This is a genomic window from Brevibacterium sanguinis, assembly GCF_003315415.1.
Taxonomy (GTDB): Bacteria; Actinomycetota; Actinomycetes; order Actinomycetales; family Brevibacteriaceae; genus Brevibacterium; species Brevibacterium celere_A.
The window spans coordinates 57,672-113,587 of the sequence record NZ_QNSB01000004.1; the positions used below are offsets into that span (position 1 = coordinate 57,672).

The window sequence follows — 55,916 nt, forward strand, 5'->3', positions numbered from 1 at the left end:
TGTTCATCTTCCGTCCATCCCGCCCTGGCGTTCCTCCGCCATTGTTCCACGCACCCCGAGCAGTGTTCCAGGGTTCGGTCGCGCCGGTGCCCCTCACCGACCTCGGCGCCTTCGCACTGTCCGACAGCGCCCCCTGCCGGCCGGTGGTAGCGTGGAAACGTGACCGGCGGCACTGCCGCGATCACGGCTTGACCTGATCACACGACGAGAAGGGACATGACCGATGACATCACAGAGCACGACGACCACCGACCACGACGAGATCCGCAGCTGGGTCGAGACCCACGACGGCAAGCCCGCCAGCGTGCGGTCGACCGAATCGGGAGGCGATCCCGGCGTCCTGCGCATCGACTTCCCCGGAGGCTCCGGCGAGGACGACCTCGAGCACATCAGCTGGGACGACTGGTTCCAGAAGTTCGACGACGAGAACCTCGCCTTCCTCTACCAGGAGCAGAAGTCGGACGGCAGCGACAGCACGTTCTTCAAGCTCGTCAGCCGCTGAGTCTCTGCCGGCCCGAACGGCGGCCCGATCCCCGGGCACGCCAGCTCCCGGGCCGCATGGCACCTCCGGCTCGGTCCCCCGACTGCGGCGCGGTCGACTCTCCCGCACCGCAGTCGGGGGACTTCGCGCGTCAGGGGCTGTCAGGGAACCACCATGTTCAGCACGTACCGTTCAGTTGCAATTTCAACTACTCAATGGAGGTAGGCGTGTACGCCACCACTGGACTCCCGATCGTCGTCCGCGATATCGCCACCCTCGTGGCCAGGGTCGGCCTGGGCATCATCTTCATCGCCCACGGATGGCAGAAGTTCGGCGAATGGACGGTCGCGGGAACGGCGCAGTCGTTCCATCAGATGGGCGTGCCGGCGTCCGACATCGCCGCCCCGTTCTCCACCTACGTCGAGCTCATCGGCGGCGCGCTGCTCATCCTCGGTGCGCTCACTCCCCTCGTCGGCGCCCTGCTCGCGGTGAACATGATCGGCGCGATGATCCTCGTCCACCTCGATTCCGGGGTGTTCGTCGACCAGGGAGGCTGGGAGCTCGTCGCGGCACTGGCCGCCGGAGCCCTGCTGCTGGCGGCGGCCGGCCCGGGCCGCCTCAGCCTCGATCAGCTGATCTTCCGGGGCCGGAAGAAGGGGTCGCGGAAGCGCTCTCGCTCGACGTCACGAGCCGCCGCCGACGCCTGAGCACCGATCGAGGTCATTCCGGTCCGACTTCCCTCAGTGATCCCGGACCGGATTGACCTCGATTCCGTCGGGTGCCCGCGAACGAGACGGCCTCGACAGGGTCCGGTCGCCGAGGCCGGTCACCGCTCGCAGGCGATCCCGTCGCCGTCCCGGTCGAGGTGCTCGCCGTAGCCGGGGTCGCCTCGGCGAACAGGAGCGGCACCGGCCGACCGGGCGGCGGCGCAGTTGTCGAACCGAGCCGGGTCCCCGGAACCCCCCGCTCCTTCCCCGCTGCTCAAACGCCCACTGCCCGGGGCCGGCCAGTCAACGTCCTCGGCGAAGGACGGCTGCTCGGGGCAGGTGTCGAGCACTCTCTCCATCGCCGCCTTCTCGGCCGCGACCACCCACAGTTCGTACTTGTACTTGACAGCGATCTGCCGCGCGACGTACTCGCAGCGAAAGCCCTTGTTCGGCGGCAGCCAGGTCGCGGCGTCACCGTCGCCCTTCTGCCGATTGAGCGTGGAGCTCACGGCGAGCAGATTGAGCGGGTCGTTGCCGAACCCGCGCAGTGTCTCCTCGTCGAACGCGAAGGCTCCCGTCTGCCAGGCGTCGGAGCGGGCGACGACATGGTCGATGTCGACGGTGTGCGGACTGCGGTCGAAGGCATGGGTCTCGCCGGCGTAGGGATCGTCGAGCTCACCGGCGGTGACGACGCACCCGTCGTCCTTGAGGGTGATCGCGGCGAGGTCACGGCGGAGCACGTCGTTGCGGGTGTCGCAGCCGTTGTGGTCGACGTCCGAGCGCCACTTGAACAGGTCCGGATCGTAGCCGGTCTTCGGGGCGCGCCCCTTGACCTCGATCTCGGCGAGCATGGCACGAGCCGATCCGGTCGCGCCTGCGGCTCCGCCTCCGGAGCCCGTCGCATCCGGCTCCTCGGTCGAGCCGGGAGACCCGCTCCCGGCGGCCTGCCCCTCGGCGGCAGTGTGGCCGCTCGAGGTGCTCGGGGCGTCGCTCTGCTCCGCGGAGGTCGAGGCGGCGGCGTCGAGGACCGCGCAACCGGACAGGGACACCAGCAGTGCGGTCGTCGCGGCGGCGAGCGCGAATCCGCTCGATCCCGCCGAACGGGTGCGGGGTGGCCGCGCCGGCTGCGAGCGGGGTGGCCGCACCGGGCCGGGCGGCGATGCGCCCGCTCGCGGTGCGGTGCTGCGGGATGAAGGGGAAGTCTCACGCATGTGATCCGAGCTTAGTCGTCGGGGGCCCCTGGAACCACCGGCCGACGTGCTCCCCCTGTGCCTCGGCGACGTCCATCGCCTCGGCACTTGCCGGGGAGGCCCCGGCGTCGCTGAGCTCACGGATGCGGTTCCGGAATCAGCGGCTCTTCCCGGGCGCGATCTTCCTCGGCACCTCCTTGCGGGCGGGGAATAGGATGACAGTGGACCACCTCGGCGAGAGGACTTTCGACGATGCGACACGACGATCAGCGACCGCAGTTGGACGGCTTCGCCGCCGAGGCGCCGGTGCCCGGCCGATGGACCCCGGTGCTCGCGCAGATGCGCGCGAACCCCCTGAGCCGCGTCGGCATCGAGGAGATCCGCGCCGAAGCCGCCCACATCATCGTCGTCGCCCCGTCCCCGGAGGTCGTCGACGCCTGCTTCGGCGAACTCCTGGCAGCACTCGGGCAGGGCGGCGTCGTCGAGGTCCTCTCGGTCGATGAGCTCGACGCCGAGGCGATCTCGGACGTCCCGGCGGGGACGTGGGTCTTCCTCCCCCACCGCCATGACGGGTGGACGGAGCTCGAGGCCGCCTCGGCGAGGCTGCGAGCGCTGCTGGTCGCAGAGAGCACGGCGCGAGGACAGGACGCGAAGCTCACGCTCATCGAGTACGGGGCGAACCTGTGGCTGTGGGCGGAGCCGCCGGAGTCGGGCGGGGACCCCGTCTGCCACGCGGGCGAGCTGATCAGCTGGGAGAGCGCATGGGCGCTGAGCGCCGAACCACCGAGCGACGGCGATCGGGATCGGGTTCCCACCGGCTCGACGACCAGCGGTGAACGGGAGCCGGACTCCCGCGCCGCCGCCGTCTCGACCCGGCCGCCGATCTACTTCGGCCTCCCCGCGATCCTGCGGGAGCGCCGCCGCAACTCCTGAGACCGGCAGGTTCGGCGGGTGCTGGGATTCAGCTCGCGACGAGGTGGGCGTCGAGGATCTCGAGGAACGCGAGCGTCGCGGGGCTCGGGTTGAAGTCGCTCCACGCGAGGTACTCGATCCTCGATGGCCCGTCGGTCAGTGCGACCGTCACCAATCGACGGTCGGTCGGGACGATGGCTGGGGCCAGGAGTGCGACTCCGAGGCCCTCGTCGACGAGGTCGAGCATGAGGTCGATGCCCTCCGTCTCGAAGGCCACCCGCCTGGTCACCCCCGCGGCGGTGAATGCCAGATCCGACTGGGCGCGGCCGGCACCGCCGGTGGGGAAGTCGATGAAGGTCTCGTCCGCGAGGTCGGCCAGGCGAAGGCGGCGGCGAGAGGCGAGACGATGCTCGGCGGGGAGGACGGCGACGAGGCGCTCGCGGGCGAGCACCCGGGTCGCCACCCGCTCGGGGACGCTGGACTCGGGCAGCCCGAGCACGGCGAGGTCGAGCTCCCCCTCGCGGATCGAGGAGATGAACGCACCGCTGCCTCCTCCGCGCAGTCGGATGCCCACCGCCGGGTGGGCGCGGTGGAAGGCGGCGATGACCCGGGCGAGGTCGACCGCGGTGACCGTCGGAATCGTTCCGATCGTCAGGCTTCCACGGATCTCCCCAGACGCTACGGCCGCCTCGGCGACGGCGCGCTCAGCGGCATCGAGTGTGGCGCGGGCGGCCGGGACGAAGGCCGCACCCGCCTCCGTGAGCTCGACCCGACGACTGGTGCGGGCGAACAGTCTCACTCCCAGTTCGCGCTCGAGCGACTGGATCTGGTGACTGAGCGCGGACTGCACGACGTGACAGCGCGCCGCGGCCCGAGTGAAGTTCCGCTCCTCGGCGACGGCGAGGACATACCTCAGCTGCTGCAGCTCCATAGATCTATCATGTATCACGATCGCTGAGATGAGAAACATGTGTTGGACTCATCGATCGTGCACCTCGATGCTTGAACCATGACCACCACCCCCGCTCCTGTCCCCGTTCCGACCTCCTCCGGATCCCGCCTCGGCGCAACCGCGGCCACGGCCTTGGCACCTGCAGTGTGGGGAACGACGTATATTGTCACCACGGCGATGCTCCCCGCCGATCATCCGATGTTCGCCGCGCTCATGCGAGCCCTTCCCGCGGGTCTCATCGCGCTGCTCATCGCTCGTCGTCTGCCGACGGGCGGGTGGTGGTGGAAAGCGTTCGTCCTCGGCACCCTGAACATAGGACTGTTCTTCCCGCTGCTCTTCGCCACCGCCGAGCGGCTGCCCGGCGGGGTTGCGGCCACGCTGGGGGCCACTCAGCCGATCCTCGTCGCGTTCCTCGCCGTACTGGTCCTCGGCGAACGACTGTCCAGGTGGCGCCTGGGCTGGGGTGTGGTCGGCGTCATCGGCGTCGGGATGGTGGTGCTCGGCCCCGGAGCCGGCTTCGATCCCCTCGGCATCCTCGCCGGGATCGCCGGTGCGGCATCGATGGGCACCGGGGTCGTCCTCACAAAGCGCTGGGGACGACCCGCCGGTCTCAGTGCGATCGGGTTCGCCGGATGGCAGCTGGCGGCCGGCGGTCTCGTCCTCCTGGTGCCTACTCTGCTCATCGAGGGAGTGCCCACCGTCGACGGCACGGCGGTCGCCGGCTACCTGTGGCTGGGAATCATCGGCGGGCTGCTCGCCTACACACTATGGTTCCGCGGCCTCGGGCGGCTGCCGGTCACCGCCACGGCGCTGCTCGGCCTGCTCTCACCGCTGGTCGCCGCGGTCCTCGGTGTCGTCTTCGCTGGCGAAAGTCTCAACCTCGTCCAGGTGCTCGGCTTCGGCCTCGCCCTGGCCGCTCTCGCCTGCGGGCAGCTGAACCCGCAGAACTCGTCGGGACGCGTGAGAGTATGAACAGTCATCTAAAAGAGATTGCCGGGCGGGCCGCCCACACTTGTTGTCGAGCGAGACGGTCGCACATAATCATCCGGCAGCCGCTCAAGTGGTCAGTTGAGCTGCTTTGAGCTCAACGAATCTCACTTCGTCTCATTCGGGTGATGGGTGTGGACGTTCTCCAAGTAGACCACTCCATCGTCAACGAAGAACCAGATCCGAGCATCACCCTTGAGCGTCGGCTTATGCTGCCAACGCTCATGGTCTTGCCCATTCCGCGAAACATGTGACAGCTCTCCCCTGAGCGGGTAGTTGGTTGGTGTGATCTCGAGAGGACTCCTCGTCAGAAAATCCCACGATTCAGCGAGTGAATTGCGGATAGTGGCATGCAGATCCCGCCAGCCCTTTCTTGCCTGGCTCGAGGCAAAGCGGAGCTCGTATTCCGACTTCTTGATCGGTCGCTCGACTTTGCTATGTCGACCCACCAGTCAAGGCCGTTCGACATTCTCAGGCTCGTCGAGCCACTGAACACGACCGTCGCCCAGTCCGGCGGCGATGGCGATTGCTGTCTCCCGCCATGAAGTGATCTCGGCAATAGCGAGGTGGGCCTGATGAGTCGAGAACGAAGCCCTCGCCGCATTGAGGATGTCGCGGGCGCAGGTCTCCTGGTCGCCCTCGCTCAGGGCCAGCATCCATGGGAAACGATCCGCCATGCACTCAGTGAGGCTTCCAGCTGCTCGGGTCGATGAGGCAATCAGTTGCGCCGCCAACTCCAGCAGATTGTTGCGATCCGAATTTTCCGACTCAGTCATCAACACCAGGGACTCACCGTCACGGCGCGTAACCCGAACAGGCTGCTCCGCGGCAGCAGCGAAAACCTCGGCCGAGGATCTACTCAGATCCGAAGATTGGAAAGTCACTGTTGCATCAGGGGGACACATGCCTCCACCCTACTTCAGAACATATTCTGAATTCAATAGCTCCAACCTTTGAGTGGTCTGATAATGAGGTGAGGACTCATCGACATCCGCCTATTTGCCCCTCCATCACCTCGGCGAAGTGTGGGTAGGGTGGTGGCATGGAGCACAGATACCTCGGAAACAGCGGACTGAAGATCTCGGAGATCACCTACGGGAACTGGCTCACGCACGGTTCGCAGGTGGAGAACGACATCGCGACGACGTGCGTGCACGCCGCCCTCGACGCCGGCATCTCCACCTTCGACACCGCCGACGTCTACGCGAACACGGTCGCCGAACAGGTCCTCGGCGACGCTCTCAAGGGCGAGCGCCGGGAGTCCCTGGAGATCTTCACGAAGGTCTACTTCCCCACCGGCCCCAAGGGTCACAATGACACCGGGCTCTCGCGCAAGCACATCATGGAGTCGATCAACGGCTCCCTGCGCCGCCTCGGCACCGATCACGTCGACCTCTACCAGGCCCACCGCTACGACTACGAGACTCCGCTCGAGGAGACCATGCAGGCCTTCGCCGATGTGGTCCGGGCGGGCAAGGCCCTCTACATCGGCGTCAGCGAATGGCGCGCCGAGGAGATCCGCGCCGCCCACACCCTGGCGCAGGACCTGGGGATCCAGCTGATCTCGAACCAGCCGCAGTACAACATGCTCTGGCGCGTCATCGACGCCGAGGTCGTGCCCACCTGCCAGGAGCTGGGCCTGTCGCAGATCGTGTGGTCGCCCATCGCCCAGGGGGTGCTCACCGGCAAGTACAGGCCGGGACAGCCGCTGCCCGAAGGCAGCCGGGCCACCGACGCCAAGGGCGGGGCCGACATGATCGCCCGCTACCTCGACGACGAGACCCTGACCGCGGTCGCGAAGCTCGAGCCGATCGCCGCCGACCTCGGCCTGACGATGGCCCAGCTGGCGATCGCGTGGGTGCTCGCCAATGACAACGTCGCCGCCGCCCTCGTCGGCGCCTCCCGGCCGGAGCAGGTCGAGTCGAATGCGGCAGCCTCAGGGGTCAGGCTCGACGCCGAGGTGCTCGCCCGCATCGATGAGGCGCTCGGTGACCTCCCGGTGACGGACCCGGCCGAGACCAAGTCGCCGGAGACGCGCATCGTGTGACGAACGACGCGGGGACCGCTCAGAGGTCGTGAGTTCCTTGACCCCGGCGGTAGCCTGTCGGAGGCAGTCGTGACCTCTCCTGCCCGTCGCCGAGGCGCAGCCATCACCTCGGCGACGGGAGGAAGCCGCGACTGCACGGACGACGAGACGGCGAGAGGGGATTGACGTGGGACACGACGAACGCGATCAGGAGAACGGCGCCGAGGGAGCTCCGATCAACCGGAACGTCGTCCTCGCGGTCCTCGTCTCCGGCGCCTTCGTCATCATCCTCAACCAGACCCTGCTCAACACGGCGCTGCCCGTGTTCATGGACTACTTCTCGATCACGGCCGGCGCCGCTCAGTGGGTGACGACGAGCTTCATGCTCGTCAACGGGATCATGATCCCGGTCACCGCGTTCCTCATCCAGAAGTTCACGACCCGCGGGCTGTTCTTCACCGCGATGGGACTGTTCATCCTCGGCACCGTCATCTGCGCCATCGCGCCGGTCTATCCGGTCATGCTCATCGGCCGCGTCATCCAGGCCTCGAGCGGCGGCATCATCATGCCGCTCATGCAGACGATCCTCTTCGCGATCTTCCCCGTCGACAAGCGCGGCTCGGCGATGGGCACGTTCGGTCTCGTCATCGCCTTCGCCCCGGCCATCGGCCCGACCCTCTCGGGCTGGATCGTCGACCACTTCCCCTGGCAGGTCCTGTTCTACATGATGCTGCCGATCGCGATCATCGACCTGATCATCGCGTGGTTCATGCTGAGGAACGTCACCGAGCGCACCTTCCCCAAGCTCGACGTCGCCTCGATCATCCTGTCGACGCTCGGCTTCGGCGGCCTGCTCCTCGGCTTCGGAACCGCCGGGGATGCGGGTTGGCTCAGCGCCGAGGTGCTCATCTCCCTGGTCGTGGGCGTCGTCGCCCTGGTCGTCTTCATCCGCCGGCAGCTGCGGCTCGACCAGCCGATCCTCGAGTTCCGCATCCTGCGCTACCGCATGTTCACCCTCAACACGGTCCTCGGCATGCTCGTCTTCATCGTCATGGTCGGCGGCATGATGATCCTGCCGCTCTACATGCAGAACATGCACGACTACACCGCGATGGAGTCCGGTCTGGCGCTGCTGCCCGGGGCCGTGGTGATGGGACTGATGTCGCCGGTCACCGGTCGCCTCTTCGACGCGATCGGAGCGAAGTGGCTCGCGATCCCCGGCTTCGTCCTGCTCACCGTGACCACGTTCCTGTTCGCCCGGCTGACCCCGGACACATCGTTCGCCTACCTGGCGATCGTCAACACGGTCAGGATGGTCGGCGTGGCGATGGTGATGATGCCGGTGACCACCGCGGCGCTCAACCAGCTGCCGGCCCGACTCGTCCCGCACGGGACCGCGCTCAACAACACGCTGCGTCAGATCGCCGCCTCGGTGGGCACGGCGGTCCTCGTCACCATCATGGCCTCGGCCTCCCGCGACCCTCGGGTGTACGGCATCGACGGTCTCGTCCACGGCGCCAATGTCGCGTTCTTCGTCGCCGCGACCGTCGGGATCTTCGGCATCGTCGGTGCGTTCTTCATCAAGCACTCCCACGGCCTCGACCCCGAGAGGAAGTAGGCCCGAGCCGGGACCGTCAGCCCGGAGCCATGCTGCTCTCGTGCAGGAGAGCGCACCTCACTTGTAGAAGCCCTCGCGGAGGTTGATCCCGTGCTCGAGCCAGGCCTTCATGGCCGCGAGCATTCCGGTCCAGCCCATGCAGTTGCCGAAGGCGCCTTCCGCACCCTTGGCCGTGGGCTTCCACGACTTCTCGGTGATCGTCACGAGCGTCCTGGCCCCATCGTCGACGGACTCGAAGGTGAAGGTCGTCTCGGTCTGCGGTGCAGTGGCGGACTCGTCGCCGTCCCACCGGACGACGATCTTCTCATCGGGCACCACCTCGGCGACCTCGACGGGGAAGCGGCCGGGGAAGTCCGCGAAGTCCCAGGTCACCTCGGCGCCGGGCTCCAGCCGACCCCGCGCTCCTCCGGTGGTGAAGTACTGCGAGAGCTGCTCGGGATCGGCGACGGCCTCGAACGTCTCGTGCGGGGTCTTCGCGATGTACCCGGTGACGGTGAAGGACAGTTCTTCCAGTGGCGCAGCGTCTGCGCGATTCTCAGCGTTCATGTGATATTTTTATCACATGATGAGCGGAAAGGGAATGGCCGCCGACGACATCCGCGACGACGCGGTGTTCAAGGCATTGGCCAACGCCACGCGCCGACGCATCCTCGATCTCCTCCGGGCCGAGCCGCGGACGACCGGTGAGGTGTGCGCCGCCTTCCCCGACCTCGACCGCACGACGGTCCTCCAGCACATCCGCGTCCTGGAGAGGGCCGAGCTCCTCACCGGTTCGAGGATCGGCAGGACGCGCCGGCTGGCGCTCGCGCCGCTGCCGATCAAACGCATCCACGACCGGTGGATCGGCGACTACACGCGCGCGGCAGTCGATGTCCTCGCCCGACTCGACGGCGCGGCCACGCGCGACGCCCGGGACCCGCATGACCGGTGAGTCCCGCCGAGGCGGCCACGTGCGGAAGCGGCGCTGTCGCGGTCGCGACGGTCGAGCGAATCTGAGGGGAGGCGACACGGGGCCCCGGCCCTCATCGGGCGCGGCGCACCGCGGTCTGGAGGACGACGAGGACTCCGGCGCCGAGGAGGAGGCCGGCGCTGAGGAGGAACGTCGCGGAATCGCCCAGGTAGGTGAACCCGATCCCGCCGAGCACCCCGGCGATCGCGAGGCCGATGTCGAAGTTCATGTTCCATGCGACGCTGGCCCGGGCCGGGGTGCTGACGACGGCGAATGCGAGAACCAGACTGGCCGACTGCATCGTCCCCAGGCCGAGCCCGACGATTCCCATCGCGGCGAAGAGCGGCCCACCTGTCCAGACCGCGGTGAGGACGAGTCCGGTGACGACGATGCCGATGCCGACGATGTTGAGCAGGAACGGCGAGACGCGGTCGGCGATCCCGCCGGCGACGAGGCGACCGATCACCGCCGAGACCTGCATCGCGCCGATGAGGAACGCGGCACCGGGAACATCTGTGCCGGGGCCGAAGCCGACGATCAGCCCGAACGTCACCATGCCGATGAGGAACGGCAGCAGCAGGACGATGAGGCGCACGGTGCCGCCGGCCGGCGAGACGGGGTCCTCGGTCGCGGGGTCGTCGGGCGAGGGAGTCCCGGAGGCCTCGGGCGCGGGGCTCGCTGTGCCCTCGGTCATGGAGCTCGTCGTCTCCTCGGGCGCGGAGACCTCGGGCGCGGAGACCTCGGGCGCGGACGGGCCGTGGGCACCATCGACGCGTCCCGGGAGGCTTCTCAGCACCGTGGGCACGGCGAGGAGGAGGGTGAGGCAGACGACGGTCCGGAACGCCCACAGCGGAACCGCGCCGACGAGCCACAACCCGAAGGGCGCACCGAGGGCCGAGGCGAGAGAGGTGATGCCGCCGAACAGGCCCAGCGCCATGCCGATGCGGCCGGGAGTCACGGTCGCAGGCACCGCCGCGTTGGCCAGGACGACGAACAGCCCGAACCCGACTCCCCCGCACAGTCCCCCGGCGGCAAGGCCGAGGAGCGGCGGCAGAGGGAGCAGGCCGATGACCTGGCCGAGCATCTGCATCCCCAGTGCCAGGAGCAGTGCGCCCCTGAGCCCCACGACCCTGCCCACCCAGGGGGCGAAGGGCTGCGCGCCGATGACCCCGATCATCATCGTCGTGAGCACGGATCCTGCGGTGACGGACGACAGGCCGTGCAGGCCGCCGATCGTCACCATCGTCGAGTAGCTGAAGAAGAAGGCGGAGAATCCGAACATGGCCGACCACACGAGTCCGAGCAGGGCAGAAGTGACGCCCGACGCAGCGGCATGCGGATCCCTCATATGTGGACCATACGACCTCGGCGTTGTCGCGGCCGAGCCGGGGTCCCGCTGCCACCCGTCGATCGGGCTCATGTCAGGGGTCCCGCTGAGGCCGACGATCGCCTCGGCGAGGTCTCCGGTCACCATCCGCGCCTTCCGGATGGTGACCGTGAGTGACCGGCACCATCGTGCCGCGGCGGCGGTGTTTAGTATCGTCGGAACCCCGCGGGACTGCGCCGGCTCGGAGGTCGGCATGGTTTCGTCCAGATGACCGATCGTGAAGGAGTGATGGCCGATGGCGGCACGAGTCGAGGTACTGGCCGATGTCAAGCCCGTGCTGGGCGAAGGTCCCCTGTGGGATGCCGAGACCGAGCGCCTCCATTGGCTCGACATCGCGCAGGGACGCATCTTCAGCTGCCGAGCCGACGGCTCCGAACTGCGCACCTGGGACGTCGGGGAGAAGGTCGGCTCCATCGCGCTCACTGTCGACGGGTCGGCATTCATCGCGTCGCTGAAGTCCGGCCTCCATCGGGTCGACCGCGAGTCCGGGGCGAAGGAGCTCCTCGTCGATCCGGAACCGGACCGCCCCGGCAACCGGCTCAACGACGGCAAGGTCGACCGGCAGGGCCGGTTCGTCTTCGGCACCATGGACGACGCGGAGCAGGAGACGACGGGCAGTCTCTACTCCTACGACTCGCGGGGAAACCTCAAGGTGCTCGAGCGCGGGCTGGGCACACCGAACGGCCCGTGCTTCAGCCCCGACGGCACGATCCTCTACGTCTCGGACACCCCGACCGGAGAGATCTGGGCCTACGACTACGACCCGGAGACGGGAGACGTCTCCTCCCGCCGGACGTTCGCCGCGGCCGACGAGAGCCTCGGCGGTTCCCCCGACGGGGCGACGGTCGACGCGGAGGGCTGCGTGTGGAAGTCGCGGGTCTTCGGCGGCAAGGTGGTGCGCTACACGCCGGAGGGGCAGATCGACGGGATCGTCGAGCTGCCGGTGCTCAAGGTGACCAGCCTCAACTTCGGCGGGCCGGACATGGACACCCTCTTCGTCACCTCGATGGGCAGGCCTCCGCAGCCGGACAAGCCGGAGGACGGGCAGCTGCGCGGCGCGGTCTTCGCCGTCACCGGCCTCGGGGTGACGGGGATCCCCGAGCCCCGGTTCGGCGGCTGAGTCCCGGGTTCACCGCGGCGGCTGGGACGCGCCCGCCTCGGCGGCTGAGTCCCTTGACCACCTCGGCGGGTCAGAACCGAGCCCGGCGAAGTGGCACAGCCCGCAGTTCTCTTCACGCCAGGAACCCGATATCGACGTTCTGTAGAATCGCCGCATGACTTCGACTCAGCCTCCCGAGCAGACGACCAGCGGCCTCATCGATGCGGAGTTCGTCCGGCGCTTCGCACCCCTCTATTCGGTCACCGAGCTCGAAGCGGAGCTGTTCGATTCGATCGGCCCCAAGACCGCCAGGCGCGAGTACTACAAGCGCAAGGGCTTCCTCCGCGTCGCCGAGTGGAAGGCCGTCGCCGTGCTGCCCACCCTCGAATCTCTCGACCCCGACGACATCGAGTACGTCACGGCGGTGGCCCTCGACGAGGACACTCCGAACCGCCTCCGGGTGCCGTTCCTCCAGGTCCTGCCCGGGGTCGGAGTGCCGCTGGCGAGCACTCTGCTGGCCGTGGTCGATCCGAAGCGGTTCGCCATCATGGACGCCCGGGCCGTCGGCGTCCTCAACGAGTTCGCGCTCATCGACACCTCGAATCCCGCGCGCCTCGACTACTCCACCTACCGGCGGCTCGTGAGGTCCCTGGCCAAGGGCGCCGGCTGCGGCGCGCTCGACCTCTACCGCGCGCTCATCGCCTGCTCCCGGCAGCCGCGCGGCTGATCCGGGCCCTCAGGGTGAGGCGATGAGCAGTCCGGAGGCGAGCATCGCCGGCACCACCTCGACGCGGGTGAGCGGCGCGAACTGCCGCTGCGGCGTGTCCTCGGGCATCGGGTCGTAGGGGAACCAGCCGGCCTCCTCGATCTCCGCTCGGTGCCCGATGCGCTCGACGTCGAGGCCCTCGGGCACACCGCGGCAGTGGAAGACGGTGCCCACGACGCGGTGGCCCGCCTCGTTGGCGGCGGCCGCGGCGAAGGTCCCGAGCAGGTCGAGGTTCGCCGGGTCGAGGCTGAGCCCGAGCTCCTCGTTGGCCTCTCGGATGATCGTCGCCTCGGCGTCTTCCCCGGGTTCGGGCTTGCCGCCGGGAAGCATGAAGGACGTGGTGTTCGCCTTGCGCACCATGAGCAGCTCCCGGCGCTCGGGGTGGGTGATGACAAGAGCGCTCACGTGGATGTCGTTCATGGTGTCCTCTCAGTCCGGCCAGACGCCCGAGGCTCCGCGACGGTGGGAGCCGGCAAGGTGCGTGTCCACCATACCGATCGCCTCCATGAGGGCGTACATGGTGGTCGGACCGACGAACCGGAACCCCCTCTTCTTCAGCGCCTTCGACAGCGCCACGGACTCCGGGGCCGTCGTCGGCACCTCGGCGACGGTGAGCGGTCGCGGCGTCTCCTCGGGGCGGAAGCTCCAGATGAACTCGGACAGTCCCCCTTCGGCCCGCAGGGCGATCGTCGCCCTCGCATTGCCGATGCACGCCTCGATCTTGCCGCGGTGGCGGATGATGCCCGGATCCTCGAGCAGCCGAGCGATGTCGTCCTCGTCGTAGGCGGCGACCGCGTCGGGGTCGAAGCCTGCGAACACCTCGCGGAAGCGCTCACGTTTGCGCAGGATCGTCAGCCAGGACAGACCCGCCTGGAAGCCCTCGAGGCTGAGCCGCTCGAACACTCCCGCCTCGTCGATCACGGGCAGACCCCACTCGGTGTCGTAGTACTCGAGCAGCAGGGGGTCGCCGTAGGCCCACGGCGTCCGGGCCAGCCCGTCGGCTCCGACGACAGCAGCCTCCGGCGCCGAGGCGGTCCCATCCGTCCCGGCCACGGTCCCATCCGTCCCGGGCACGGTCACATCCGTCCCGGTCGCTTCCGTCCCGGTCGCTTCGGGAACAGAACCACCTGTCCCCGACTGGTCGCCTGCCTTGTCCCCGGCCTGTCCGGCCCCTTGATTCCTCGCCACGTGGCTACCGTACCGCGAGGCCCTGACTCGAGCAGACCGCGACGACGGGCAGCCGGTGAAGGCAGGGACGATCAGAGGGAGGCGAAGAGGAGCACGGCGGCCATGACGATGCCCGATCCGAAGAACGTCACCGAGGTGTAGCCGAGGATGTCGCGCATCTTCAGCCCCGCGATCGCGAGCACCGGCAGGGCCCAGAACGGCTGGAGCATGTTCGTCCACTGGTCGCCGTAGGCCACTGCCATGATCGCGATCGCCGGGTCGACTCCGAGCTGGTTGGCGGCGTCGAGCATGATCGGCCCCTGGACGGCGAACTGTCCGCCGCCGGAGGGGACGAAGAAGTTGACGAGGCCCGCCGACAGGAGCGCGAGCACGCCGAAGGACGCCGGGTTCGCGATGGAGACGATCGCGTCGGAGAAGACGACGATGAGTCCGGTGCCGCTCATCATCCCGAGGATGCCCGCGTAGAGCGGGAACTGGAGGAGGATCTCACCGACGTTCGACGCGGCTTCCTTCGTCAGGCGGATGAGCTCGAACGGGTTCCGCACGAGCAGGAAGATGAGCGCGAGGAACGACCAGTTGACGATGTCGAGGGTGAGTCCCCCGCCCTGGGTGAAGTGGATGACGAGGTACGCGACGAGCGCCAGTCCGACGATGAGGGTGAGGATCCGGGAGGCATCGATCCTGTCGGCGGGAGTGACGACCTCGTCGGCGCCGACGCTGAACGACTCCGACCCCACCTGCCGGGGCAGCTCGTAGACCGGGGCGTCCTTCCTCGGTGCGACGAGGAAGAAGAGCACCGCGCAGACGACGATGACCCCGACGATGCCGAGGAGGTTCCAGGTCGAGAAGATCGTCTCGCTCACCGGCACGACCGTGCCCCCGAGGGACTCCGAGAGGAACGAGTCCGGAGTGGCGGCCGTCAGCGGACCTGACCCCGAATAGCCCATGTGCCAGACGACGAACCCGGAGTAGCCCGCGGCGACGAGCAGCGGGAAGTGGACCTTGAGACCGCGTTCCCTCGCCTGCACCGCGATCTCCCTGGCCAGGAGGGCACCGACGACGAGGCCGAGGCCCCACGTGATGAGGCTGGCGAGCGCCGCGACGACGAAGACGAAGACGTAGGCGAAGGCTGCGCTGCCGGGGACCCGGGCCAAGGCAGAGAGCAGTCGGCGCACCGGGCCGGTGTTGGCGAGCATGTGCCCGAGCAGCAGGATCAGGGCCATCTGCGTCATGAACTCGAGGAGGCCCGACAGCCCCTCGCCCCATCCGGCGACGACCTCGACGGGGGTCGCGTCGGTGAGGATGAACGCGAGGATCGCCACGATGAGGGTGAGGACGATGGCGAAGGTCAGCGCGGAGGGGATCCAGCGCTCGAGGACACGGTTGAATGGCCGCATGAAGCCCTGTGAGGCGGCGGCGTTGATCTCGGTTGCGATCGACTGCTCTGACGACATGGCGAAACCTCCGATTGAGAGTTTGCTGAGTGTTCGTTCAGACTAGCCAGAGAAGCGACGCCGGTGCGCGAAGAGGAGGGCCTCCGAGCACCAGGATGCTTGTGCGCGGAGACCCTCCGTGAGAAGGTCGCTCAGGCGTTGAGCGTCAGATGTCCTTCTTGAACACCATCTGCTTGTTGACGAACTCGTCCATCGCCAGCGGACCGAGCTCACGTCCGACTCCGGAGCGCTTGACCCCGCCGAAGGGCAGGTACTCGCGCGAGCCCTCCGGGGTGTTGATGAAGACCATGCCGGCCTCGATCAGGTCGGCGACGCGTTCGGCGCGCTGGGCGTCGGTGGAGAAGACCGCCGCGCCGAGACCGAACGGGGTGTCGTTGGCGAGCTCGACGGCCTCCTCCTCACTGCTCGCGCGATAGACGATGACGGCGGGACCGAACAGCTCCTCGTAGTAGCCGCGCATCCCCTTCTCGACATCGGCGAGGACGACGGGTTCGACGAATGCCCCGTCGCCGTCGTACCGCTTCCCTCCCGCGAGCAGGGTCGCGCCCTGGCTGACCGTGTCGTTGACCTGCTCGATGAAGCGCTCGGCCGCCGCGGTCGAGGACAGCGGGCTGAGCCGGGAGTCCTCCGCGCGAGGGTCGGCGGGGGTGATCGCCCTGGCCGCCTCGGTGATCGAGGACAGGAACTCGTCGTAGACATCGTCCATGACGATCATCCGCTTCGGGGAGTTGCAGGCCTGTCCCGTGTTGCCCATCCGGGTGGCGAAGAACGTCTTCGCGCTCTTCTCCACATCGTCGGTGTCGAGGAGGATGTAGGGGTCGGAGCCGCCGAGCTCGAGGACGACCTTCTTGAGGTTCTTCCCCGCCTCCGCGGCGACCGCGGCGCCGGCCCTCTCCGAACCGGTCAGCGACACCCCGTGGTTGCGGGGATCGGGGAGGATGATGTCGGCGACCTGCTCGTTGCTCGCGTAGATGTTGATGTACGCGCCCTCGGGCAGCCCCGCCTCGACGAAGATGTCCTCCATGATCTGCGCCGAGCGCGGGCACTGCGGAGCATGCTTGAGCAGGATCGTGTTGCCGAGCGCGAGGTTGGGCGCGGCGAACCGGGCGACCTGGTAGTACGGGAAGTTCCACGGCATGATCCCGAGGATCGACCCGACCGGCTTGCGCCGGATCCAGGCGGTGCCGTCCTCGGGCCCGCGCAGGGGCTCGTCGGCGAGGAACGCCTCGGCGTTGTCGGCGAAGTACCGGTAGATCCGGGAGCACAGGGCGACCTCGCCCTTGCCCTCGGGGATCGCCTTGCCCATCTCGGTGCGGATCACCGCGGCGAGCTCCTCGGCGCGGTCGGCGTAGATCTCGGCCACGCGGGTGAGCACGGCGGTCCGCTCGCCCACGGGGGTGCGGCTCCACTCGGTGAACGTCGTCGCCGAACGGTCGATGGCGGCGAGGATGTCGGCATCCGTGGCGGTGGGGAACTCCTCCTCGACCTCTCCGGTCGCCGGGTCGGTCACGCGGTACAGGGTGGTCATTGCTGCCTCTTCTCTGCTCGTCGGGATGGATCTGCTCGTCGGGATGGATCTGCTCGTTCGATGGAACTGCGGGTCGGACGCCTCGAGCGCCGGGGCCCGGGCATCCGAGGACACGTCCGAGCACCGAGGCTCGGGCCCGTGGCGCTGCACACGGTCCACGCTATGACCCAACCGCCGCGACGGCAATTCCCCTCGGCCGCCGCCGTCCCCGGGCGGTCGCCGCATTCGCTGTTACGGTGGTGGCATGCCCAGCCTGACAGAGCTCGTCCAGCGCTACTACTCCACCGTCGACGCCGGTGACCCGGGCGCCACCTCGGCGCTGTTCGCCTCCGATGCCCGCTACGACCGTCCGGGATATCCGACGATGGTCGGCGAGCAGATCACCGAGTTCTACCACGGCGAGCGGGTCATCGAGTCCGGCGCCCACTCCCTCACCGAGATCCTCGTCGAGGGCGACCGCGCCGCGACCCGCGGAACGTTCAAGGGCCGGCTGAAGAACGGCACCGAGGTGAGCGTCGGGTTCGCCGACTTCTTCCTCTTCGACGTCTCCGGGCTCATCGTCGAACGCACCACCTACTTCTACCGCGGCGCTGTGTGAGGCACTGGGCTCCCCCTCCTCATAGGGCAAGGTCACTGACCGAATGGTAGCGTTTGGCCGGTCAGCCTGGCAGGGCCGGAACCCGGGCAAGAGAAATTGCTTGCTCACTTGCCCTCAATGGGGTTTAGTCTGGAGACAGATCATCCTCACCCGAGGATTGGTCCTTCTCACCGGACCCGGTTGCTGCCGGAGTACAGAGAAAGGAGCAACATCATGGTCATCATTGGTTGGATCGTTGTCGGACTCCTCGCTGGAGCGCTGGCCAAGCTCATCCTTCCCGGCGAACAGGGAGGTGGGTGGATCGCCACGATCATCCTCGGCGTCATCGGCGCCTTTGTGGGTGGTCTGCTCTTCGGTCTCTTCGGAGGCAAGGGCATCGGTGCCACGTTCAGTGATCCGTGGGATTGGGGTTCGTTCTTCGTCGCGGTCATCGGAGCGATCGTCTTCGCGTTCATCTGGGGACTCATCACGAAGAACCGGACTCGCGCCTGATCTGCTGACGCGTTCGTGAGCCGCCGCTCGACCGGCGGCCGCGGATCAGGGGAACCGGCCGGGAGTGGACTGCACTCCCGGCCGGTTCTTCGTGTGCGCGGCTCAGGCGGTGACGTTGGCGCTGTTGCCGCCGGTGACCGCGACGCTCGTGCCGCTGATCATCCGCGCCTCCTCGGAGGCCAGGAACACCGCGGCCGGCGCGACTTCGTCCGGGTCGATCCATGGTGCGCCCAGTGCCTCAGGGCTCCTGGCTGCGCGCGTGGAGCACCGCCCGCTGGATCCGGTCGCGCGCCTCGGCGGCTTCCCGGCTCGGCCGCGGACCGTAGGCGTCCTCCACCTGCGCGACGATCTCGTCGATGTCGACGGTGTCGGCCGGCAGGTCGTCGATGGCGGCGAACGCCGGGCCGATGTGGTCGAGGAACCCGCGGATGCCCGCCTCTCCCCCGCCGAGGTGCATGCCCTCGAACAGCCCGACCGCCGACCAGCGCAGCCCCAGGGAGTTCCGCATCACCTCGTCGAGTTCCCCGGCGGTGATGACTCCGTTGCCGACCAGGGAGATCGCCTCCTTCATCAGCGCATTCTGGAGCCGGTTGCCGACGAATCCGCGCACCTCGCGGCCGAGCACGACGGGCCTGCGTCCGCAGCTGCGATAGAACCCGACGGCCGCCTCGACGACCGCGGGATCGGTGTGCACGGAGGGCACCACCTCGACGAGGGGCATGAGATGGGGCGGGTTGAAAGGGTGGCCGACGATGACGCGGCGGGCCGCGGACGCGGGCAGTCCCGCGGCGATCGCCGAGGCGGGGATCGTCGACGAGGAGGTCGCGAGGACCGCGTCATCGGGGGCGTGGTCGGCGATGCGGGCGAAGAGCTCAGTCTTCCGCTCGGGGTCCTCGGGGCCGGATTCCTGGACGAAGCGGGCACCGGCGACCGCCGCCTCGACGGTCTCGGCGAGCTCGATGACCCCGATCCGGTCCGCCTCGAGGTCCTCGGCGGCGGCATCGGCACTGACGTCGGCCTGGAGGGAGGCGACCACCTCGGCGAGATCATCACGGGGATCGTGGACCCGCACCGCGTACCCCGAGCGGGCGAACAGCCACGCGAACGAGCGACCGATGGTTCCGGCTCCGACGACGGCGACAGTGAGGCTCATACCGTCCAGGCTATACCGCGACCACCCCCGCCCGGACCAGGATGAGAATTTCTCACCCGGCAGCGCGGTCACCGGGGCTTCTGGTGGCACAATGTCGTACATGAAACCGCTCGAGGGACTGAGGACAGTCGATTCGGAGATCATCGCCCTGGCCGAGGACGAGTACGCGGCCGCGGCCGAGACCGCCGGCATCGAAGTGCGCGAGATCCACACGGCCGCCGAGGCGGCGGAGGCGTCCCTGCTCCTCGACGAGGTGTGGAGCGTGGACGAGACGGGGACGAACGTCTTCGAACCGAGCCTGATCATCGCCCTCGCCCATTCGGGCAACTATGCCTCGGCCGCGTACAGCCTGGACACCGGCGAGATGACCGGTGTGACCGTCGGATTCTTCGGCCAGCCGCTGGGCACCCTCATGCACTCGCACATCGCCGGTGTGCGCCATCAGAACATCGGTCGTGGGGCCGGTTCCGCGATGAAGCTCCACCAGCGGCTGTGGTGCCTCAACCTCGGACTGACCGAGATGACGTGGACCTTCGATCCCCTCATCGCCCGCAACGCCTACTTCAACTTCCAGCGCCTGGGCGTGCGCATGGTCGACTACCTCGAGGACTTCTACGGGCAGATGCGCGACGGGGTCAACTCGGGCCAGGCCAGCGACCGGATGCTCGTGTCCTGGCAGCTCGACCGACCGGCCCGGATCCCGCCGGTCTCCGCCGACGGCGCGTTCGAGTGCCTCCGCGCCGACGCCCACGGTGAGCCGCTCGTCTGCGAGGTTCCCAAGGAGGCCACGGCCGTCACCCTCGACATCCCCTCCGACATCGAGGCCCTGCGGGGTCAGGACGCGGAGCTGGCGGGCCGGTGGCGGTTCGCACTGCGCGATTCGCTCACGGCCCTCGTGGCCGACGGCTGGGTCCTCGACACCTGCCTCAAGGGCGGCACGTACCTGCTCCACCACCCCTGAGATCCGTCCTGGCCGACAGCTCATCCCGGGGTGACTAGGCAATCCGGGCAGAGTTCTCCTGCCGGAGCCAACCGGTGCTGCACGCCTTCGGGGCTGCGCGGCACTGGTGTGCTCCAGGCTGTGGATTCGAGAGTGGTTTCCACAGGGACGAGTCAGGTCTTCACTGAAGCGCGATGGTTGTGAACAGTGTGACCATGACTTACAGAGAAATGGATGCCGAGCGAGACATCCCGGTCTGGTTCCGACGCCGAAACAGAGCCCGCGCCGGAATCTCCAACCATGCGCTGATGCACGATGCCAGGTACTCGAAGCTTCACCATGGAGTGTGGCTCGATCACCAGACGCTGCGAAGACGAGTGATTCCCGGCTGGGCGAATCATCGCTGGGTTGACGAAGCAATCAGCCTCTCAGCGGCGACTGCGATCATGGCCGATTCGTCGGGCAGCGGATTGACTGCCGCGCGGCTGTTCGGGTTGCCGCTTCCTCGCAATCTGCAGCAGGCTCAGATGTTCAATGGCAGGATCGTCGTCGAGCTCGCCACAACGGTGAGATCCAGGCAGACCCGACAGCCGACGATCAAACTCTCCCGATTGAGCACGCTCACTCCGGTTGAGTGGTACGGATTGACCGTGGTCTCCGCTGCCGATGTGTTCGTCCACCTGGCTCCGGTTCTGGGGCCCGACGATCTCGTCAAACTCGGCGATGCCATCGTCGGGCGCTGGAGAAGCGGACCATTGTGCAGCCTCGACGACCTTCGAACTCGCATCGACCGCCCCTACCTGCGCCACCGAAGAAGCCTCACCGAGGCACTCGACCTCGTGCGCGAGAACGTCGATTCCCCGATGGAAACCGTCCTGCGCCTGTGGCTGAGAAGGGTCGGCCTTCCCGAACCGGTCATCCATCCGGGCGTGCACTGTTCGCTCACCAACCGCACCTACCACCCGGACCTCGGCCATCCCGAGCACAGGCTTGCCATCGAATACCACGGAGATCATCATCGGGTGTCCCCGGATCAATGGGATGAGGACCTCAACAGACGAAATGCGCTGCAGGCTGAAGGATGGACGGTGATCGAGGTGACCCGACGATCTGATCTGGTCCTCATCGAGCAGTCGATCCGCGCGCACCTCGGCCTGCAGCCACGCATCCTCCCCACAGGCAGCCATCATGTGTGACGTTGGTTCGGTTCCACCGCAATCTGGGTGACGGTCGTTCGGTTTCAGTCGCCCGAATCGGAACGACCGTCACACAACTCTCCAGGTGCCGCCGGGTCAGGCGTCGGCCTCCCAGTTCTGGCGGAGGATCTTCTTGTCGAGCTTGCCCACCGAGGTGCGCGGCAGCTCGTCGGTGACGATGACCTCGTCGGGCAGCTGCCACTTGGCGAAACGGTCCCCGAGCACCTCGACGATGTCGTCGCGGGTCACCTCGGCGCCGTCCTCCGGCACGACGTAGGCGACGGGTCGTTCCTGCCATCTCTCGTCGGGCACTCCGATCACCGCGGCCTCCCTGACCCGGGGGCTGTCGAGGATCGCGTTCTCCATGTCGATCGAGGAGATCCACTCCCCGCCGGACTTGATGACGTCCTTGAGCCGGTCGGTGAGCTTGAGGTAGCCGTTGGGGTAGATGACGCCGACGTCGCCGGAGCGCCACCACCCGTCGAGGAACCTCTCGGCATTGTCCGGCTGCTGGAAGTAGGACTCGGTGATCCAGGGTCCGCGCATGACGACCTCGCCCATCGACTTGCCGTCGCGGGGCAGCTCCTCCCCGGTCGGGTCGACGACCTTGATCTCGACGCCGATGATCGGCAGACCCTGGAAGCGCTTGAAGTCCCAGCGCTCCTCCTCGCTGAGGTCGAGTCCGGGCTTGATCCGCCAGTTGGTCGTCGCCAGCGGAGTCGTCTCGGTGGCCCCGTAGCCGTGGACCACCTCGGCGCCGGTGATCTCCTTGAACCCGCGCATCATCGACAGGGGCGGCTCCGAGGAACCGGAGACCAGGCGCACGCCGCGCAGGTCCGGAGGCTCGGGCATCTTCCGCATCATCTCGAGCATCGGGGCGAAGATCGCCGGGGCGCCGTTGGCCAGCGTCACCTTCTCCGTGATGAAGGCCTGGCCGATGGCCGCGAACTCCTCGGCCGCGAACTTGCCGGGCAGGACGAGCTTCGCTCCGGCGGCCACCGCGTTCTGCGGGAAGCCCCAGGACAGGACGTGGAACATCGGGGTGATGGGCATGACGCAGTCCTCGAAGGTCGCGTTCAGCGCCGCCAGCCCGCCCATGGTGTGCAGGTAGATCGACCGGTGCGAGTAGTAGACGCCCTTGGGCCTGCCCGTCGTGCCCGTCGTGTAGCCGGCGTAGGCGGCGGTGGTCTCCGCGACGACGGGCCAGTCGTAGGTCTCGGGCTGACCGGCGATGAGATCCTCGTAGAAGACGACGTTGCCCAGACTCGTCTCGATCTCGGCGGCCGGCCTGTCGGTCATGACGATCCAGCCCTTGACCTCGGCCTTGGAGGCGAGCGCCTCGGCGACGGGCAGGAGCGACTCGTCGACGGCGATCCAGTCGGACGTCGAGTGGCTGACGACGTAGGCGAGGTCCTCGGCGGCGAGGCGCAGGTTGAGCTGGAGCATCGTCGCGGCCAGTCCCGGCACGGCGAAGTAGAGCTCGAAGTGGCGGCGGGAGTTCCAGTCGAGGACGCCCACCATGCTCCCCGCCCCGATCCCCAGTTCGGTCAGGCCGTGGGCGAGCTGGGCGATGCGCTTGAACTCGTCGGCGTAGTTCGACCGGCCCCAGGATCCGTCGGAGCGGCGGTAGACGACTTCGGATTCGTCGAAGACCGTCGCCGCGTGACGGATCAACGAGGTGGTGTTGAGCTGGAAGCTGTCGCCGAGGGTGGACGGGATTCCGGTGAGCATGGCACTCCTTGGGACTCGGTGGTCGATGGGCGGGAGCTCGGATGTCGTGGGCGCGGGTCACTGCCCGGTGAACTGCGCGTCGCGCTTCTCGGTGAAGGCGGCGACGCCCTCGGCGAAGTCCGCGGTCGCGCGCAGCGCGTTCTGGCCCTCGACCTCACGGGCGAAGGCCTCGCCGAGCGAGGTCAGGGTCGCCTCGTTGACGGCGTGCTTCGTCCGGGCCAGGCCCAGGGGCGCACCGTGGGCGAACGTCGCGGCGACCTCGTGGGCACGGCTCAGCTGCTCTCCGGGGGCGACGACCTCGCTGGCGAGTCCCCAGTCGAGGGCCTGCGGTGCGAACACCTTCTGCGCGGTCAGCGCCATCTGCATCGCCCGGTGCCGACCCGCCGAGGCGGCGACGAGGGCCGTCGCCCCGCCGTCGGGCATGAGGCCGATCTTCGCGAAGGCGAGCATGAGGTAGGCCTTCTCGCTCATCACGACGTAGTCGCAGGCCAGCGCCAGTGAGCAGCCGATCCCGGCGGCAGGACCGGAGACCGCGGCGATCGTCGGCACGGGCAGGTCGATGAGCGAGCGGATGATGCCGTTGGCCTCGGCGAGGTCGAGGCGCTGAGTCGACTCCTGCAGATCCGCCCCGGAGCTGAACGCCCGGTCACTGCCGGTGAGGACGAATGCCCGGGCCGAGCCCGCCGCCTCGGCGACGGCACTGCCGATGTCCTGGAAGGCCTCGCCGGTGAGCGCGTTGAGGGTCTCGGGGCGGTTGATGGTGACGGTGAGGATTCCGTCGTGCAGTTCGGTGAGAATGCTCCTCGTCAATGCGACTCCTTCGTGAACGCGTCCGGCGGCTGACACCCACCTTAACGCACGATAAGTTGATCTGGGTCACATCAGCCGAAACTGTCGCTCAGGAGCCGATGGCCGCCTGGAGGTCGTTCCACAGGTCGTCGACGTGCTCGATGCCGACGCTGAGCCGGAGCAGGCCCTCGGGGACCGATTCCGGCTCCTCGGCGTGCCGACGCCGGCGCTCGATGAGGGACTCGACGCCGCCGAGCGAGGTCGCCGGCGTCCACAGGCGGACCTTCTCGGTGATCGCCGTGGCCGCCTCGGCGCCGTCGACGACGAACGAGACGATCGCGCCGAACCCGTCCATCTGCGCCGCGGCCCGCGCGTGTCCGGGATCGTCCGGCAGCCCGGGGTAGCGCACCTCGACGACGCCGGGATGTCCGGCGAGCCGCTCGGCGATGACCGCGGCGTTGACCTGGGCCCGCTCGAGGCGCACCGACAGCGTGCGCAGCCCGCGCAGGGCCAGCCAGACCTCGAAGGGCCCGGCGATCGCGCCGCGCAGCGTGCGGTCGTCGTGGAGCCTGGCCCGCAGCGCCTCGTCGCTCGTCACCGCCGCACCGAGGACGACGTCGGAGTGTCCTGCGAGGTACTTCGTCACCGAGTGGACGACGATGTCGGCACCGGACTCCAGCGGCCGCTGCAGCAGCGGGGTGGCGAAGGTGTTGTCGACGGTCGTGAGGATCCCGCGCCGGCGCGCCGCGTCGAGCAGGGCGGGCACGTCCGCGACCTCGAGCATCGGGTTGGTCGGGGACTCGATCCACAGCATCGCCGAGGCGCCGCCCTCCTCAGCGTCTGCGGGCAGGGCATCGAGGGCGGAGATCACGGAGTCCGTGTCGTCGATGTCGACCGTGACGACCGTGATGCCGGCGCGCTCGGCGATCTCCGCGGCCACGAGGAGGGAACCCTGGTAGCTGTGGCGGGGCATGAGGATCGTGCCGCCGCGCGCGACCAGGCCGAGCACCGAGGCGATCGCGGCGAGTCCCGAGGCGTAGACGAGAGCCGGGAGCGCGGCGTGCTCGAGCTCGGCGAGCGCCGCCTCGAAGGGGTCCCAGGCCGGGGTCGCATAACGGCCGTAGGCGAAGTCCGCGTCTCCCACTCCGCCGGTCCCGATGAACGTCGAGGAGAGGTGGACCGGCGGGTTGACCGCGGCGCCTTCACCGCGATCGGGCCGGGCCGCGTCCACGAGGACGGTTTCGGGGGCATACTGGCGGGCATCGTCATGCTGGGTCATGAGCACAATATAGACCGGCGCCGGACCCCCGCGCGCACGCGTCCGCGTCAGCGCGCCGCGACGATGTGCTCGAGCACGGTCCTCGCTCCCGGCGTCAGCCGTCGATCCGGCAGCCACACGGCATGCAGCACCCGATCGAGCCTGACGCCGTCGTCGACGGGCAGGGCCACGAGTCGGCCCGCCCGGATCTCGTCGCGCAGGGCGAGCTCGGAGAGGACGATCGGCGCGAGCCCGGTGGCGGCGGCGACCTTGAGCGCCGAATTCGACCCGTACTCCCCGGCGATCCGGGGACCGCCGTGGCCGGCGAGCGCGGCGTCGATGACCTCGCGCGTCCCCGACCCCTGCTCGCGGACGAGCAGCGGGACCGCGGACAGGCCCGCGGAGTCGAGCGGCGTGGTCCACGCTCCCGCGAAGCCCGGTGCCGCGGCGATGAGCAGCCGGTCGCGGCCGATCACCTCGGCGCGGAATCCGGCGGGCAGGGTGAGCGATTCGACGAGTCCGAAGTCGCAGCGGCGCTCCCGCACGGCCGCGAGGACGGCGGCGGAGTTCTCCACGGTGAGACCGACCTCGATGTCGGGGCGTCGGGCGTGGAGGGTGACGAGGTGCGCGGGCAGGAGGTACTCGGCGACGGTCAGCGAGGCACGGATCCGCACGGTTCCGGCGCGGGCGTCCTGGATGGCCCGGGCGCCGGCGTTGAGGTTGGAGTAGGCCTCGATGACCTCCGCGGCCCAGCCCGCCACCGCCTCGCCCTCGACGGTGAGCTCGGATCCGCGGGGCGAGCGTCGGAGCAGGGGGACCCCGAGGTCGCGCTCGAGCGCGCGCAGGCTGCGCGAGGCGTTCGGCTGCGCCAGACCGACCGCGGCCGCCGCCTGTCCGATCGATCGGGCGCTCGACTTGAGGGCGACGAGGAGGCCCAGGGCCTGCAGTTCGGGCCAGTCCTGCATGTTCCGCATCTCGTGCACCCTCCCATCCTGTCATATCAGAGCGATATGGGTTGCGACGGAATCGCCGTCTACCGGGTCCTCGCCCGGCCGGACAGACTCGAGAGCATGGAACGAGTGTCACGTCTGCTTCCCGGCCTGGGTCTCGCTGCGGCAGCCGCGGCGATCGCCTGGCCTGTCTCCCTCATCGTGCCCGCGCTCTCCCCGCTCCTCGTCGCGATCGTCCTCGGCATCGTCATGGGCAATGCCGTGCCCGAGCTGCCCCGCCGCTTCCAGCCCGGTCTCGCCGTGGCCGCCAAGCCGCTACTGCGGATCGGGATCGTCGCCCTCGGCGCCCAGGTGGTGCTCGGGCAGATCCTCGACCTCGGGTGGCTCGTCCTCGTGCTCGCCGCGACCGTCGCCGCCGCCGGGATCCTCGTCAGCCTCGGTCTGGCGCGGCTCTTCCGGGTCGACACCGGTCTGGCGCTGCTCGTGGGCTGCGGGTTCGGCATCTGCGGCGCGGCGGCGGTGGCCGGAGTCGAATCGACGGTGCGCGCGAAGAAGGAGGACGTGGCCGCGGCGATCGGCCTCGTCGTGCTCTTCGGCACCCTGATGATCGCGGTCATCCCCGGACTCTCAGCGGCCCTCGGACTCTCCCCCGCCGCGGCAGGCATGTGGGGTGGGGCCTCGACCCACGAGGTGGCCCAGGTCGTGGCGATCGGCGGGATCCTCGGACCTGCGGCGCTCCAGATCGCGGTCCTCGTCAAGCTCGCCCGCGTCATCATGCTCGCCCCCACCGTCGCCGGCCTCGGGCTGGCGATGCGCCTGCTCGAGAGGCGGACGGCGCGGGCACACGCCGCGGTGACCGGCGCGGCCGGCGGGGACTCCACCGACTCGGCTCCGGCCGCGCGCCCGCCGCTCATTCCGCTGTTCGTCCTCGGGTTCCTCGCGATGGCCGGCCTCCGCACCGCCGGGCTGCTCCCCGAGGTCGCCGTCACCGGTCTGAGCTGGGTGCAGACGGCGTGCCTGGCGATGGCGATGTTCGCCCTCGGCCGCGGGGTGCAGTGGCGCAGCCTCAGGGACCTCGGCCCCGGGCCGCTCGGTCTCGCCGCGGTCGTCACGCTCGCGGTCACGCTCCTCGGCCTCGGTGGGGCCCTGCTCCTGACCTGAGGGGCCGGTCCCCTGACGCGAATGTCGAGCTCCCCTGCCCCACCTCGGCGAGGCTGTGCTCCAGACCTGAGGCGCCCTGCTCCTGGCCCGAGAAGCCGTGCTCCTGACCGCAGGTGACGACGGTCGATGTCCCCGCCTCCGCGCCGACGACCTGGTAATGTCGCACAGCGGAACTTCAGCGCACCCCCAGCGATCAATGAGAATCCGAGGACATCATGCTCGAACAGATCCTTGCATTGGGCGTATTCATCGCCCTCTTCGCCGTCGGCGCCATCCGCGGCGTGCACATCGGCGTGCTCATGCTCGTCGGCGCCGCCGGCACCGGACTGCTGCTGACCGACATGACGGTCGACGACATCGTCGCCGAGTTCCCCCTGTCGATCATGGTCCTGCTCGCCGGCGTCACCTACTTCTTCGCCATCGCGCAGGAGAACGGGACGGTCGACCGGATCATCGACTGGGCGCTGGAGAAGGTCGGATCCTCCGCACTCCTGCTCCCGGCCGTGTTCTTCCTCATCACCGCGGGCATCGCCTCGATGGGCGCGCCACTCGCGGGCCTGGTCATGATGCCCGTGGGCATGCAGGTGGCCCGCAAGTACGGGGTCGACTACGCGCTCATGGGACTGGCGATCTGCTTCGCGATCGGCGCCGGCGGGTTCGCCCCGACCAGCCTCTACGGCATCGTCACCTACAGCACCGCCCATGACGCGGGAATCGGCCTGTCGCCGTTCCTCCTCTTCGGCATCGCCGTCGGCGTCTACCTCGTCATGCTCGTCGTCGCCTATCTCATGTACGGCCGGAGCCTCTTCTCCCGCCGGGGTTCGACGCAGCGCGCGGGCTCCCTCGCCGAGGCGGGGGCGGGCGGCACCGTCACCGCCGGTGGGTCCGGGGCGCGGATCTCGCGGGGCTCGGCCTCGGCGACGCAGGCGGCCTTCGGGGAGGACGACGAGGACGAGGCGCTCTTCGACTCCTCGAGCACCTCGGCGAGCGCCGAGTCCGCCCCGTTCACGGGCGTGCAGGTCCTCACAGTGATCCTCATGATCGCGCTCATCGGGTCCGTCGTCGTCCTCGCCGCCCTCGGTCAGGAGCCGGACATCGGGCTGCTGTGCTTCCTCTTCGGCGCGGTCCTCGCGCTCGTCGACCCGAAGACGGGCAAGGCGGCGCTGCCGAAGATCGACTGGTCGACGGTCCTGCTCGTCGGCGGGATCATCACCTTCGTCGGCGTGCTCCAGACGATGGGCGCCGTCGACCTCCTCGGCGAGGGCGCGAAGGCGATCGGCTCGCCGCTCATCTCCGCCTTCGTCCTGTGCGTCGTCGGCGGGCTCGTCTCGGCGTTCGCGTCGACGACGGGCATCCTCGCCGCACTCGTCCCCCTCGCGCTGCCGCTCATCGCCGCCGGCGGGGTTCCCGGCTGGGCCCTCATCGCCGCGCTCGGGGTGTGCTCGGCGGTCGTCGACGTCTCCCCGTTCTCGACACTCGGCGCCACCGTCGTGGCCACCGCTCCGGGCGATGAGAAGTCGCGACTGACCGCCATCCTCGTCAAGTTCGGCATGTCGATGGTCGTCATCGGACCCGTCGTCCTCGTCGGCGGTCTCGTCCTGCCCGCGATGATCTTCTGAGCCGGCGCCGACTTCACTTGATCGGCATGAGGACCTCGCGTCAGTGCAGGGTCTTGACGAGTTCGACGAACTCCAGGCCCTCGACCTGCGGGATCCCGAAGCGCTCGTCGCCGTAGGGGAACGGCTCACGGTTCCCCGTCGGCTCGTAGCCGCGGCGGACGTAGTAGGCGATGAGGTCCTCGCGCCTGTCGATGACGGTCATCCGCAGTCGCCGCGCGGTCCAGCGTTCGGCCACCCATGCCTCGGCGAGGTCGAGCAGGGCCGAGCCGACACCCCGGCCCTGCCCCTGCGGCGCGACCGCGAGGACGCCGAGGTAGGCGGTGCCGTCGTCGGTGTTCGCACCGCCGTCAGTGCCGGCTCCGGCGTCGTCGGTGTTCGCACCGCCGTCGATGCCGGCTCCGGCGTCGTCGTTGCCGGCACTGCCGCCGGGGTCCTCGGCGCTGCCACATGGTCTCCGAAGGTAGACGCTGCCGACCGCCTCGTGCGCCACTCCGGTCGCGCTCACGGCGCGGCGCAGGAGGATGATCGTCGAATCAGGCTCGTCCAGCATCTCCCGCGCCATCGTGGCATCGAGGCGCTGGCCGCCGAGGAGGTCGGCCTCCGTCGTCCATCCCTGCCGGGACGCCTCGCCCCGGTAGGCCGAGCCGACGAGCGCGACATAGTCGTCGATGTCCGCCGCGGTGAGCTCACCGACGGTGAACCCGGCCTCCGCCAGATTCAGCATGTGCGCATCGACACGCGTGGTCGCCGCCTGAGATGTCATGAGTTCCGTTCCTTCCCGCAGCCGTCGGGGCTGGCCGGTGTCCGACTCGCAGAACTATAGTGGCACGTAAGGACCGACGTTGCGCGTTCGCGACCGGAACACGCCGCCTCGACAGAACCGGATGGGAGCAGCATGGACCTAGAGATCGCCGACGAGTCGTTCACCTTTGCCGAGGACGCCGACCGCTCGCGCTTCACCGTGAGCCATGAGGGCAAGGTGATCGGGATGGCCGACTATGTCGACCAGTCCACCGGGATCGACGACGCCGACTCCTCGGCCGCCGCGGGTTCCGTGCGCGTCTTCACCCACACCGAGGTCTCCCCCGCCTTCGGGGGGCGCGGCATCGCCGCACATCTCGTCCGCTTCGCCCTCGAGACCACCGCCGAGGAGGGGATGAAGTTCCGCACGACGTGCTCCTACGTCATGAGCTTCCTCGAGCGGCATCCCGAGTTCGAGGGTTCTCGCGCCTGAGGCCCCGGGCTTGACACTCAAGGTCCGATCAGCGGAGTTGTCCGCACATCTGGGCGGGAGCGGACACGCAATTCGCTGATTCGGTCGTCTCAGACGACGAAATCCGCATAACTTCGCCTGGGAATGGCGATTACACTGAACACGGTTGCGCTCAACCGTGCTCTTTTCTACGACCAAGGGAGGATCAGACGTGGACATCACGCCGATCATCGACAAGCTCAACACGGGCCTCTTCATCAATGGCCAGTGGCGTGACGCCGAGGGCGGGAAGACCATCGAGGTCCACAACCCCGCGACCGGTGAACTCATCACCACCGTCGCCGATGGCTCCGCGGCCGACGCCGACGAGGCCATCAGGGCCGCCGGCGAGGCCCAGGCGGGCTGGGCGGCCACCGCGCCTCGCGAACGCGCCGAGATCCTGCGCCGCGCCTTCGAGCTCCTCATCGAACGTGCCGACGACATCGCCGCGGTGATGACCGCGGAGATGGGCAAGCCCTTCGCCGAGTCCAAGGGTGAGGTCACCTATGGTGCCGAGTTCTTCCGCTGGTTCTCCGAGGAGGCCGTGCGCGTGGGCGGCGACTACACCCAGTCGACCGACGGCAAGACCCGCATCATGGTCTCCCGCGAGCCGGTCGGACCGTGCATCCTCATCACCCCGTGGAACTTCCCGCTGGCGATGGGCACCCGCAAGATCGGGCCCGCCATCGCGGCCGGCTGCACGATGGTGTTCAAGCCCGCGAAGCTGACCCCGCTGACGTCGCTCATGCTCGTCGACGTGCTCAAGGAGGCGGGCCTGCCCGACGGCGTCCTCAACGTCGTCACCTCCGACTCGGCACGCCGCGTCGTCACCCCGTGGATGGAGTCGGGCATCGCCCGCAAGATCACCTTCACCGGCTCGACCGAGGTGGGCATCGGTCTGCTCAAGCAGGCGGCCGACAGCGTCATGAAGACGTCGATGGAGCTCGGCGGCAACGCCCCGTTCGTCGTCTGCGAGGACGCTGATCTCGACAAGGCCGTCGCCGGCGCTGTGCTCGCGAAGATGCGCAACGGCGGCGAGGCCTGCACCGCGGCCAACCGTCTGTTCGTCCACTCCTCGGTCGCCGAGGAGTTCTCGACGAAGCTGGCCGAGAAGATCGGCGCGATGAAGGTCGGCAACGGCCTCGATGAAGGCACCGAGGTCGGCCCCCTCGTCGACCAGGACTCGCTCGACAAGGTCGAGTCGCTCGTCAACGACGCCGTGTCGAAGGGCGCGAAGGTGCTCACCGGCGGCAAGAAGCGCGATGGAGCCGGCTACTTCTTCGACCCGACCGTCATCACCGACGTCCCGAAGGACTCGGAGATCCGCACGACCGAGATCTTCGGCCCGGTGGCACCGATCGTCACCTTCGACACCGACGAGGAGGCGCTGGCTCTGGCCAACGAGACCGAATACGGTCTGGCCGGCTACCTGTTCAGCGAGAACATCGAGCGCGCGCTGTCCCTGGCCGAGAAGCTCGAGGTCGGGATGATCGGTCTCAACACCGGTCTCGTCTCGAACCCGGCCGCGCCCTTCGGCGGCGTGAAGATGTCCGGTCTCGGCCGCGAAGGCGGACGCGTGGGCATCGACGAGTTCCTCGAGGTCAAGTACGTCGCGACCCCGCGCTCCTGAGCACAGCGCGTGCGTGAGCACAGCGCGTGCGTGAGCAGAGAACCGCCCCGGCAACTGGCAGCAGTCGCCGGGGCGGTTCTTCGTCTTTACGCGGTTCCCGGATCGGACACGTCGACGTGTCGTCGGACCCCTCGGTCAAGAGTTCGCTTGAGAGAGCTGGACGCACGCGGCGTGCTCACGCCACCGAACTCTTGAGCGAGGCGAACGCTCGCCCGACGCGGCGTCGAGCACCGCGCACGCGACCGCCCAGACCGCCACAGGCGCGATGCGGATACTGGCGCAGTACGGAATCAGGCGCGACGGCGGGCGAGGACGTCGTTGACGGCGCCGAGTTCGGGCGCCTTCGAGGTGCGGATCGCCTTGCGCCCGTGGACCAGTGGGCTCTCGTCGCGGGCCGAGTCGCTGAGCTCCTGCCGATAGCCGAGCTCGGCGGCGAACTGGGCCGCGATGTCCTCGCGGCTGCGCGGCTCGATCTCGTACGAGGTCATGTCCGCCTTCGTCGCCGCGGGAATCGGGTGGTCGACCTCCGGGGCGTCGACGTAGCTCGGCACCGGCAGCGGCGTCGGAGACCAGCCGTCGCGGGTCTGGAGCCGCTGCATGAACGGATCGCTCACCGCCGGCTGGGGCGACTCGGCGGCCTCGGAAGCCGGCGAGACTGACGGACCGGCTCCCGCAGTCGACGCCCCGGACACGCTGTTCCCGGCCGTCGATGCGGCCTCGCTCACCGTCGTCGTCCCGTTCGCCGATCCGCTCGTCGAAGCGGCCTCGGACTCGACAGTCGATGTGGTCGTCGCCGCTGGGGCCTCGACGCGTTCGGGAGCGGTCCGCGCCGCTTCCCTGCGCTCGGAAGCGGACCGGGCCGCTTCCCTGCGGTCGGAACCGGGGCGCCCTGATTCCGCGCCGGCGGTCTCCGCGGTGCCGGACTCGGCAGCGGCTGAGCCGTCGGCCGCCGTGCTCGGCTTCTCGGACCGGTCCTCGACGACGGGGATCGGGCCGGTGAGCAGGACCTGGCGGGTGGTGTGACCGGCTGCCGCCTCATTGCGGATGTGGACGATGGGGATCTCTCCCGTCGTCGCCTCCTCGCGTGCCCTCTTCGCCGAGGCGTTGCGTTCGATGACTGCTCTGGCCTGCGCGGCCTTGACCGATCCACCGGAATTCGCACCCGGTCGACTGACTGCGGTCGCGCTCGCGCCGGACGCCCGCGCACCGGCAGACGCGCCTGCTCCGGCAGACGTGCTCGCGCCGGCGGACGAACCCGCGCTCGTAGCCGTGCTCCGCGACCGTGCAGAGGTCATCGCGGTCGCTCCACGACCGGACGTCGACGGCCGCTCGGGCTGGGACGCCGCGGCCCCTCGTCGGGCATCCGCGCGCGGAGCAACCGGAGAGCCGGCCGCAGCGCGCTGCGCGGGCGTCGTCTCGAGTTCGCGGAGCTGCTTCCTGATCTCCCATTTGCGCAGGTTGAGGGTGCGCACGATGATGAGCGCGATCACGCTCAGTCCCGCGAACACGCCGATGAGCGCGGGGTGGACGACCGAGAAGATCGCCAACACGCCGGTCACCAGGATTCCGAGCAGGGAGGCGAGCAGCACGAGGGCGAATCCGCGGATCATCGTCCCGAGCGCGCTCAGTGATTCCTGCAGGGTCGTTCTGTTCTCAGTCATCGAATAGTCCTCATCGGCAGGGAAGTTTCGCTTGGACGTCTGCGCGCTCCGGCCCTGGCGGGGAGGAGTCCCCGCACCGGGTGTGCTTCCCGACGGCATCGCGGTGGTCGAGTGGAGCGGACGGACCCCCTCGCCGAGGCGGTCGCCCGACTGCCGGCCGCTCAGTCCCGTGTTGCCGCCCGGCCCGGTGCTGGCGCTGACCTGGCCGGTACCGGCGCGATTGCCGCGGCCCGACCCCGTCGGCCCAGCGGTCGGGGCGGACCGGTCGGCCATCGCCGGAGTGGAGGGACGAAGCCGGTGGACGTTGCTCGGCCCGTTCGCGCCTGCCGCCTCATGGCTGCCGACGAGAGAGGTCCGGTGAGACTGCCCGACCGCCAGCGGCAGGGCGTGCTGCTGCGGCCCTGCCTCGGACCCGGGCCCGATAGCTGTCGAGCGGGACCCGGCGGTCGCCTCGGCGCGGGACCCGTCGACGTGGCCGTCGATGACGGTGAGCGCGGGGACGGGCGACGACAGCCTCAGCTGAGGGGTGTCGGCCAGCGGTTCGACGACGGCGCGCGGCACCGACGGTGTCGCCGTCGTGTCGGAGTGGAAGACGCGAGCGCGCGCGGTGTGGTCCCGGCAGGGACTCTGTGCGTCGGGATCGATGACTCGTGCCTGGTCCGGGACCCTGTCGATGTCGACACGGGAAAGCTCGGTCGCGGAGCGGCGGATCATTGCGGGCACAGCAACGACGAAGACCACGATGATGGCGATGACGACGATGATGCTGGTGTCCACACTGCAACCCTAGAGCGCGGTCGCGGACAAGGGGGTGAAGGAGTGAGGTGTGTCGGTCAAACCATGACCGAGATTTCCCTGAGCCGGTTCAGGGCTGAGCCTGCACCTCCGAGCGATGGGTCACAGCTCTCGTTCGCGGGCCCTCACAGCGCCCCTGCCGGGCAGGCTCACCCCTGCCGGCCGTGCCGGAATGCGGCCAGCACCCCGTGCGGCACATCCTCGGTGACCAGCGCGAACGTCCGATGGTCGCACCACGTTCCGTCGATGTGCATGTACTTCTCGCGCACGCCCTCGTCGCGGAACCCGAGCTTCTCGACGACGCGCAGGCTGGCGGCGTTCTCAGGGCGGATGTTGATCTCGATCCGGTGCAGGCCGAGGGTGAAGAAGCAGTGGTCGCTGGCCATCGCCACCGCGGTCGGCATGATCGATCGACCGGCGACCCGCGAATCGATCCAGTAGCCGATCTGGGCGCTGAGTATCGACCCCCATTGGATTCCCGACACGGTCAGCTGCCCGCGCAGGCTCCCGCCGACCTCGACGGCGAAGGGCAGGGACTGGCCCCGCCTGGCCTGCTTCTCGTGCATGCGGACCATCGCCCTGAAGCCCGGGAGCTCCTGCCCCGGGGTCGGCAGAGTCGCGTCCCAGGGCCGCAGCCATTCGCGGTTGAAGCGCCGCACTTCGTTCCAGGCGCTCTCGTCGCGCCGATGCAGGGGACGCAGGACGACGTCGGAGCGCCGATCAGTGAGGACGACCGGCCACATGTACTTCTCTCCTCCGTGAGGCCGGTTCAGTCGAGCGAGGCCACGTAGTCCTTGAGCCACGCCTTGAGATCGGTGCCGAGGTCGTCGCGATCGCAGGCGATCTGCACGACGGCCTTGAGGTAGTCGAGCTTGTCGCCGGTGTCGTAGCGCGCTCCCTTGAAGACGACGCCGTAGACGCCGGGACTGCTCTCGGTCAGCGTCTGCAGGGCGTCGGTCAGCTGGATCTCGTTGCCCCGGCCGGGTTCGGTGGTCTCGAGGACGTCGAAGATCTCCGGCGCGAGGACGTACCGGCCGATGATCGCCAGGTTCGACGGCGCCTCGTCGGTCGCGGGCTTCTCGACGAGACCGGTGATCCTCACGACCTCGTCGTCATCGGTCGACTCGACCGCCGCGCAGCCGTAGAGGTGGATCGACTCCTCGGGCACCTCCATGAGCGCCACGACGTTGCCGCCGGTCTGTTCGGCCACCTCGATCATCTTCGGCAGGATCGGGCCGCGCGGGTCGATGAGGTCGTCGCCGAGCAGAACCGCGAAGTGCTCGTTGCCCACATGCTGCCGGCCCTTGAGGACCGCGTGCCCCAGGCCCTTGGGGTCGCCCTGGCGCACATAGTGGATGTCGGCGAGCTCGGACGCGTGCTGGACGGCGGCGAGCTTCTTGTCGTCGCCCTTCTTCCTCAGCGCCGCTTCGAGTCCATCGACCTTGTCGAAATGATCTTCGAGGGGCCGCTTGTTGCGGCCGGTGATCATGAGCACGTCGTGCAGGCCGGCGCTGACGACCTCTTCGACGACGTACTGGATCGCGGGCTTGTCGACGACGGGGAGCATCTCCTTCGGCGTCGCCTTCGTCGCAGGGAGGAATCGTGTTCCGAGGCCGGCCACCGGGATCACGGCTTTGCGCACGCGGTGCGTCGTTTGATCACTCATGCAGTTCATCTTAACCGCAGGGCGGGCGCCGACTAGTCTTGTGGACGTGCAAGGAAACATTTCGAAAGACCGACTGCGGACCGAGGTCCGCGCCCGGCGAGCGGCCCGCGCCGGCGGTGAGTCCGCCGCCGGCTCCCCGCCCGGCGAGGAGGTCCCCTTGTCCGGTGGGGAGGGTGTCCCGTCCGGTGGGGACGGACCGTTGCCCGGCGGGAACTCCGTCGCCGAGGCGGCGTGGCGGTTCGCGTCCTCCGCCGTGTCCGGTCAGGGGCCGCCGGCGCTGCTCGCCTATGCGGCGCTGCGTGGGGAGCCGAGCCTCGACTCCTGCATCGACCGGTTCCTCGCGGCAGGGGCGACGGTCTACCTGCCGGTCGTCACCCGGGTGGGCGAGGCGCTGAGGTTCGGCGCCGTGACCGGCTCGATGGAGAGTCTGGAGCCCCGGGGCAAGTGGGGGATCCGCGAACCGGAGGCGCAGCTGAGCGCCACGGAGCTGCTGTCCGCCGAGGTGGGCCTCGATCTCATCTTCGTCCCGGCCCTCGGCTTCGGCGCGGACGGGGCCAGGCTGGGCAATGGCGGCGGCTTCTACGACCGGACATTCGGCCCACTCGGCGAAGTCCCCCTCGGCGAGGTGTCACCGGGTGCAGAGCCTCGTGGCCCCGCGCTCGGCGGAGTCTGCTTCGATGACGAGATCGGCCTGCCGGGGCTGCGCGTCGAGCCCTGGGATCTGCGCATCACCCAGGCGGTGACCGAGTCGGGCCTCCATCGGTTCGGGTGACCTCGGTTCGGGTGACTTCGGTTGGGGTGACCTGCGCCCGGCTGCCCGGTTGCCGGAATAGCCGGCCACTCGTCCTCGTTGACCTGTGCAGAAGTGTCCCGTCTGCCGAGGAACTGCCCTGGGCTCGTCACCCGCACGTTGCCGGTCCTCAGCCGCCGGTGCACTATAATCTTCTCGTCGAAGAAAGGTTGTCCATGCCCGTCTACTCCTATGCCTGCAAGAGCTGCGGCCACGCGTTCGATATCCACCAGGACTTCAGCGATGACTCCCTGACGATCTGCCCGGAATGCCAGGGCCGTCTGAAGAAGGTCTTCGGCACCGTCGGCGTGAGCTTCAAGGGGTCCGGCTTCTACGCCACCGATTCGCGGTCCAGCTCCACCAGCTCCTCCCCCGCCAAGTCCTCGACCCCTGCGAAGGAATCGTCGCCCGCCCCCGCCGCGAGCGCACCGGCAGCCGGCTGACCCAGCCACTCGTCCACGGATCGCCCGTGGATCGTCGCTGACTCGTACGCAGACCGCCTGTGGATGGAAATCGCTCATCCACAGGCGGTCTGTCGTCCCTTGCCCGAGATCCGCCCGACGGCCACTCTGAGCAGATGGGAATCGTGCAGCGCATCCGCAATCTGCCCTGGCCGCCGTCGCCTCGGGTCCGACCGCGGCGGCTGCTCGCCGCTCTCTGCCTCGCGACGGCCTGCGCGATCACCGTGTGGGCGCTCACGCCTGCGCAGGGCGGTTCTCCGGTCGTCGTCGCCGACGAGGACCTGCCGCCCGGCACCGAGCTGAGCGACGACGACCTCGTCGTCGTCGACTACCCTGCGGGACTCGTCCCCGACAAGGCGTTCGCCTCGATCTCCGAAGCAACGGACAAACGCACCTCGGCGGGTCTGTCGAAGGGATCCCCGGTGACCCGCTCGGCGGTGCTCGATCAGCAGGCACTGCCGGCCGGCAGCACGGACCTCATCATGCCGGTGCGCCTGACCGATGACGCCTCGGCCGGCCTGCTGCAGCCCGGCCAGAGGATCCGCCTCTTCAGCTCGCTGCCCGAGGGAGGGTCCGAAGTCGTCGTCGAGGAGGTGACGATCGCCCAGGTCATGGCCGAGGAGGACGGGCTGACCGGGGGTTCGGGGAGGCTCGTGTCCGTCATCCTGTCCTCCGAGGACGCGGGTCGGATCGCCGAGTTCACCGGTCTGCCGATCAGCTTCGCCATCCTCCCGCGCTGATCTGCGCCGATTCCGCGGAGGGTTCTGTGTACGATATGACAGTATTCGAGAGTCCTGCGCGGTCAGCAGGCGTGGGGCTGTCTCCCTCCGTCGAAAGGATGCCATTCATGTTCAAGGGCTTCAGGGACTTCATTCTGCAGGGCAATGTCGTCGAGCTCGCCACGGCCGTCATCATCGGCGGCGCATTCACCGCGATCGTCTCGGCGTTCTCCGACAAGATCATCAACCCGCTCATCGCCGCTTTCGGCAGCGCCGAAGGACCCGCTCTGTCCTTCCAGCTCAATCCCAACGTTCCGGAGTCGACGATCGACATCGGCGCCGTGATCACCGCCGTCATCAACTTCCTCATCGTCGCGGCCATCGTCTACTTCATCATCATCGTGCCGATGAACAAGCTCAACGATCTGCGCAAGCGCGGCGCTCCCGAGGAGGTCGTGCCTCCCACGGCTGAGGATCTGCTCGCCGACATCCGCGAGATCCTCCGCACCCAGGCAGCGGGCAGCTCGGCCGCCCCCGCCGATTCGACCGATCCTGGCGACGCTAACCGGCCTCGCCACTGATCGATCGCACCTCGCCGCCGCACTGGCTACCAGTGCGGCGGTTTCTGCGTTCTGTAGTCGTCCGCGCTGAAACCCTCGTGTGCGGGATCGGCCTCGTTGCGCAGGGTCGCCCGGTACTCCCGCAGGATCCGCTCCAGGCGCGCCTTCTTCTCCGCCGGATCCTCGACGTCGCGGTCCCCGCCGCCATCCGAGCCCGGCTCACGGGCGTCGCCGCTGCCGCCGCCATCCGATTCCGACCGTGGAGTATCGCCGCCGGCATCCGGCTCCCGCCCGGGACCGTCGCCGCCGGCACCCCGCCCGGAAGCGTCGTCGGGCTCGTCAGGCATTGCCGCCAGAACTCCGCCGAGGTGACTCCGCGGGCTCCTCGTCCGTCTCCTCGACCGTCCGGGTCTCCCGGGTCTCGACGGCGGCGGACTGCTCGATGAGTCCCGCGTCCTCGAGCTCCTCGGCGCGGATCCTCCCCGTGTCGAAGGTGGGGATGATCTCCCCTTCGACGGGACTGTGGTGCGCGGACTCGGGGACGATCACCTCGGCGCCGGTGACCCTCTTGGCCTGGGCGTGCCGTCTCCGGTAGCGGTCGACGGCGGCCTGGAGTCGCGAGTCGCCGCGCTGGGAGCTGCCCTTCTGCGCGAGCGCGGTGCGGAGGAGATCCTTGATCTCGGCATCGTTGCGGACGACGGAGTCCGACTGGATCCAGTCGATCATCGCGTCGAGCCCGGATTCCGAGTACTTGTGCATCGGCAGCCCTGGGACGAGCTTCGGCCGACTCCCGGTGCGGCCGACGACGACGGACGCGGCGCGGGCGGCGTTGAGGATCGCCTGCGGGCTCATCTTCTCCACGGCCCGGCGCCAGACGTCGTAGATCTTCTCGGTCTCGGCCTGCGGGTCGACGAAGGCATCGGTCGACCACACGCGCATGAACCGCCAGCCGCGGCGCTCGAGCTGCTCGGGCACGACCCTGTCGCGTTGGCGGATGCTGCGCACCGAGGCGTACTGCGGGCCGTCGCCGGACACGGCGATGATCATCCCGTGCTCGTCCTCGGCGGAGTTCGCGACGGCGAGGTCGATCCCGTTGTAGTGCTCGTGGGCGACGACGCCCAGCTGCAGCAGCCGGGAGGCGATGTCGTTGAACAGCGGGTCGTAGATCTCGCCGTGGGGGCCGGGCTGGGTGACGCCGCCGGCGGCGATCTCCTCGAGCAGTCGCGGCAGGAGCGCCGCTCCGCCGGTGAGTTTCGCCGGATCGAAGTCCTCGGCCTCGATGCTCGAGACCACGGTCAGCCGCTTCCTGGCCCGGGTCATCGTCGCGGCGAGGATCCGTTCGCCGTCGGGACCCGACAGCGCGCCGAGGTCGTGGATGACTCGTCCGTGGACGGTCCGGCCGTAGCCGAGCGTGAAGATCACGGCGTCGCGGGACATACCCTGGACGCGCTCGCAGTCGGTGACGACGAACGGCTCCTTGCTCCCGTCGTTGAAGAACGCCGCGACGTAGGGCAGGTCCTTCATCGCCCGCGAGATCGCGGTGGCGACGCGCTGAGCGTGGTGGGGAGTGAGGGCGACGACGGCGAGGGACTCACGCGATCTCGTCCTCGCGTGCCGGAGCACGAGCTCGACGACGCGTTTGACCTCGGCGTCGGGACTCTCGACCCGGCCGGTGCCGATGTCGGTGGGCCCGCGGCCGTCGGCGACGTACGAGAACTCGAGACCCGACCCCTCTCCGGTGTGGGCGGTGGGCAGGGTGGTGATCGTCGAGTCGTAGAAGTGCCGGTTCGCCAGGTCGATGAGTCCGACGGGTGAGAGCCGGTAGGAGTTCGAGAGATTCATCCGCGGCAGGAACTCGCCGAGGCAGTCCTGCACCGAGGGCGGATGCTCGCTGTCATCGGGTCCCCAGCGGTCGACGGCGACGGTGAACGGGCGCGGACCGAGCAGCCGGGAGTCACCGAGGGAGATGATCTGCCGGGCGCGCGTGATCGTCGGCACCACGTCGGGGATCGAGAGCCGACCGGCGTCGGCGATGATGACCGCGTCGAAGAGGGGCAGCGCGGAGAAGAGCTCGGGCACGGTGAACGGGCTGGCCATCCACACCGGGGCCAGGGTCGTGAGCAGCTCGGGCGCCTTCGTCGACATCCGCTTGACGGAGGTGTGCGGCGAGAGCAGCTCCTGCTTGATGACGCCGGCGGAGATCGGGTCGTTCTCGATGCCGTGCTTCCACGACTGGGCATGGTTGTAGCGCAGGCGCTGCGCTCCGGCGGCGACATAGGCGCGGTCGTTCTCGCGGAACCCTTCGGCCACCTGGTGGAGCGCGGCACCGTCGTGCCGGCCCACCTGCGGGTCCTCGGTCGCCATGGTCTGGAGCACCGAGGCCCAGTAGGCGAGGTCGAACTCGGGTCCGACGAGGCCGGTGTCGACCTTGCGCCGGCGCAGGTCGGTGAGCAGGTCGGAGAGTCCTTCGCCGCTGAGCTCACGCTGGAGGCGGGAGCGTTCGGGCAGCTCGGCGAGATTGTCCGTGTCGGCACCCATCGCCTCGCACCTGGCCTGCAGCTCCTCGATGAGCATCGAGCCGAGGTCTCCCCCGTCCGGGGTCGTCCTGAGCACGGGCGAGATCTTCGCGACGTCGGCCTCGACCCCCTGGAGGATCTCGTCGGCCTCGAGGACCCCGCGCGGGATCGTCGGTCGCCCGTCGTGGCCGGCGAGGTCGGCGAGGATCGTACGCTGCTCGCGGACGTCGACGAGGGCGGCGTGGAGATCGCCGACGTCGGCGCCGGGGCGGAGGAACTCCTTCGCGGACTTCTTCAGACGCTTGCGATGGAGCATGCCCATCTCGACGCCCACCTCGGCGCGGTACTCCGGTGAGCCGGTGGCGGCGATGAGGTCGTCGAGACGGTGGTCGTAGACATCAGGGGCGAAGCTGTCGAGGGTCGTCCGCACCCGCAGCAGCACCTTGATCGCCCGGGACCAGTCGTCGAGGTTGCGGCGGGGATTGAGCTTCGCCTTCGCGAGGACCGGTTCGACGGCCGCGACGAGGTCGGGGATCGTGCGCCCGAGTCGTTCGGCGACGGTCCGGGCGGCCTCGGCCTCCTCGACCGACTTGAGGTCGGCGCCGAACCACACGGTGTCCTCGACGTCGAGGGTGAAGGCGCCGAGGGCGGCCAGCTCGACGAGCTTCGCCCGCAGGGAGTTGCGGTGGTCCTCGCTCGCGCCGAGGATCTCGTCGCCGAATCGCACGGAGGTCTGGGGAGCGTCGTCTCCCGAGGTGAGCTCGGCGAGGTGCTGCATCGTCTCGTAGACGGAGACGTCCCAGGGCTTCCTCCTGCGGTGCAGCGAGCGCACGTGCTCGGCCAGCGTCTCCCGCTGGTCGTTGAGCTCGGTGAGCAGCCGGGACAGATCGGGGCGTTCGGCCTTCTCCGCCGAGGCGATGAGGCCGATGAGCTGCTTCCGGATGTGGTCGGAGTCCTCGCGGGTGTCGACGGCGAATCCCCCGAGCCCCACCTCGGCGAGGCGGGAGGAGAAGTCGTCGAGGGCGTCGGAGTTCTGCGCGAGGAACAGGACGCTCTTGCCGGTGTGGGCGAGCGTCGTAGCCACGGCGACGGCGACCTGGGTCGCACCCGTTCCGGGAGGGGTGTCGACGACGACGGACCGTCCGGACACGGCGGCGTCGACGACGGCCTGCTGGTCGCCGTCGACGTCGATGACGAGGAACTCCTCCTGCGGCCTGCGGTCGGGCAGGGGCGTGATCGGCTCCTGCAGGGCCGCGGGAACGACCTCGTCCGAGTCGGGACCGGTCGACCGGGACTCCGCGTCGTTCGACTGGGCCGCGTCGTTCGACTTGGGCGCGTCGTCCGACTGGGCCGCGTCGTTCGACTGGGGTGCGGGGTCGCTCGACCCGAGCTCGTCGTTCGATTCGGGCGCGCGGCCGCTCGGTTGCGCTGCATCACTTCGCTCGGCGACAGGGCTCGCGGCCGGGCGATCGTCCCGGCTGTCGGCCTGGGCGGTGTCGCCGTCGGTGCGGTTCCCGGCGATGTCGATGCGAACCGTGGGCTCCCCCGGATCGTCCTCGTCAGCGTCCTGCGGGCCGGCCGAATCCGCGGACGCAGCCTCGGGTGAATCCGCGGACGAGTCCGCGCCCTCGGCCGAATCCTGGCCGGAGGCCACATCCCCAGTTGCCGCACGGTCAGCGGTGGCGGCAGCATCCTCGCCGGCGTCGTCGGTCGCGACGACACGGTCGTCGGCAGATGCCTGATCCTCCACGCCCGCGTCGTCGGTCGTGGCGACGCTCTCGATCGCTGGCTTCGCTCCCGTCCCGGTGATCGCGGTGGCGACTGACCGGCTGCCGGAACCCGCTGCCGGGCTGCCGGCCGTCTCCCCGTCGGAGTCGTCTGCCGCGCGGCCCGACCCGGTCGCGCGGGCGACCGCCGGCTTGGGCGCATAGGCGGGGCCGCCGAGCGTGCGACGGACCTCCTCGTCTCCGGCGAGCGCCCGGAGCACGGGGTGCTGGGTCGGCAGATAGTCGGAGGTGAAGGGGGTGACGATGTTGGCGAAGGTGGAGACGACGAAGCGGTGGTTGATCCGCAGTCCCGGAACCGGCTGTGCGAGGTCGCGGAGGCGGTCGAGCGCGGGGCCGGGGTCGAAGCCGTGCGGCCCTCCCGTCGCGTCGACCCAGTCGTCGACGGGCACCGTGAGGTCGTACACCTCGGCGAGGTGGTGGACGAGGGCGGGATTGATCATGATCTCGTCACCGAGGACGATCTCGAAGTCCTCGACCCGGGAGCCGCGCGGGACCAGGGTGATGTGCCTCATGACCACTGGGGCGTTGAACTTGAACTTGGAGTCCTTCTCCGTCCACGAGGCGAAGCCGATCGCGAGGTGGGCCGTGCGGATGCCCCGCTCATTGTCGAGCTGTTCCGCCTTCGAGCGGATCGAGCGGGCGCGCCGGCGGGCGTCGGCGAGGATCTCGTGGTCGCGGATCAGGCTCGACAGCCGGGTCGCCCGGCCGGCGAGCAGCTGGGCCAGACCCGAGGGGTGGGCACCGGAGAGGTCGATGCTGCCGTCGCGCGAATCCCGGAAATGGAGCATGGTGTCGCGACCACCCAGGTGGGCGGCCTGCTCTTTCCACTCGGCATAGACTTCGCCGAGCTCGGGGCTCTGTTCGTCAACAACGGAATCTGGCACAGTTCGACCCTAACGAGAATCATCGCCGAATGGGTGCTGGCGCACCGTGGGCAATCGAGGTTTCTTCTACGCTACACTGGGTGATCGTGGTTCGAAATCGGCGCGGTCCGACCGTCTCGGACACGGTGCCCGGCACCCGAACCGCATCAGGTCGATGATCGACCGGACTGCCCCCGTAGCTCAGGGGATAGAGCACCGCTCTCCTAAAGCGGGTGTCGCGCGTTCGAATCGCGCCGGGGGCGCAGTGACCAGGGCAGACGCCGGACTCCTCATCACCGTCCGGCGGCCCTGACGACGGCCTCGCCGATCGCCTCCCCGAGGACGCGGGCCCCCTGTTGTGTGGGATGGACGCCGTCGTCGCTCATCCCCGGGGCGAAGCGCTCTCCCTCATCGTCGCGCAGCGCCGCCGCCGCATCGACCCACACCCAGCCCTGCTCGCCGGCGAACCGCTCGAGGTGGGCGTTGAGCTCGACTGCGCTCCTGCTCGCCGAATCGATCGGCGGCACCGAGGACAGCACGACCGTGCCGACTCCCGCCTCCTCGGCGATGCGGTCGAGGTTGGCGCCGATCCGCTCGTGGCCGACCCAGCCGGCGTCGTTCGTTCCGGCGAGGATGACGAGGACGTCGGCATCGAGAGGCCCCTGCACACCGTGGGCCATCTGCTCGGTCGTCGCTCCCCATTCCGCCCAGCCGCCGACGAATTCGACCTCTGGCCCCACGGCATGGCTCACCCAGGAGCGGGGACCGGGCCGCCCGCCGGCCAGGTCGATGCTGTCCGCGGCGGTGATCGAGTCGCCCACAGCGGCCATCCTCACGGCCCCGTCGGCAGGCTCGGACAGCGGATGCGGGGACGGGGCGGGAGGTGCGGTGCAGCCGCCGAGGACGAGGCACGCCGCTGCCAACGCGGCGGGGATACCTGCGTGCCAGGACGCCATGGGGCTGCGAGCGCTCCGAGATCAGAGTCCGGGTTCGGCGTCCGTCTGCCCGTGCCGGCGCCTGTGCTGATCGCGGGCGACCCGCACGACCATCGTCGGGCACTGGGAGTACGGCAGCACCGACTGTGAGGTCGAACCGAGCAGGAGACCGGCGAATCCGCCTCTGCCCCGCGAACCGATGACGAGCACCTCGGCGGTGTCCGAGGCCCGGACGAGCACCTCGGCGGGCTGACCGTCGAAGAGGGTCCAGGTCACGTCGAGGTCGGGGAACTCCTCCTTGAGTCGCTGCTTGGCGACGACGAGCTTGTCGGCGGCCTCGTTGACCAGCCGTTCGAGATCGGCCGTGCTCGGCAGCCATTCCGGCCCGATGACGGTGGTGGTGACGACGGCGACGATGTGCAGCGGCGAGCCGCGGCGCACCGCCAGCCGCGCAGCCTTCCACAGCGCCGGGGAGTCGGCACCGAGGGAATCGACGCCGACGACGACCTTCCCGTCGAACCGCAGGCCCTCGATCGCCTCGGCGTCGGGATCGTGCTCGGGTACCTCGGCACCGTCGTGCCTGATGGGCCGCGACGAGGTGGGATGTGCGTCCCTGTGGACGCCGGGCTGCCAGGAGGCGGGAACGACGACGGTGGGGCACTTCGAGTGAGCGGGCAGGGCGCTCGAGACGGTGCCGAGGAGGCGACCGGCGAAACCGCCTCGCCCGCGGGAGCCGACGACGGCCAGGCACCCGGTCTTCGATTCGTCGATGAGCACACCGGCCGCGTCGCCGATCTCGATGACCGCCTCGACGGGCACCCCGGCGGCCTTCACCTCGGCGGCGGCCTCCTTGAGCGTGTTCGTCACCGATGCCCGGATGGACGAGTCGTCGATCGGGACGTAGGAGACGTCGATGGCGGCCGCGGCGACGCTCGGAATCGTGTACGCACCGACGAGGCGGATGGGCTTGCCGAGCGACTTCGCCTCGTTGATCGCCCAGGCCAGCGCGTTGCGGCTGGGAGGAGACCCATCGATGCCGACGATCACGGCCTCCGGCTCGACTGCCGGGCCCGTGCCGGTGTCCTGGGTGCGGTCCTGCTCGGTCATCGCAAGCTCCTCGTGTCGAAGCAACCTTCCGACCTCCACCCTAGAACAGATCGGAAGTGGGTGCGTCCAGCATGTCACATCGATCGTCGGAACGGGTCACGGTGCGGACACCGAAACGGCTCACTTCGCCAACGATCTCGACCCCTCTCAGGCGGCGTCGCCCAGGGCGAGGAACGGCCTCCACTGGTCGACCGGCTTGTCGATCCCGCGCATCCAGAACTGGCCGACACGCGGCTCCTGGGGACGGAAGCCCAGCTTCCAGCCGAGCTCGGACAGGGTCCGGTTCCCCTTCCGGTTGTTGCACTCCCGGCAGCAGGCGACGAGGTTCTCCCAGCTGTTGACTCCCCCGCGCGAGCGCGGCAGGACATGGTCGACGGTGCTCGCGGGCTTCGCGCAATATGCGCAGCGGTAGCCGTCGCGGCGGAGCACCCCGCGCCTCGACAGCGACACCCGACGGTCCCGCGGAGGCTTGACGTAGCGGGTGAGGAGGATGACCGAGGGCTGGTCGAGACTGACGTGCTGGGATCGCACCGGGGCGTCCTCGGCGGCGAGCACGGTCGCCTTCCCGGCGAGCACGAGCACCACGGCCCGGGTGAACGGGACCACGGACAGCGGTTCGTAGCCCGCATTGAGCACGAGGGTCTTCATGTCGCACTCCTCCTCGTCGGGTCGCCGGCCGGCTGCGCGGCCGCTTCGGGGCAGAGGGAGTCAGGCGCGGACGAACGCCCGGAGAACGCAAAAGGCGCCGTGCCGCAGCACAACGCCTCGAACATGGACCTGGACGCAGATATGTACTCCGCGCCAGGGCCTGGAACGGTTATCCGGACTATTCGACCATGTCCCATCGGGTCTTCCCATCACTCAAGGAACTCAATCTTCTCAAGGGTAACGCCGACATGGTGCTGTGATCGAATTCATACGGGTCGTTTCAGCGAAATTTCGGCCCGCGTTCACGAAGACGCTCCCCGCATCCGGACAGCCGGGGAACGCAGAAGCTCCCCGCCGCACTCGAGGACCGTCGAGCGAGGCGGGGAGCTTCGGGAAGGAGGATCAGAGAACGCGGATGAAGGTGACGTTGCCCATCCAGCTGTAGCTGCGCTTCGAGGTGCCCGATCCCGGGGACCCTGCGTCGTACATCATTCCGTTGCCGGCGTAGATGCCGACGTGTCCGGGGTGCCAGATGAGATCGCCGGGCTTGGCCTCCGACTTGGAGACGACCTTCCCGGCGGCCTTCTGCGCGCCCGAGGTGCGGGGCAGATCGACGCCGACCTTGCCGTACACCCACGAGGTGTAGCCGGAGCAGTCCCAGCCGCTCTGGGTGGTGCCGCCGTAGACGTAGGGCACACCGACACCGCGCTCGGCCCAGCCGAGCACCTGCTCGGCCTTCGAGCCGTCGATCGAGCCGGCGTCGGAATCGGACGTCGAGCCCTTGTCGTCGCTCTTCTTCTCGTCGCCCGACGAGGAATCGTCGGAGACGGATGCGGGACGCTCGACAGGCTCGGGCTCCGGAGCGGGCTTGGCGGTGACGGGCTGGATGTCGGCGCTGAAGGACGCCGAGGCCTTCTCGTCCTTCTTCTCGGCCTTGGCATCGGCGACGACGGTGGCCGTCTGGTTCTGGAACTCGACCTGGGTCTCGGCCTCCTGGGAGACGGCGACGCTCTCGTCGGCGCCCTGCCCCGCGGCGGGCAGGACCGCTGCGGTGAGCAGTCCACCGCTGGCGGCCACGACGGCCGCGCGACGTCCGAAGACGGCGGAGTTGGCGTTGAGGATCTCGGTCAGTTCTGTCAGAGGCGTCTTGACCTTGGCCTCTGCGGCGCGGCGGCCATGCTGCTTAGTTGCCACGTTTCCCTCTCGTCACCTATTGGAAGTTCCAACCGCCGCTTTCGGTCCTTGGTGTCCACATCGAGCGCGGCGTGCGGTTCTCGTTGCGAAGTCGTCACTCGCGCGACGACCTTCACAACTGTAACCAATCAGTGATCGATTGTCACGTTTTCATCACGACGGCCGGGGGATGACCCTGAGGTTTTCCATAAACCCGCCGGTCAGAGAGGTGAAGTGGGATGAATGAGATTCATATCTCTGTAACATTCGGGGTGATGCAGAGGGAGGCCCGGGGGTGGTCCCACCCACCCCCGGGCCTCCCTCATCACCGGATTGTCACGATGCGATGACGAATGTAACGCTCGTCACATTCCCGTACCCTCAGTTCTTGTAGGCGAACACGTGCGAGGCCGTGTCGAGCGGCAGATCGAGGACGTCCGGGGCGCCGGGGACATGGACGGTGATGTACTCGCCGTTGCGGGTGATCTCCACGTCGGTCTCCGGCAGGACGCCGGCGACCTGGAACTGCTGGAGCAGGTGGATGTCGACCTGGAGCGGCTCGGCGAGCCACGCGATGCGCAGCTTCGTGGCGCCGTCGCGGGCGACCGCCGTGGCGAGGTCGATGACCTCCGAGGTCGGATTCGACTCCCCGCCGATGACATCCAGCCCGGGAATCGGGTTCCCGTAGGGACCCGAGGAGATCTCGGGCAGCAGATTCAGCAGCTTGCGCTCGACCTGCTCGCTCATCACGTGCTCCCATCGGCAGGCCTCGTCGTGGACGAGCTCCCACTCGAGCCCGACGACGTCGGCGAGGAGGCGTTCGGCCAACCGGTGCTTGCGCATCACCTCGGTGGCGATGCGCCGGCCCTCCGCCGTCAGCTCCAGGTGACGGTCGTTGCTCACGTGCAGCAGTCCGTCTCGCTCCATCCGGGCCACGGTCTGCGACACGGTGGGACCCGAGTGGTCCAGGCGCTCGGCGATCCGGGCCCGCAGAGGCACGATCGACTGTTCCTCGAGTTCGATGATCGACTTGAGGTACATCTCGGTTGTATCAATGAGGTCGTTCACTTGGGACCAGCCACTCCACTCTTCGTCTTCCAGTCGTTCTGACCAGGCATGACAGCCGTTCGGTCGCGCGACTCCTCGTCGGGCCGCGCGAGATCTCGCGACTATTGCGATTCGCCATCAATCCTATCGCGGCTCGGCCCGACCCATGTCAGGTGCAGTCGATCACGGTGGGCCGAGGCGCCCTCAACCCGCGTTGACGTACGCGGTCTTGTGCACCGTGTAGAACTCGCGGGCGGCCCGGGCCTGCTCGCGCGGTCCGTAGCTCGACCCCTTCCGGCCGCCGAAGGACACGTGGTAGTCCACTCCTGCGGTCGGTGCGTTGACCATGACCATTCCTGCCTGGGCGTAACGCTTGAAGTGGCTCGAGTATTTCAGGGACGAGGTGAAGATGCCCGCGGAGAGCCCGAACTCGGTGTCGTTGGCCACCGCCAGCGCCTCGTCGTAGTCGGCCACCTCGATCACCGAGGCGACCGGACCGAAGACCTCTTCCCTGTTGATCGTGTGACCGGGCTTCGTCCCGGTGACGAGCGCCGGGCTGAGGAAGTAGCCGTCGGTGCCCCCGTCGACGCGTTCGCCGCCCGTGACCTCTCCGCCCTCCGCCCGGGCGGTGTCGATGTACCTCAGGTCCTGCTCGAGCTGCGACTCGGACACGACGGGCCCGATCACGGTGCCCTCGGCCCGGGCGTCCCCGACGCGCAGCTGCACCATCCTCTCCTTGAGCAGGCGGACGAACTCGTCGTGGACGTCGCTGGTGACGATGATCCTCGACGAGGCGGTGCAGCGCTGACCGGTGGAGTAGAAGGCCCCGTTGACGGCGGCGTCGGCGGCGGCCTCGAGGTCGGCGTCGCCGAGTACGACGAGCGGGTTCTTCCCGCCCATCTCGCACTGCACGCGGATGCCCGCGGAGCCGGCTGCGGCGATGACCCCCTGCCCCACGGCCGCCGAACCGGTGAAGGTGATCGCGTCGACCCCGGCGGAGCCGGTGAGCACCTCGCCGACGACCCGCCCCGGACCCATGACGAGATTGAGCACACCGTCGGGAAGGCCCGCCTCGACGAGGATGTCGACCAGGGCGTAGGCGCTGCCCGGGACCAGCTCGGCGGGCTTGAACACGACGGTGTTGCCATAGGCGAGCGCCGGGGCGATCTTCCAGGCAGGGATGGCGATGGGGAAGTTCCAGGGGGTGATGACGCCGACGACCCCGATCGGCTCATGGGTCATCTCCGCGACGAGGCCGGGACGGACCGACTCGATGATCTCCCCGGTGTTGCGGATCGTCTCGCCGGCGAAGAACTTGAGGATCTGCGCCGCACGGAGGACCTCCCCGCGAGCCTCGGTGAGCTGCTTGCCCTCCTCCCTGGCCAGCAGGTCGGCGAGGTCGTCGGCGCGCTCGGCGATACGGGTGCCCGCGGTGTCGAGGATCGTGAAGCGCTGCTGGGCCGGGAAGTCGGCCCACGCCGGTGCCGCCGCACGGGCAGCGGCGATCGCATCGCGCACGGCGGCCTCGTCGGCGCGTGCGAAGCGTCCGAGGACATCGGCGGGGTCGGAGGGATTGCGGTTGAGGGTGCGGTCCTCGGAACCGCGACGCGTGCCGCCGATGAGGTTGTCGAACACCGCATCGGGACCGAACTGCGGTCCCGCTGTGGTCTGAGAGGTCTGGGTCATGTCACTCCTTCGTCCGGTGGCTCAAGACTACTCAGGGGTAGAGGCGGGCCGGGGTCCAGGCCGATGCCTGAGACAGGGCCGCCGGCTCGTGGCTGCCGTCGCTGCGGCGGAAGACCCAGCGGTCGTGGAAGCGATTCCGCCTGCCCTGCCAGAACTCGATCTCGAAGGCACGCACCCGGAAGCCGCCCCAATGCTCCGGCCGCGGCACGGCGCGTCCTTCGAGCTCGGCAGCGGCGGCATCGTACTCGGTCTGCATCCGCGCGCGGTCGGCAACGGGGCGCGACTGCTGCGACACGGTGGCCGCGATCTGGGAGCCGCGGGGACGCTGAGCGAAGTAGGCGTCGGATTCGGACGGGTCGACCACCTCGGCGAGGCCGCGGACCCGGACCTGCCGTTCCATGTCGTGCCAGGGGAAGCTCAGGGCCACCCGGGGGTCGGCGCGCAGCTGAGAGCCCTTCGCGGAGTCGTAGTCGGTGAAGAAGACGAAACCGGCCTCGTCGACACCCTTGAGGAGGACGATCCGGGCACTCGGCCCCCACTCATCGAGCGTCGAGACGGTCATGGCGTTGGGTTCGCGGAGGTGCTCGGCGGCCTCGTCGTACCACTGCCTGAACAGGGCGAGCGGTTCGGTGCCGGGGTCGTCGAAGGCGGGCGATTCATAGGACAGGCGGGTCTGCGGCAGTCGGTCGACGGGCTCACTCATGCCTTCACTCTACGGCGGCGCACCGACACACGGGGTCCAGTGGGGTGGACGCTGCGGGTGGCGGTGGGCGTGGCGAAGGTGCGCGGGCGGGGGTGAACCATGCGGGCGGAGGTGGCCGGGGGCACCGTAGAATGTCGAGCGTGACTGCGACGAATCTGACGATCCCCCGTGAACTCCTGCCCACCGACGGCCGCTTCGGGTCGGGACCGGCGCGCATCCGCCGCGCCCAGGTCGAGGCCGTGAGCGCGGCCGCCGACTCCGTGCTGGGCACGAGCCATCGGCAGGCCCCGGTCAAGGACCTCGTGGGACGGATCCGCTCCGGCCTCGCCGAGCTGTTCGACCTTCCCTCCGGCTACGAGGTGGTGCTCGGCAACGGCGGGTCCACGGTCTTCTGGGATGTCGCCGTCTTCGGCCTCGTGCGCGAGCGCGCCGCCCACGCCGCCTTCGGGGAGTTCGGCCAGAAGTTCGCCACGGCGACGAACACCGCCCCGCACCTCGAGGAGTCACTCATCCTCAGGGCCGAACCGGGCACCGCTGCCGTGCCCAGCCCGGCTGCCTTCGCCGCGGATGCCGACGCGGAGCCGTCCGCCGACGTCTACGCGTGGCCGCACAACGAGACCTCCACCGGCGTCGCCACCCGGATCGCCCGTCCCGAGAGCATCGACGACGATGCCCTCGTCGTCATCGACGCCACATCCGGGGCCGGCGGTCTTCCGGTCGACATCCGGGAGACCGATGTCTACTACTTCGCTCCGCAGAAGAACATGGGGTCGGACGGCGGACTGTGGGTGGCGATCATGTCGCCCAAGGCGATCGCCCGGGCCCAGGAGATCAAGGAGTCGGGCCGTTGGATCCCCGCCTCCCTCGACCTCGTCACGGCGGTCGAGAACTCACGGAAGAACCAGACGTACAACACTCCCGCGGTGGCGACGCTCCTGCTGCTCGCCGAGCAGATCGACTGGATCAACGGCAACGGCGGACTCGAGTGGGCGGTCGCGCGCACCAGGGAGTCCTCGGGACTCGTCTACGACTGGGCCGAGGCCTGCGACGTGGCTCGCCCCTACGTCGCCTCGCCCGAGGACCGCTCCTCGGTCGTCGCCACGATCGACTTCGACGAGTCCGTCGACGCCGGCCTGGTCGCCTCGGTGCTGCGGGCCAACGGGGTCGTCGACATCGAGCCGTACCGCAAGCTCGGCCGCAATCAGCTGCGGATCGCGACCTTCGTCTCGGTCGACCCCGCCGACGTCAAGGCGCTGCTGGACTGCCTCGACTTCGTCATCGACGCCCTGAGCTGACGCTCCGCAGCGGGGTCGGACCACCGACCCGGCCGGCACCGGGCTCAGGGGACGTGGGGCCCAGGGGACATGGGGCTCAGAGGAAGCGGGTGAGCACCCCGATGCCGAAGGCGATCGTCGCGAGCAGCGCGAGGGCGAACTCGATCACCGTGCCGATCCCGATCGCCTTGAGCGATTCCCAGCTCGAGTCCCACGCGTCCTTGGCATTGCCCAGGCGCATCGCCTCGGCGAACCACAGTCCGGCGACGAATCCGACCGGCAGGCCGACGACGGGGATGACGAAGAACCCGACGATTCCGAGCACACCGGCCAGGAGCACCGAGGAGTTGGGCACGGCCATCGCCTTGAGCTTCCTGCCGGTGAGCACCAGTGAGGCGCTCATCCCCGCTGCCACGAGGACGGCGACGATCGCGAAGACGATCCATGCCGACGTCCCCCCGATGACGATCGCCCAGACGAGGACGGCGAGGCCGATGAGGATGGAGCCGGGCAGCACGGGCACGACGATGCCGACGCAGCCGACGAGGACCGCCAGTCCTGTCAGGACCGTGGTGAGGATGTCTGTGCTCAAAGCGCGTCCGTTCTGATCGTGCAGCCGTTGCCCGCCCTGGTGCGGGAACCGTTCCTCCCGCCGGGAGCATTCTGCATCCGGAGTCCGTGGGGACACCGAGGATTCGGGCCGTCGGATTCCATGCGGTCAGGATCCACTGTAGACGAATCGTAACGCGTCGGCCCGAGGTCGCTCGCGGTCGTGACTGTCCGCCCCGAACCGGCCCGTCCCCTCACGGACGGCCTTCGTAGCTGAGGTGCAGGCGGATCCGGGAGGCCGGGTCGTGGACCAGGCGCAGGTTCTTCGCGACGATCATCCAGACGAGGCCGACGGCGAAGGCGACGAACCCGGCGCTCGCCCCCACGACCATCGCCATCCGAGGGCCGAAGCTGTCGGCCACCCACCCGGCCAGAGGGGCGCCGATCGGCGTTCCTCCCATGACCACCGCGGCGTAGATCGCCATCACCCGCCCGCGGTAGTTCGCCGGTGTCGTCGTCTGCACATAGGCATTCGCCGAGGTCATCATCGTCAGCGAGGCGAATCCCACGAGCACCAGGGAGGCGGCGAACAGGACGTAGTCGGTGATCAGCGACGCCGCGCCCACGGCCAGGCCGAATCCTCCGGCAGCACCGAAGATGAAGCGCAGCCGGGGCTTCTCCCGCTTCGCCGAGGCGAGCGCTCCGGCGACGGATCCGATCGCCATGATCGAGTTGAGCAGTCCGAATCCGCTCGCGTCCTTGCCGAACTCGACGTGCGCCATCGTCGCCGTGTAGATGTTGAAGTTGAATCCGAAGGTCGCGACGAGGAACAGCACTGTCAGGACGATCACGATGTCGGGCCGCTGCCGCAGATAGCGGAAGCCGCCGAGGACTCCGCCGCCGCCTCGGCGACCGGAGGGGTGGAGGCGGGAGCGGTCGAGGCGGATGAGCACGAACAGGGTCGCGGCGAACCCGAGGCCGCTGACGAGGAACACGGGGCCCGCTCCCACGACGGCCGTGAGCACTCCGGCCACGCCAGGGCCGATCATCCGAGCGCCGTTGAACGACGCGGAGTTGAGGCTGACGGCGTTGGGCAGGAGCGTCTCCCCCACGAGCTCGGACACGAAGGCCTGCCGGGCGGGGTTGTCGAGGGTCGCGAGCACACCGAGGACGAGTGCGAGCACGTACACGTGCCAGAGCACGAGGAGGTCGGTGACGACGAGCGCGAAGAGGATGAGGCCCACCGTGCCCAGGAGCGCCTGGGTGACCATGAGCAGCCGACGTTTCGAGAACCGATCGGCGAGTGCCCCCGCGAACGGGAACATGACGAGCTGCGGGCCCATCTGGAGTGCCATGGTCACGCCCAGCGCGCTCGCGTTGTTGTCCGTCAGCGACGTCAGGACGATCCAGTCCTGCGCCGTCCTCTGCATCCACGTCCCGGTGTTGGAGATCAGGGCGCCGGCGAACCACTTGCGGTAGTTCGGTTCGACCAGCGACCGGAACGTGTGCGCCATCGGGTGGTTCAGCCCTCCTGGAACTCGAGTTCGCCTGCGTAGTCGTCGACGACGGCTTCGGGGGGCGCGGCGGCGGGCCGTTTGACGTCCGTCTCCGAGTGCGCCCCGCAGCCGAAGTCGAGGGCGACGACCCGACCGTCGAACGGAGAGAGAGGCCCAGCGCAGACCCCGAACTTCTGCCGCAGCGATCCCGCCATCGGCATCAGGTACCCGCAGGTGGAGCAGTGCGCCGAGGCGCGCGCCGCGAATTCGCTGTCGGCTCCGGTCTCCGACTCCGCCCAGCGACCTGCCGCCGCGGAGATCCCCTCGGGCGAGAGCACGCGTCGGCGTCCGAGCCCGAACTCGAAGTTCGGGATCTCGTCGATGTTGCCGTCGGAGGTCTCCTCGACCTGCCCGAATCCGGGCTGCAGGTACGGGTCGTCCTCGATCTTCGGCAGCGTGTCCTTGGGCGTGAGGTCACCGGGCTCGACCCGCTGCTCCCACGGCACCCACTCCGGGGCGACGAGGGCGTCGGGGCCGGGCAGCAGGGCGGTCTCGCAGACCGTGACCTTCTTCGACCGCGGTGCCCGGGCGAGCACCGCGACCCAGCGCCAGCCCCGATAGGCCGGATCGGTGCACACGAAGTAGTGCGTGACGAGACGGGTGCCCTCGGCCACGGCGTCGAGGTGCTCGCCGATGACGGAGCTGCCGGCCACCTCGGCGATGGCATTGCGGGCGACGTCGATCGCCGCGGCGAGCTGGGCGTCGAGGACGACCTTCTCGGCCGCGGACCTCTGCGTGCGCGCACGCGGAGCGGGTGCCTGGGCGGGCTCGGTCGTGGCCGATTCCGGGGCAGCGTCGGCGGGTGCAGCCTCGGCTGGCGCGGGCTCACTCACAGCTGGCGCGGGCTCACTCACAGCGGCCTCGTCGGGCGCGGTCTGGTTCGCATCCGCCTCGGGGCGTGCGCTCTCGGTCGCACCGGCCCCGAGGCCGGCCAACCAGTCGCGGAACAGTGATGACATCAGGACTCCAAATCGTCTGCGATTGCCCGCAGCAGGGCCGCGACCTTGTTCCCGTGGCTCGGGTCCGGGTAGCGGCCGTGCTGCAATCCGTTGCTGAGGTCATCGAGGACTTTGATGACATCTTCCACCATAACCGCCATGTCCTCCGCCGGTCGCCTCCGGACTTTGGCGACCTTCGCCGGGGTGGTCAGCGGCCTCGCCTTGAGCACCTGCGCGCCGCGCCGGGAGTCGACGACGTCGTACTCGAGCCGGGTCCCCTTGGTCACCTCGACTCCCTCGGGCAGGACCGAGGAGTGCAGGAAGGCCTGCGCGCCGTCCTCGGCGACGACGAAGCCGTAGCCCTTGTCGGCATCGAACCATTTCACGCGTCCGGTTGGCATGGTGTCCTCTCTGTGGTTGCTGGTCGTTGTGCCGGCCCGCGCGCGGTGCCGGTCGGTGTGTCAGTCGG

At 69.0% G+C, this 55,916-nt stretch carries 53 protein-coding genes and 1 tRNA gene; 23 read left to right on the plus strand and 31 right to left on the minus strand.

Features of this window, described 5'->3' with window-relative positions; genetic code table 11:
- Nucleotides 1–223 precede the first annotated feature (223 nt).
- Nucleotides 224–502 carry a hypothetical protein gene (locus DFO65_RS06680; RefSeq protein WP_113903657.1) on the plus strand — a complete coding sequence of 93 codons (279 nt, stop codon included), beginning with the start codon at nucleotides 224–226 and terminating at the stop codon, nucleotides 500–502.
- 206 nt (nucleotides 503–708) lie between these two features.
- Entirely contained in the window at nucleotides 709–1,188 is a 480-nt protein-coding gene (locus DFO65_RS06685) for a DoxX family protein (RefSeq protein ID WP_245940513.1), read from the plus strand.
- Nucleotides 1,189–1,307: 119 nt separating this feature from the next.
- Here the strand turns inward: DFO65_RS06685 and DFO65_RS06690 are convergent, their stop codons facing one another.
- Nucleotides 1,308–2,399 (minus strand): GmrSD restriction endonuclease domain-containing protein, encoded by a 1,092-nt coding sequence (locus tag DFO65_RS06690; RefSeq protein ID WP_113903659.1) that lies wholly within the window; start codon nucleotides 2,397–2,399, stop codon nucleotides 1,308–1,310.
- Nucleotides 2,400–2,630: 231 nt separating this feature from the next.
- On the opposite strand from DFO65_RS06690, the gene DFO65_RS06695 reads away from it, so the two are divergent.
- Entirely contained in the window at nucleotides 2,631–3,311 is a 681-nt protein-coding gene (locus DFO65_RS06695; RefSeq protein ID WP_113903660.1) for a hypothetical protein, read from the plus strand.
- Nucleotides 3,312–3,339: 28 nt separating this feature from the next.
- Here DFO65_RS06695 and DFO65_RS06700 read toward each other — a convergent pair whose 3' ends face one another.
- The gene (locus DFO65_RS06700; RefSeq protein ID WP_113903661.1) at nucleotides 3,340–4,221 is read right to left on the minus strand and encodes a LysR family transcriptional regulator; all 882 of its coding nucleotides are present in this window, start codon (nucleotides 4,219–4,221) and stop codon (nucleotides 3,340–3,342) included.
- A gap of 78 nt (nucleotides 4,222–4,299) precedes the next feature.
- Between DFO65_RS06700 and DFO65_RS06705 the strand changes: the two genes are divergently transcribed.
- Entirely contained in the window at nucleotides 4,300–5,214 is a 915-nt protein-coding gene (locus DFO65_RS06705) for an EamA family transporter (protein WP_113903662.1), read from the plus strand.
- A 467-nt stretch (nucleotides 5,215–5,681) separates the two neighbouring features.
- Here DFO65_RS06705 and DFO65_RS06715 read toward each other — a convergent pair whose 3' ends face one another.
- A complete protein-coding gene (locus tag DFO65_RS06715) occupies nucleotides 5,682–6,005 on the minus strand; it encodes a prevent-host-death protein (RefSeq protein WP_342766912.1) in 324 nt (107 codons plus the stop codon).
- 266 nt (nucleotides 6,006–6,271) lie between these two features.
- Here DFO65_RS06715 and DFO65_RS06720 point away from each other — a divergent pair, with 266 nt between their 5' ends.
- Nucleotides 6,272–7,276 (plus strand): aldo/keto reductase family protein, encoded by a 1,005-nt coding sequence (locus DFO65_RS06720; RefSeq protein WP_113903665.1) that lies wholly within the window; start codon nucleotides 6,272–6,274, stop codon nucleotides 7,274–7,276.
- Between the two features lie 166 nt (nucleotides 7,277–7,442).
- Nucleotides 7,443–8,873: an MDR family MFS transporter gene (locus tag DFO65_RS06725; protein WP_113903666.1), complete on the plus strand. Its 1,431-nt coding sequence runs from the start codon at nucleotides 7,443–7,445 to the stop codon at nucleotides 8,871–8,873.
- A 57-nt stretch (nucleotides 8,874–8,930) separates the two neighbouring features.
- Here DFO65_RS06725 and DFO65_RS06730 read toward each other — a convergent pair whose 3' ends face one another.
- Nucleotides 8,931–9,419 (minus strand): SRPBCC domain-containing protein, encoded by a 489-nt coding sequence (locus DFO65_RS06730; RefSeq protein WP_113903667.1) that lies wholly within the window; start codon nucleotides 9,417–9,419, stop codon nucleotides 8,931–8,933.
- A gap of 16 nt (nucleotides 9,420–9,435) precedes the next feature.
- Between DFO65_RS06730 and DFO65_RS06735 the strand changes: the two genes are divergently transcribed.
- Complete coding sequence (locus tag DFO65_RS06735) at nucleotides 9,436–9,804, plus strand: ArsR/SmtB family transcription factor (protein ID WP_220151247.1); 369 nt, start codon at nucleotides 9,436–9,438, stop codon at nucleotides 9,802–9,804.
- 91 nt (nucleotides 9,805–9,895) lie between these two features.
- Here the strand turns inward: DFO65_RS06735 and DFO65_RS06740 are convergent, their stop codons facing one another.
- Complete coding sequence (locus tag DFO65_RS06740; RefSeq protein WP_181778653.1) at nucleotides 9,896–11,404, minus strand: MFS transporter; 1,509 nt, start codon at nucleotides 11,402–11,404, stop codon at nucleotides 9,896–9,898.
- Between the two features lie 40 nt (nucleotides 11,405–11,444).
- Between DFO65_RS06740 and DFO65_RS06745 the strand changes: the two genes are divergently transcribed.
- Together DFO65_RS06745 and DFO65_RS06750 are read left to right on the plus strand one after the other, a co-directional pair.
- Entirely contained in the window at nucleotides 11,445–12,329 is an 885-nt protein-coding gene (locus DFO65_RS06745; protein WP_113903902.1) for an SMP-30/gluconolactonase/LRE family protein, read from the plus strand.
- A gap of 154 nt (nucleotides 12,330–12,483) precedes the next feature.
- Nucleotides 12,484–13,035 (plus strand): hypothetical protein, encoded by a 552-nt coding sequence (locus DFO65_RS06750; protein ID WP_113903669.1) that lies wholly within the window; start codon nucleotides 12,484–12,486, stop codon nucleotides 13,033–13,035.
- Nucleotides 13,036–13,044: 9 nt separating this feature from the next.
- On the opposite strand, the gene DFO65_RS06755 is transcribed toward DFO65_RS06750, so the two are convergent.
- The 4 genes from DFO65_RS06755 to DFO65_RS06770 all read right to left on the minus strand — a co-directional run bounded on the left by DFO65_RS06755 (nucleotide 13,045) and on the right by DFO65_RS06770 (nucleotide 17,244).
- Nucleotides 13,045–13,494: an NUDIX hydrolase gene (locus DFO65_RS06755; protein ID WP_113903670.1), complete on the minus strand. Its 450-nt coding sequence runs from the start codon at nucleotides 13,492–13,494 to the stop codon at nucleotides 13,045–13,047.
- 9 nt (nucleotides 13,495–13,503) lie between these two features.
- Entirely contained in the window at nucleotides 13,504–14,127 is a 624-nt protein-coding gene (locus DFO65_RS06760) for a DNA-3-methyladenine glycosylase I (RefSeq protein WP_113903671.1), read from the minus strand.
- Nucleotides 14,128–14,333: 206 nt separating this feature from the next.
- Nucleotides 14,334–15,716 (minus strand): short-chain fatty acid transporter, encoded by a 1,383-nt coding sequence (locus DFO65_RS06765; RefSeq protein WP_245940514.1) that lies wholly within the window; start codon nucleotides 15,714–15,716, stop codon nucleotides 14,334–14,336.
- Nucleotides 15,717–15,861: 145 nt separating this feature from the next.
- A complete protein-coding gene (locus tag DFO65_RS06770; RefSeq protein ID WP_113903672.1) occupies nucleotides 15,862–17,244 on the minus strand; it encodes an NAD-dependent succinate-semialdehyde dehydrogenase in 1,383 nt (460 codons plus the stop codon).
- 244 nt (nucleotides 17,245–17,488) lie between these two features.
- Between DFO65_RS06770 and DFO65_RS06775 the strand changes: the two genes are divergently transcribed.
- Entirely contained in the window at nucleotides 17,489–17,842 is a 354-nt protein-coding gene (locus DFO65_RS06775; protein WP_113903673.1) for a nuclear transport factor 2 family protein, read from the plus strand.
- Between the two features lie 213 nt (nucleotides 17,843–18,055).
- Nucleotides 18,056–18,334: a GlsB/YeaQ/YmgE family stress response membrane protein gene (locus tag DFO65_RS06780; RefSeq protein ID WP_113903674.1), complete on the plus strand. Its 279-nt coding sequence runs from the start codon at nucleotides 18,056–18,058 to the stop codon at nucleotides 18,332–18,334.
- Between the two features lie 238 nt (nucleotides 18,335–18,572).
- Here the strand turns inward: DFO65_RS06780 and DFO65_RS06790 are convergent, their stop codons facing one another.
- Nucleotides 18,573–19,487, minus strand: a complete 915-nt coding sequence (locus tag DFO65_RS06790; protein ID WP_113903675.1) for a 3-hydroxyacyl-CoA dehydrogenase NAD-binding domain-containing protein — start codon at nucleotides 19,485–19,487, stop codon at nucleotides 18,573–18,575.
- Nucleotides 19,488–19,587: 100 nt separating this feature from the next.
- On the opposite strand from DFO65_RS06790, the gene DFO65_RS06795 reads away from it, so the two are divergent.
- Both DFO65_RS06795 and DFO65_RS06800 read left to right on the plus strand, forming a co-directional pair.
- Nucleotides 19,588–20,448, plus strand: a complete 861-nt coding sequence (locus tag DFO65_RS06795; RefSeq protein ID WP_113903904.1) for a hypothetical protein — start codon at nucleotides 19,588–19,590, stop codon at nucleotides 20,446–20,448.
- 179 nt (nucleotides 20,449–20,627) lie between these two features.
- Nucleotides 20,628–21,623 carry an endonuclease domain-containing protein gene (locus DFO65_RS06800; protein WP_147233298.1) on the plus strand — a complete coding sequence of 332 codons (996 nt, stop codon included), beginning with the start codon at nucleotides 20,628–20,630 and terminating at the stop codon, nucleotides 21,621–21,623.
- 96 nt (nucleotides 21,624–21,719) lie between these two features.
- On the opposite strand, the gene DFO65_RS06805 is transcribed toward DFO65_RS06800, so the two are convergent.
- From DFO65_RS06805 to DFO65_RS06820, 4 genes are all read right to left on the minus strand, one after another.
- Nucleotides 21,720–23,354, minus strand: coding sequence for a long-chain-fatty-acid--CoA ligase (locus tag DFO65_RS06805; RefSeq protein ID WP_113903677.1), 1,635 nt, complete (start codon nucleotides 23,352–23,354; stop codon nucleotides 21,720–21,722).
- 57 nt (nucleotides 23,355–23,411) lie between these two features.
- The gene (locus DFO65_RS06810; protein ID WP_113903678.1) at nucleotides 23,412–24,164 is read right to left on the minus strand and encodes an enoyl-CoA hydratase-related protein; all 753 of its coding nucleotides are present in this window, start codon (nucleotides 24,162–24,164) and stop codon (nucleotides 23,412–23,414) included.
- An 88-nt stretch (nucleotides 24,165–24,252) separates the two neighbouring features.
- Nucleotides 24,253–25,422, minus strand: coding sequence for a trans-sulfuration enzyme family protein (locus DFO65_RS06815; protein WP_181778654.1), 1,170 nt, complete (start codon nucleotides 25,420–25,422; stop codon nucleotides 24,253–24,255).
- A 47-nt stretch (nucleotides 25,423–25,469) separates the two neighbouring features.
- Nucleotides 25,470–26,375 carry a LysR family transcriptional regulator gene (locus DFO65_RS06820; protein ID WP_113903905.1) on the minus strand — a complete coding sequence of 302 codons (906 nt, stop codon included), beginning with the start codon at nucleotides 26,373–26,375 and terminating at the stop codon, nucleotides 25,470–25,472.
- 96 nt (nucleotides 26,376–26,471) lie between these two features.
- Between DFO65_RS06820 and DFO65_RS06825 the strand changes: the two genes are divergently transcribed.
- Nucleotides 26,472–27,512, plus strand: a complete 1,041-nt coding sequence (locus tag DFO65_RS06825; protein WP_113903906.1) for a YeiH family protein — start codon at nucleotides 26,472–26,474, stop codon at nucleotides 27,510–27,512.
- Nucleotides 27,513–27,727: 215 nt separating this feature from the next.
- The gene (locus tag DFO65_RS06830; RefSeq protein WP_113903680.1) at nucleotides 27,728–29,131 is read left to right on the plus strand and encodes an SLC13 family permease; all 1,404 of its coding nucleotides are present in this window, start codon (nucleotides 27,728–27,730) and stop codon (nucleotides 29,129–29,131) included.
- A gap of 40 nt (nucleotides 29,132–29,171) precedes the next feature.
- Here the strand turns inward: DFO65_RS06830 and DFO65_RS06835 are convergent, their stop codons facing one another.
- Nucleotides 29,172–29,894: a GNAT family N-acetyltransferase gene (locus DFO65_RS06835; protein ID WP_245940515.1), complete on the minus strand. Its 723-nt coding sequence runs from the start codon at nucleotides 29,892–29,894 to the stop codon at nucleotides 29,172–29,174.
- 132 nt (nucleotides 29,895–30,026) lie between these two features.
- Between DFO65_RS06835 and DFO65_RS06845 the strand changes: the two genes are divergently transcribed.
- Nucleotides 30,027–30,365 carry a GNAT family N-acetyltransferase gene (locus DFO65_RS06845; protein ID WP_113903681.1) on the plus strand — a complete coding sequence of 113 codons (339 nt, stop codon included), beginning with the start codon at nucleotides 30,027–30,029 and terminating at the stop codon, nucleotides 30,363–30,365.
- Between the two features lie 190 nt (nucleotides 30,366–30,555).
- Nucleotides 30,556–32,013: an NAD-dependent succinate-semialdehyde dehydrogenase gene (locus DFO65_RS06850; protein WP_113903682.1), complete on the plus strand. Its 1,458-nt coding sequence runs from the start codon at nucleotides 30,556–30,558 to the stop codon at nucleotides 32,011–32,013.
- A gap of 290 nt (nucleotides 32,014–32,303) precedes the next feature.
- Here the strand turns inward: DFO65_RS06850 and DFO65_RS06855 are convergent, their stop codons facing one another.
- The 3 genes from DFO65_RS06855 to galU form a co-directional block, all read right to left on the minus strand.
- Complete coding sequence (locus DFO65_RS06855) at nucleotides 32,304–34,451, minus strand: hypothetical protein (protein ID WP_113903683.1); 2,148 nt, start codon at nucleotides 34,449–34,451, stop codon at nucleotides 32,304–32,306.
- A gap of 167 nt (nucleotides 34,452–34,618) precedes the next feature.
- Nucleotides 34,619–35,212 (minus strand): GNAT family N-acetyltransferase, encoded by a 594-nt coding sequence (locus DFO65_RS06860; protein WP_113903684.1) that lies wholly within the window; start codon nucleotides 35,210–35,212, stop codon nucleotides 34,619–34,621.
- Nucleotides 35,213–35,238: 26 nt separating this feature from the next.
- Entirely contained in the window at nucleotides 35,239–36,135 is an 897-nt protein-coding gene (gene galU / locus DFO65_RS06865) for a UTP--glucose-1-phosphate uridylyltransferase GalU (RefSeq protein WP_113903685.1), read from the minus strand.
- Between the two features lie 46 nt (nucleotides 36,136–36,181).
- Between galU and DFO65_RS06870 the strand changes: the two genes are divergently transcribed.
- The 4 genes from DFO65_RS06870 to mscL all read left to right on the plus strand — a co-directional run bounded on the left by DFO65_RS06870 (nucleotide 36,182) and on the right by mscL (nucleotide 38,686).
- Complete coding sequence (locus tag DFO65_RS06870) at nucleotides 36,182–36,907, plus strand: 5-formyltetrahydrofolate cyclo-ligase (protein ID WP_245940516.1); 726 nt, start codon at nucleotides 36,182–36,184, stop codon at nucleotides 36,905–36,907.
- 194 nt (nucleotides 36,908–37,101) lie between these two features.
- Nucleotides 37,102–37,368 carry an FmdB family zinc ribbon protein gene (locus tag DFO65_RS06875; RefSeq protein WP_113903687.1) on the plus strand — a complete coding sequence of 89 codons (267 nt, stop codon included), beginning with the start codon at nucleotides 37,102–37,104 and terminating at the stop codon, nucleotides 37,366–37,368.
- 134 nt (nucleotides 37,369–37,502) lie between these two features.
- Nucleotides 37,503–38,126 carry an SAF domain-containing protein gene (locus DFO65_RS06880; RefSeq protein ID WP_113903688.1) on the plus strand — a complete coding sequence of 208 codons (624 nt, stop codon included), beginning with the start codon at nucleotides 37,503–37,505 and terminating at the stop codon, nucleotides 38,124–38,126.
- Nucleotides 38,127–38,233: 107 nt separating this feature from the next.
- Complete coding sequence (gene mscL, locus DFO65_RS06885; protein WP_113903689.1) at nucleotides 38,234–38,686, plus strand: large conductance mechanosensitive channel protein MscL; 453 nt, start codon at nucleotides 38,234–38,236, stop codon at nucleotides 38,684–38,686.
- Nucleotides 38,687–38,712: 26 nt separating this feature from the next.
- Here the strand turns inward: mscL and DFO65_RS06890 are convergent, their stop codons facing one another.
- Complete coding sequence (locus tag DFO65_RS06890; RefSeq protein WP_113903690.1) at nucleotides 38,713–39,012, minus strand: hypothetical protein; 300 nt, start codon at nucleotides 39,010–39,012, stop codon at nucleotides 38,713–38,715.
- A complete protein-coding gene (locus DFO65_RS06895; RefSeq protein ID WP_113903691.1) occupies nucleotides 39,005–43,852 on the minus strand; it encodes a DUF4011 domain-containing protein in 4,848 nt (1,615 codons plus the stop codon). Before DFO65_RS06895 ends, DFO65_RS06890 begins: the two co-directional genes overlap by 8 nt.
- A gap of 169 nt (nucleotides 43,853–44,021) precedes the next feature.
- Between DFO65_RS06895 and DFO65_RS06900 the strand changes: the two genes are divergently transcribed.
- A tRNA-Arg gene (locus DFO65_RS06900) sits at nucleotides 44,022–44,094 on the plus strand.
- 30 nt (nucleotides 44,095–44,124) lie between these two features.
- Here the strand turns inward: DFO65_RS06900 and DFO65_RS06905 are convergent.
- From DFO65_RS06905 to pdxH, 7 genes are all read right to left on the minus strand, one after another.
- Nucleotides 44,125–44,787, minus strand: a complete 663-nt coding sequence (locus tag DFO65_RS06905; RefSeq protein WP_113903692.1) for an SGNH/GDSL hydrolase family protein — start codon at nucleotides 44,785–44,787, stop codon at nucleotides 44,125–44,127.
- Nucleotides 44,788–44,808: 21 nt separating this feature from the next.
- On the minus strand, nucleotides 44,809–45,873 hold the full coding sequence (locus DFO65_RS06910) for a universal stress protein (protein ID WP_113903693.1): 1,065 nt from the start codon (nucleotides 45,871–45,873) through the stop codon (nucleotides 44,809–44,811).
- Between the two features lie 147 nt (nucleotides 45,874–46,020).
- On the minus strand, nucleotides 46,021–46,521 hold the full coding sequence (locus DFO65_RS06915) for an HNH endonuclease (protein WP_113903694.1): 501 nt from the start codon (nucleotides 46,519–46,521) through the stop codon (nucleotides 46,021–46,023).
- Between the two features lie 402 nt (nucleotides 46,522–46,923).
- On the minus strand, nucleotides 46,924–47,715 hold the full coding sequence (locus DFO65_RS06920) for a C40 family peptidase (RefSeq protein ID WP_113903695.1): 792 nt from the start codon (nucleotides 47,713–47,715) through the stop codon (nucleotides 46,924–46,926).
- 360 nt (nucleotides 47,716–48,075) lie between these two features.
- Nucleotides 48,076–48,762: an iron-dependent transcriptional repressor DtxR gene (locus DFO65_RS06925; RefSeq protein ID WP_113903696.1), complete on the minus strand. Its 687-nt coding sequence runs from the start codon at nucleotides 48,760–48,762 to the stop codon at nucleotides 48,076–48,078.
- Between the two features lie 183 nt (nucleotides 48,763–48,945).
- Nucleotides 48,946–50,427, minus strand: a complete 1,482-nt coding sequence (locus DFO65_RS06930; protein ID WP_113903697.1) for an aldehyde dehydrogenase family protein — start codon at nucleotides 50,425–50,427, stop codon at nucleotides 48,946–48,948.
- 31 nt (nucleotides 50,428–50,458) lie between these two features.
- A complete protein-coding gene (gene pdxH, locus DFO65_RS06935; protein WP_113903698.1) occupies nucleotides 50,459–51,130 on the minus strand; it encodes a pyridoxamine 5'-phosphate oxidase in 672 nt (223 codons plus the stop codon).
- A gap of 140 nt (nucleotides 51,131–51,270) precedes the next feature.
- On the opposite strand from pdxH, the gene serC reads away from it, so the two are divergent.
- A complete protein-coding gene (gene serC, locus DFO65_RS06940) occupies nucleotides 51,271–52,425 on the plus strand; it encodes a phosphoserine transaminase (protein ID WP_113903908.1) in 1,155 nt (384 codons plus the stop codon).
- 76 nt (nucleotides 52,426–52,501) lie between these two features.
- On the opposite strand, the gene DFO65_RS06945 is transcribed toward serC, so the two are convergent.
- The 4 genes from DFO65_RS06945 to DFO65_RS06960 all read right to left on the minus strand — a co-directional run bounded on the left by DFO65_RS06945 (nucleotide 52,502) and on the right by DFO65_RS06960 (nucleotide 55,848).
- On the minus strand, nucleotides 52,502–52,996 hold the full coding sequence (locus tag DFO65_RS06945; RefSeq protein WP_113903699.1) for a DUF456 domain-containing protein: 495 nt from the start codon (nucleotides 52,994–52,996) through the stop codon (nucleotides 52,502–52,504).
- A gap of 211 nt (nucleotides 52,997–53,207) precedes the next feature.
- The gene (locus DFO65_RS06950; RefSeq protein ID WP_113903700.1) at nucleotides 53,208–54,467 is read right to left on the minus strand and encodes an MFS transporter; all 1,260 of its coding nucleotides are present in this window, start codon (nucleotides 54,465–54,467) and stop codon (nucleotides 53,208–53,210) included.
- An 8-nt stretch (nucleotides 54,468–54,475) separates the two neighbouring features.
- Nucleotides 54,476–55,468: a DUF3027 domain-containing protein gene (locus DFO65_RS06955; RefSeq protein ID WP_245940517.1), complete on the minus strand. Its 993-nt coding sequence runs from the start codon at nucleotides 55,466–55,468 to the stop codon at nucleotides 54,476–54,478.
- On the minus strand, nucleotides 55,468–55,848 hold the full coding sequence (locus tag DFO65_RS06960; RefSeq protein WP_113903701.1) for a cold-shock protein: 381 nt from the start codon (nucleotides 55,846–55,848) through the stop codon (nucleotides 55,468–55,470). The genes DFO65_RS06955 and DFO65_RS06960 overlap by 1 nt, the downstream gene beginning before the upstream one ends.
- Between the last annotated feature and the right edge of the window lie 68 nt (nucleotides 55,849–55,916).

Bases quoted from the DNA above. Each gene is read 5' to 3' on its own strand.
- DFO65_RS06680 (WP_113903657.1), top strand. From the start codon at position 224: ATGACATCACAGAGCACGACGACCACCGACCACGACGAGATCCGCAGC.
- DFO65_RS06690 (WP_113903659.1), bottom strand. From the start codon at position 2,399: ATGCGTGAGACTTCCCCTTCATCCCGCAGCACCGCACCGCGAGCGGGC.
- DFO65_RS06695 (WP_113903660.1), top strand. From the start codon at position 2,631: ATGCGACACGACGATCAGCGACCGCAGTTGGACGGCTTCGCCGCCGAG.
- DFO65_RS06700 (WP_113903661.1), bottom strand. From the start codon at position 4,221: ATGGAGCTGCAGCAGCTGAGGTATGTCCTCGCCGTCGCCGAGGAGCGG.
- DFO65_RS06705 (WP_113903662.1), top strand. From the start codon at position 4,300: ATGACCACCACCCCCGCTCCTGTCCCCGTTCCGACCTCCTCCGGATCC.
- DFO65_RS06715 (WP_342766912.1), bottom strand. From the start codon at position 6,005: ATGACTGAGTCGGAAAATTCGGATCGCAACAATCTGCTGGAGTTGGCG.
- DFO65_RS06720 (WP_113903665.1), top strand. From the start codon at position 6,272: ATGGAGCACAGATACCTCGGAAACAGCGGACTGAAGATCTCGGAGATC.
- DFO65_RS06730 (WP_113903667.1), bottom strand. From the start codon at position 9,419: ATGAACGCTGAGAATCGCGCAGACGCTGCGCCACTGGAAGAACTGTCC.
- DFO65_RS06735 (WP_220151247.1), top strand. From the start codon at position 9,436: ATGATGAGCGGAAAGGGAATGGCCGCCGACGACATCCGCGACGACGCG.
- DFO65_RS06740 (WP_181778653.1), bottom strand. From the start codon at position 11,404: ATGCCGACCTCCGAGCCGGCGCAGTCCCGCGGGGTTCCGACGATACTA.
- DFO65_RS06745 (WP_113903902.1), top strand. From the start codon at position 11,445: ATGGCGGCACGAGTCGAGGTACTGGCCGATGTCAAGCCCGTGCTGGGC.
- DFO65_RS06750 (WP_113903669.1), top strand. From the start codon at position 12,484: ATGACTTCGACTCAGCCTCCCGAGCAGACGACCAGCGGCCTCATCGAT.
- DFO65_RS06755 (WP_113903670.1), bottom strand. From the start codon at position 13,494: ATGAACGACATCCACGTGAGCGCTCTTGTCATCACCCACCCCGAGCGC.
- DFO65_RS06765 (WP_245940514.1), bottom strand. From the start codon at position 15,716: ATGTCGTCAGAGCAGTCGATCGCAACCGAGATCAACGCCGCCGCCTCA.
- DFO65_RS06770 (WP_113903672.1), bottom strand. From the start codon at position 17,244: ATGACCACCCTGTACCGCGTGACCGACCCGGCGACCGGAGAGGTCGAG.
- DFO65_RS06775 (WP_113903673.1), top strand. From the start codon at position 17,489: ATGCCCAGCCTGACAGAGCTCGTCCAGCGCTACTACTCCACCGTCGAC.
- DFO65_RS06780 (WP_113903674.1), top strand. From the start codon at position 18,056: ATGGTCATCATTGGTTGGATCGTTGTCGGACTCCTCGCTGGAGCGCTG.
- DFO65_RS06790 (WP_113903675.1), bottom strand. From the start codon at position 19,487: ATGAGCCTCACTGTCGCCGTCGTCGGAGCCGGAACCATCGGTCGCTCG.
- DFO65_RS06795 (WP_113903904.1), top strand. From the start codon at position 19,588: ATGAAACCGCTCGAGGGACTGAGGACAGTCGATTCGGAGATCATCGCC.
- DFO65_RS06805 (WP_113903677.1), bottom strand. From the start codon at position 23,354: ATGCTCACCGGAATCCCGTCCACCCTCGGCGACAGCTTCCAGCTCAAC.
- DFO65_RS06815 (WP_181778654.1), bottom strand. From the start codon at position 25,422: ATGACCCAGCATGACGATGCCCGCCAGTATGCCCCCGAAACCGTCCTC.
- DFO65_RS06820 (WP_113903905.1), bottom strand. From the start codon at position 26,375: ATGCGGAACATGCAGGACTGGCCCGAACTGCAGGCCCTGGGCCTCCTC.
- DFO65_RS06825 (WP_113903906.1), top strand. From the start codon at position 26,472: ATGGAACGAGTGTCACGTCTGCTTCCCGGCCTGGGTCTCGCTGCGGCA.
- DFO65_RS06830 (WP_113903680.1), top strand. From the start codon at position 27,728: ATGCTCGAACAGATCCTTGCATTGGGCGTATTCATCGCCCTCTTCGCC.
- DFO65_RS06835 (WP_245940515.1), bottom strand. From the start codon at position 29,894: ATGACATCTCAGGCGGCGACCACGCGTGTCGATGCGCACATGCTGAAT.
- DFO65_RS06845 (WP_113903681.1), top strand. From the start codon at position 30,027: ATGGACCTAGAGATCGCCGACGAGTCGTTCACCTTTGCCGAGGACGCC.
- DFO65_RS06860 (WP_113903684.1), bottom strand. From the start codon at position 35,212: ATGTGGCCGGTCGTCCTCACTGATCGGCGCTCCGACGTCGTCCTGCGT.
- galU (WP_113903685.1), bottom strand. From the start codon at position 36,135: ATGAGTGATCAAACGACGCACCGCGTGCGCAAAGCCGTGATCCCGGTG.
- DFO65_RS06875 (WP_113903687.1), top strand. From the start codon at position 37,102: ATGCCCGTCTACTCCTATGCCTGCAAGAGCTGCGGCCACGCGTTCGAT.
- DFO65_RS06880 (WP_113903688.1), top strand. From the start codon at position 37,503: ATGGGAATCGTGCAGCGCATCCGCAATCTGCCCTGGCCGCCGTCGCCT.
- mscL (WP_113903689.1), top strand. From the start codon at position 38,234: ATGTTCAAGGGCTTCAGGGACTTCATTCTGCAGGGCAATGTCGTCGAG.
- DFO65_RS06890 (WP_113903690.1), bottom strand. From the start codon at position 39,012: ATGCCTGACGAGCCCGACGACGCTTCCGGGCGGGGTGCCGGCGGCGAC.
- DFO65_RS06905 (WP_113903692.1), bottom strand. From the start codon at position 44,787: ATGGCGTCCTGGCACGCAGGTATCCCCGCCGCGTTGGCAGCGGCGTGC.
- DFO65_RS06910 (WP_113903693.1), bottom strand. From the start codon at position 45,873: ATGACCGAGCAGGACCGCACCCAGGACACCGGCACGGGCCCGGCAGTC.
- DFO65_RS06915 (WP_113903694.1), bottom strand. From the start codon at position 46,521: ATGAAGACCCTCGTGCTCAATGCGGGCTACGAACCGCTGTCCGTGGTC.
- DFO65_RS06930 (WP_113903697.1), bottom strand. From the start codon at position 50,427: ATGACCCAGACCTCTCAGACCACAGCGGGACCGCAGTTCGGTCCCGAT.
- pdxH (WP_113903698.1), bottom strand. From the start codon at position 51,130: ATGAGTGAGCCCGTCGACCGACTGCCGCAGACCCGCCTGTCCTATGAA.
- DFO65_RS06950 (WP_113903700.1), bottom strand. From the start codon at position 54,467: ATGGCGCACACGTTCCGGTCGCTGGTCGAACCGAACTACCGCAAGTGG.
- DFO65_RS06955 (WP_245940517.1), bottom strand. From the start codon at position 55,468: ATGTCATCACTGTTCCGCGACTGGTTGGCCGGCCTCGGGGCCGGTGCG.
- DFO65_RS06960 (WP_113903701.1), bottom strand. From the start codon at position 55,848: ATGCCAACCGGACGCGTGAAATGGTTCGATGCCGACAAGGGCTACGGC.